General features: G+C 60.2%; 57 protein-coding genes and 1 pseudogene (2 of these 58 only partly in view). 38 read left to right on the top strand and 20 right to left on the bottom strand.

The genetic code is table 11. The features are described 5' to 3' along the window. Window positions 1-1388, bottom strand: the beginning of a protein-coding gene (locus tag NKJ18_RS07590) for a CheR family methyltransferase (protein WP_352500322.1). 1720 nt of this gene lie to the left of the window's left edge; the window shows 1388 of its 3108 coding nt (coding positions 1-1388); its start codon is at window positions 1386-1388; its stop codon lies beyond the left edge, outside the window. A 158-nt stretch (window positions 1389-1546) separates the two neighbouring features. Here NKJ18_RS07590 and NKJ18_RS07585 point away from each other — a divergent pair, with 158 nt between their 5' ends. Together NKJ18_RS07585 and NKJ18_RS07580 are read left to right on the top strand one after the other, a co-directional pair. Continuing rightward, entirely contained in the window at window positions 1547-2101 is a 555-nt protein-coding gene (locus NKJ18_RS07585; protein WP_050588792.1) for a response regulator, read from the top strand. Between the two features lie 117 nt (window positions 2102-2218). After that, entirely contained in the window at window positions 2219-2395 is a 177-nt protein-coding gene (locus tag NKJ18_RS07580; RefSeq protein WP_352758038.1) for a hypothetical protein, read from the top strand. Between the two features lie 94 nt (window positions 2396-2489). Here NKJ18_RS07580 and NKJ18_RS07575 read toward each other — a convergent pair whose 3' ends face one another. Next, a complete protein-coding gene (locus NKJ18_RS07575; protein ID WP_023681159.1) occupies window positions 2490-2753 on the bottom strand; it encodes a hypothetical protein in 264 nt (87 codons plus the stop codon). A 750-nt stretch (window positions 2754-3503) separates the two neighbouring features. Further along, window positions 3504-4991 carry an alpha,alpha-trehalose-phosphate synthase (UDP-forming) gene (locus NKJ18_RS07570; RefSeq protein WP_352758037.1) on the bottom strand — a complete coding sequence of 496 codons (1488 nt, stop codon included), beginning with the start codon at window positions 4989-4991 and terminating at the stop codon, window positions 3504-3506. A 706-nt stretch (window positions 4992-5697) separates the two neighbouring features. Between NKJ18_RS07570 and NKJ18_RS32990 the strand changes: the two are divergent. The 3 genes and pseudogenes from NKJ18_RS32990 to NKJ18_RS07555 all read left to right on the top strand — a co-directional run. Further along, window positions 5698-6008, top strand: a pseudogene (locus NKJ18_RS32990) (GFA family protein); the annotation flags it as partial. Window positions 6009-6020: 12 nt separating this feature from the next. Beyond that, window positions 6021-6167: a hypothetical protein gene (locus tag NKJ18_RS07560; protein ID WP_352758036.1), complete on the top strand. Its 147-nt coding sequence runs from the start codon at window positions 6021-6023 to the stop codon at window positions 6165-6167. 186 nt (window positions 6168-6353) lie between these two features. Further along, window positions 6354-7238: an alpha/beta fold hydrolase gene (locus NKJ18_RS07555; RefSeq protein WP_023748072.1), complete on the top strand. Its 885-nt coding sequence runs from the start codon at window positions 6354-6356 to the stop codon at window positions 7236-7238. Here NKJ18_RS07555 and ligD read toward each other — a convergent pair. The 3 genes from ligD to NKJ18_RS07540 form a co-directional block, all read right to left on the bottom strand. Then, entirely contained in the window at window positions 7218-9860 is a 2643-nt protein-coding gene (ligD, locus tag NKJ18_RS07550) for a DNA ligase D (protein ID WP_352758035.1), read from the bottom strand. The two genes, NKJ18_RS07555 and ligD, sit on opposite strands and share 21 nt — an antisense overlap. A gap of 161 nt (window positions 9861-10021) precedes the next feature. Further along, window positions 10022-10315 carry a hypothetical protein gene (locus tag NKJ18_RS07545; protein WP_023687836.1) on the bottom strand — a complete coding sequence of 98 codons (294 nt, stop codon included), beginning with the start codon at window positions 10313-10315 and terminating at the stop codon, window positions 10022-10024. Then, the gene (locus tag NKJ18_RS07540) at window positions 10312-10536 is read right to left on the bottom strand and encodes a hypothetical protein (RefSeq protein ID WP_155921617.1); all 225 of its coding nucleotides are present in this window, start codon (window positions 10534-10536) and stop codon (window positions 10312-10314) included. Before NKJ18_RS07540 ends, NKJ18_RS07545 begins: the two co-directional genes overlap by 4 nt. A gap of 192 nt (window positions 10537-10728) precedes the next feature. Between NKJ18_RS07540 and NKJ18_RS07535 the strand changes: the two genes are divergently transcribed. Beyond that, window positions 10729-11721 (top strand): YihY/virulence factor BrkB family protein, encoded by a 993-nt coding sequence (locus NKJ18_RS07535; protein ID WP_023700031.1) that lies wholly within the window; start codon window positions 10729-10731, stop codon window positions 11719-11721. A 73-nt stretch (window positions 11722-11794) separates the two neighbouring features. Next, a complete protein-coding gene (locus tag NKJ18_RS07530) occupies window positions 11795-12091 on the top strand; it encodes a hypothetical protein (protein ID WP_023668045.1) in 297 nt (98 codons plus the stop codon). 91 nt (window positions 12092-12182) lie between these two features. On the opposite strand, the gene NKJ18_RS07525 is transcribed toward NKJ18_RS07530, so the two are convergent. After that, the gene (locus NKJ18_RS07525) at window positions 12183-13583 is read right to left on the bottom strand and encodes a phospholipase D family protein (protein WP_023700029.1); all 1401 of its coding nucleotides are present in this window, start codon (window positions 13581-13583) and stop codon (window positions 12183-12185) included. A 423-nt stretch (window positions 13584-14006) separates the two neighbouring features. Between NKJ18_RS07525 and NKJ18_RS07520 the strand changes: the two genes are divergently transcribed. From NKJ18_RS07520 to NKJ18_RS07495, 6 genes are all read left to right on the top strand, one after another. Then, entirely contained in the window at window positions 14007-14534 is a 528-nt protein-coding gene (locus NKJ18_RS07520; RefSeq protein ID WP_023681150.1) for a YciE/YciF ferroxidase family protein, read from the top strand. Between the two features lie 54 nt (window positions 14535-14588). Beyond that, window positions 14589-14753 carry a hypothetical protein gene (locus NKJ18_RS07515; protein ID WP_023713350.1) on the top strand — a complete coding sequence of 55 codons (165 nt, stop codon included), beginning with the start codon at window positions 14589-14591 and terminating at the stop codon, window positions 14751-14753. Continuing rightward, the gene (locus NKJ18_RS07510; protein WP_245259911.1) at window positions 14750-14962 is read left to right on the top strand and encodes a hypothetical protein; all 213 of its coding nucleotides are present in this window, start codon (window positions 14750-14752) and stop codon (window positions 14960-14962) included. The genes NKJ18_RS07515 and NKJ18_RS07510 overlap by 4 nt, the downstream gene beginning before the upstream one ends. 68 nt (window positions 14963-15030) lie before the next feature. Further along, window positions 15031-15807, top strand: a complete 777-nt coding sequence (gene xth / locus NKJ18_RS07505; RefSeq protein WP_023700027.1) for an exodeoxyribonuclease III — start codon at window positions 15031-15033, stop codon at window positions 15805-15807. A 116-nt stretch (window positions 15808-15923) separates the two neighbouring features. Then, a complete protein-coding gene (locus tag NKJ18_RS07500; RefSeq protein WP_027048655.1) occupies window positions 15924-16487 on the top strand; it encodes a hypothetical protein in 564 nt (187 codons plus the stop codon). Window positions 16488-16502: 15 nt separating this feature from the next. Further along, a complete protein-coding gene (locus NKJ18_RS07495; protein WP_023687830.1) occupies window positions 16503-16799 on the top strand; it encodes a SemiSWEET family sugar transporter in 297 nt (98 codons plus the stop codon). A 100-nt stretch (window positions 16800-16899) separates the two neighbouring features. Here the strand turns inward: NKJ18_RS07495 and NKJ18_RS07490 are convergent, their stop codons facing one another. Both NKJ18_RS07490 and NKJ18_RS07485 read right to left on the bottom strand, forming a co-directional pair. Next, window positions 16900-17499, bottom strand: a complete 600-nt coding sequence (locus tag NKJ18_RS07490; RefSeq protein ID WP_023739554.1) for a cupin — start codon at window positions 17497-17499, stop codon at window positions 16900-16902. 40 nt (window positions 17500-17539) lie between these two features. Next, window positions 17540-18049 carry a pyridoxamine 5'-phosphate oxidase family protein gene (locus NKJ18_RS07485; protein ID WP_023739555.1) on the bottom strand — a complete coding sequence of 170 codons (510 nt, stop codon included), beginning with the start codon at window positions 18047-18049 and terminating at the stop codon, window positions 17540-17542. Between the two features lie 17 nt (window positions 18050-18066). Here NKJ18_RS07485 and NKJ18_RS07480 point away from each other — a divergent pair, with 17 nt between their 5' ends. Then, window positions 18067-18369: a hypothetical protein gene (locus NKJ18_RS07480; protein ID WP_155929678.1), complete on the top strand. Its 303-nt coding sequence runs from the start codon at window positions 18067-18069 to the stop codon at window positions 18367-18369. Window positions 18370-18659: 290 nt separating this feature from the next. Here the strand turns inward: NKJ18_RS07480 and NKJ18_RS07475 are convergent, their stop codons facing one another. Then, window positions 18660-19577, bottom strand: a complete 918-nt coding sequence (locus NKJ18_RS07475; RefSeq protein ID WP_023668035.1) for a glycoside hydrolase family protein — start codon at window positions 19575-19577, stop codon at window positions 18660-18662. A 353-nt stretch (window positions 19578-19930) separates the two neighbouring features. On the opposite strand from NKJ18_RS07475, the gene NKJ18_RS07470 reads away from it, so the two are divergent. From NKJ18_RS07470 to NKJ18_RS07460, 3 genes are read left to right on the top strand one after another with little or no spacing between them, the layout of a single operon-like run. Continuing rightward, window positions 19931-21103, top strand: a complete 1173-nt coding sequence (locus NKJ18_RS07470; protein ID WP_023704621.1) for a glycosyltransferase family protein — start codon at window positions 19931-19933, stop codon at window positions 21101-21103. 2 nt (window positions 21104-21105) lie between these two features. Beyond that, the gene (glf, locus tag NKJ18_RS07465) at window positions 21106-22248 is read left to right on the top strand and encodes a UDP-galactopyranose mutase (RefSeq protein WP_023668033.1); all 1143 of its coding nucleotides are present in this window, start codon (window positions 21106-21108) and stop codon (window positions 22246-22248) included. A gap of 47 nt (window positions 22249-22295) precedes the next feature. Continuing rightward, window positions 22296-22817 carry a ferritin-like domain-containing protein gene (locus NKJ18_RS07460; protein ID WP_023687824.1) on the top strand — a complete coding sequence of 174 codons (522 nt, stop codon included), beginning with the start codon at window positions 22296-22298 and terminating at the stop codon, window positions 22815-22817. A 69-nt stretch (window positions 22818-22886) separates the two neighbouring features. Here the strand turns inward: NKJ18_RS07460 and NKJ18_RS07455 are convergent, their stop codons facing one another. After that, window positions 22887-24044 (bottom strand): hypothetical protein, encoded by a 1158-nt coding sequence (locus NKJ18_RS07455; RefSeq protein WP_023668031.1) that lies wholly within the window; start codon window positions 24042-24044, stop codon window positions 22887-22889. Window positions 24045-24343: 299 nt separating this feature from the next. Here NKJ18_RS07455 and NKJ18_RS07450 point away from each other — a divergent pair, with 299 nt between their 5' ends. From NKJ18_RS07450 to cyoD, 5 genes are all read left to right on the top strand, one after another. Beyond that, on the top strand, window positions 24344-25234 hold the full coding sequence (locus NKJ18_RS07450; RefSeq protein ID WP_023668030.1) for an MBL fold metallo-hydrolase: 891 nt from the start codon (window positions 24344-24346) through the stop codon (window positions 25232-25234). Window positions 25235-25428: 194 nt separating this feature from the next. After that, window positions 25429-26394, top strand: coding sequence for a ubiquinol oxidase subunit II (gene cyoA, locus NKJ18_RS07445; RefSeq protein ID WP_198024395.1), 966 nt, complete (start codon window positions 25429-25431; stop codon window positions 26392-26394). Window positions 26395-26396: 2 nt separating this feature from the next. After that, on the top strand, window positions 26397-28397 hold the full coding sequence (gene cyoB, locus NKJ18_RS07440) for a cytochrome o ubiquinol oxidase subunit I (protein WP_023681135.1): 2001 nt from the start codon (window positions 26397-26399) through the stop codon (window positions 28395-28397). Next, window positions 28394-29080, top strand: coding sequence for a cytochrome (ubi)quinol oxidase subunit III (locus NKJ18_RS07435; RefSeq protein WP_023681134.1), 687 nt, complete (start codon window positions 28394-28396; stop codon window positions 29078-29080). Before cyoB ends, NKJ18_RS07435 begins: the two co-directional genes overlap by 4 nt. After that, entirely contained in the window at window positions 29077-29487 is a 411-nt protein-coding gene (cyoD, locus tag NKJ18_RS07430; RefSeq protein ID WP_023687822.1) for a cytochrome o ubiquinol oxidase subunit IV, read from the top strand. Before NKJ18_RS07435 ends, cyoD begins: the two co-directional genes overlap by 4 nt. A 73-nt stretch (window positions 29488-29560) precedes the next feature. On the opposite strand, the gene NKJ18_RS07425 is transcribed toward cyoD, so the two are convergent. Next, window positions 29561-32890 carry a DEAD/DEAH box helicase gene (locus tag NKJ18_RS07425; protein WP_352758034.1) on the bottom strand — a complete coding sequence of 1110 codons (3330 nt, stop codon included), beginning with the start codon at window positions 32888-32890 and terminating at the stop codon, window positions 29561-29563. Between the two features lie 307 nt (window positions 32891-33197). Here NKJ18_RS07425 and NKJ18_RS07420 point away from each other — a divergent pair, with 307 nt between their 5' ends. The 3 genes from NKJ18_RS07420 (at window position 33198) to NKJ18_RS07410 (ending at window position 34672) form a co-directional block, all read left to right on the top strand. After that, window positions 33198-34037, top strand: a complete 840-nt coding sequence (locus NKJ18_RS07420) for a Crp/Fnr family transcriptional regulator (protein ID WP_352758033.1) — start codon at window positions 33198-33200, stop codon at window positions 34035-34037. A gap of 19 nt (window positions 34038-34056) precedes the next feature. After that, complete coding sequence (locus NKJ18_RS07415) at window positions 34057-34293, top strand: DUF6894 family protein (RefSeq protein WP_023668023.1); 237 nt, start codon at window positions 34057-34059, stop codon at window positions 34291-34293. 202 nt (window positions 34294-34495) lie between these two features. After that, window positions 34496-34672 (top strand): hypothetical protein, encoded by a 177-nt coding sequence (locus NKJ18_RS07410; RefSeq protein ID WP_023687819.1) that lies wholly within the window; start codon window positions 34496-34498, stop codon window positions 34670-34672. A gap of 185 nt (window positions 34673-34857) precedes the next feature. Here NKJ18_RS07410 and NKJ18_RS07405 read toward each other — a convergent pair whose 3' ends face one another. The 4 genes from NKJ18_RS07405 to NKJ18_RS07390 all read right to left on the bottom strand — a co-directional run bounded on the left by NKJ18_RS07405 (window position 34858) and on the right by NKJ18_RS07390 (window position 37482). Continuing rightward, complete coding sequence (locus NKJ18_RS07405) at window positions 34858-35250, bottom strand: response regulator (protein ID WP_023687818.1); 393 nt, start codon at window positions 35248-35250, stop codon at window positions 34858-34860. Between the two features lie 239 nt (window positions 35251-35489). Further along, the gene (locus NKJ18_RS07400; protein ID WP_023687817.1) at window positions 35490-36020 is read right to left on the bottom strand and encodes a DUF1003 domain-containing protein; all 531 of its coding nucleotides are present in this window, start codon (window positions 36018-36020) and stop codon (window positions 35490-35492) included. A gap of 20 nt (window positions 36021-36040) precedes the next feature. Further along, entirely contained in the window at window positions 36041-37099 is a 1059-nt protein-coding gene (locus NKJ18_RS07395) for an alpha/beta fold hydrolase (protein ID WP_352513836.1), read from the bottom strand. Window positions 37100-37227: 128 nt separating this feature from the next. Beyond that, window positions 37228-37482 carry a hypothetical protein gene (locus tag NKJ18_RS07390; RefSeq protein WP_352513837.1) on the bottom strand — a complete coding sequence of 85 codons (255 nt, stop codon included), beginning with the start codon at window positions 37480-37482 and terminating at the stop codon, window positions 37228-37230. Between the two features lie 220 nt (window positions 37483-37702). On the opposite strand from NKJ18_RS07390, the gene NKJ18_RS07385 reads away from it, so the two are divergent. From NKJ18_RS07385 to NKJ18_RS07325, 13 genes are all read left to right on the top strand, one after another. Further along, window positions 37703-40855 (top strand): GAF domain-containing protein, encoded by a 3153-nt coding sequence (locus NKJ18_RS07385; RefSeq protein WP_352758032.1) that lies wholly within the window; start codon window positions 37703-37705, stop codon window positions 40853-40855. A gap of 366 nt (window positions 40856-41221) precedes the next feature. Beyond that, window positions 41222-42190: a manganese catalase family protein gene (locus NKJ18_RS07380; RefSeq protein ID WP_023681124.1), complete on the top strand. Its 969-nt coding sequence runs from the start codon at window positions 41222-41224 to the stop codon at window positions 42188-42190. A gap of 141 nt (window positions 42191-42331) precedes the next feature. Next, complete coding sequence (locus NKJ18_RS07375) at window positions 42332-43381, top strand: chemotaxis protein CheB (RefSeq protein ID WP_023700011.1); 1050 nt, start codon at window positions 42332-42334, stop codon at window positions 43379-43381. Between the two features lie 351 nt (window positions 43382-43732). After that, window positions 43733-44437, top strand: coding sequence for a heme-binding protein (locus NKJ18_RS07370; RefSeq protein WP_023681122.1), 705 nt, complete (start codon window positions 43733-43735; stop codon window positions 44435-44437). After that, window positions 44434-46311, top strand: a complete 1878-nt coding sequence (locus NKJ18_RS07365) for a methanol/ethanol family PQQ-dependent dehydrogenase (RefSeq protein ID WP_352758031.1) — start codon at window positions 44434-44436, stop codon at window positions 46309-46311. Before NKJ18_RS07370 ends, NKJ18_RS07365 begins: the two co-directional genes overlap by 4 nt. Next, entirely contained in the window at window positions 46292-47161 is an 870-nt protein-coding gene (locus tag NKJ18_RS07360; protein ID WP_502906154.1) for a substrate-binding domain-containing protein, read from the top strand. Before NKJ18_RS07365 ends, NKJ18_RS07360 begins: the two co-directional genes overlap by 20 nt. Next, complete coding sequence (locus tag NKJ18_RS07355) at window positions 47158-47691, top strand: c-type cytochrome (RefSeq protein ID WP_023668011.1); 534 nt, start codon at window positions 47158-47160, stop codon at window positions 47689-47691. Before NKJ18_RS07360 ends, NKJ18_RS07355 begins: the two co-directional genes overlap by 4 nt. After that, the gene (gene coxB / locus NKJ18_RS07350; RefSeq protein ID WP_023700007.1) at window positions 47688-48701 is read left to right on the top strand and encodes a cytochrome c oxidase subunit II; all 1014 of its coding nucleotides are present in this window, start codon (window positions 47688-47690) and stop codon (window positions 48699-48701) included. The genes NKJ18_RS07355 and coxB overlap by 4 nt, the downstream gene beginning before the upstream one ends. Then, complete coding sequence (gene ctaD, locus NKJ18_RS07345) at window positions 48698-50668, top strand: cytochrome c oxidase subunit I (protein ID WP_352758030.1); 1971 nt, start codon at window positions 48698-48700, stop codon at window positions 50666-50668. The genes coxB and ctaD overlap by 4 nt, the downstream gene beginning before the upstream one ends. Next, window positions 50665-51270 (top strand): cytochrome c oxidase subunit 3, encoded by a 606-nt coding sequence (locus NKJ18_RS07340; RefSeq protein WP_023712215.1) that lies wholly within the window; start codon window positions 50665-50667, stop codon window positions 51268-51270. The genes ctaD and NKJ18_RS07340 overlap by 4 nt, the downstream gene beginning before the upstream one ends. Then, a complete protein-coding gene (locus NKJ18_RS07335) occupies window positions 51270-51611 on the top strand; it encodes a hypothetical protein (RefSeq protein ID WP_023681115.1) in 342 nt (113 codons plus the stop codon). Before NKJ18_RS07340 ends, NKJ18_RS07335 begins: the two co-directional genes overlap by 1 nt. Beyond that, a complete protein-coding gene (locus NKJ18_RS07330) occupies window positions 51608-52486 on the top strand; it encodes a cytochrome c oxidase assembly protein (protein ID WP_352758029.1) in 879 nt (292 codons plus the stop codon). The genes NKJ18_RS07335 and NKJ18_RS07330 overlap by 4 nt, the downstream gene beginning before the upstream one ends. Further along, window positions 52467-52883 carry a c-type cytochrome gene (locus NKJ18_RS07325; protein ID WP_023681113.1) on the top strand — a complete coding sequence of 139 codons (417 nt, stop codon included), beginning with the start codon at window positions 52467-52469 and terminating at the stop codon, window positions 52881-52883. The genes NKJ18_RS07330 and NKJ18_RS07325 overlap by 20 nt, the downstream gene beginning before the upstream one ends. Before the next feature lies 1 nt (window position 52884). On the opposite strand, the gene NKJ18_RS07320 is transcribed toward NKJ18_RS07325, so the two are convergent. The 4 genes in view from NKJ18_RS07320 to NKJ18_RS07305 are tightly spaced (each overlapping or abutting the next) and all read right to left on the bottom strand, a layout consistent with a single transcriptional unit that may run on beyond the window. Further along, window positions 52885-53691 carry a lanthanide ABC transporter permease protein PedC gene (locus NKJ18_RS07320; protein WP_023713344.1) on the bottom strand — a complete coding sequence of 269 codons (807 nt, stop codon included), beginning with the start codon at window positions 53689-53691 and terminating at the stop codon, window positions 52885-52887. Further along, window positions 53688-54413, bottom strand: coding sequence for a lanthanide ABC transporter ATP-binding protein PedB/LutE (locus NKJ18_RS07315; RefSeq protein WP_023687806.1), 726 nt, complete (start codon window positions 54411-54413; stop codon window positions 53688-53690). Before NKJ18_RS07315 ends, NKJ18_RS07320 begins: the two co-directional genes overlap by 4 nt. Further along, entirely contained in the window at window positions 54410-55372 is a 963-nt protein-coding gene (locus NKJ18_RS07310; RefSeq protein WP_023704603.1) for a PQQ-dependent catabolism-associated beta-propeller protein, read from the bottom strand. Before NKJ18_RS07310 ends, NKJ18_RS07315 begins: the two co-directional genes overlap by 4 nt. Then, window positions 55360-55465 carry the 3' portion of a lanthanide ABC transporter ABC transporter substrate-binding protein PedA1 gene (locus tag NKJ18_RS07305; RefSeq protein ID WP_352758028.1) on the bottom strand. The gene runs 1070 nt beyond the window's last position, so the window shows 106 of its 1176 coding nt (coding positions 1071-1176); its start codon lies off the right edge, out of view — the gene reads right to left on this strand; the stop codon is at window positions 55360-55362. Before NKJ18_RS07305 ends, NKJ18_RS07310 begins: the two co-directional genes overlap by 13 nt.

Below are 55465 nucleotides of genomic sequence, written 5' to 3'. Positions count from 1 at the left end.
AACAGATCGGCATGCTGGCTTATGCTCTCGGAGGTGCCAAGGAACAGATAGCCGCCGGGCTTCAGCGAATAGTGGAAGGTCGGAATAACCTGCTTTTGCACATCGGGGCCGAAATAGATCAGCAGGTTCCGGCACGATACCATGTCCATGCGCGAGAAGGGTGGATCGCGGATGACGCTGTGCGCCGAGAAGATGCAGAGATCACGTACGCTCTTGCTCAAGATGAAGCTTGTGCCGTCATTGCTGAAGAAGCGTTCGCGACGTTCAGGCGAAACGCCCGCAAGCAATGACTCCGGATAGCGCGCCGAACGTGCGATGCCCAACGCCGCGTCATCGATGTCCGTGGCGAAAATCTGGATGCGCGGCACAGCCGAAAGTGTATCCATATGCTCGCGCATCAGCATTCCGATCGAGAAGACTTCCTCGCCGGTTGCGCAGCCGGGCACCCAGACGCGGATCGTATCGTTGGCGTCCTTGCCTTCGAAAAGTTTGGGGATGACGGTTTCTTCCAGGGTCTTGAAAGCGTCCGTATCGCGGAAGAAATTTGTCACGTTGATCAGCAGGTCGCGAAACAGCGACCGCACTTCCTCCGCATTTGAACGAAGCAACTCTATATAGGCATCGATCGCCGTGTTCTGTGTTATTTGCATGCGTCGCCTGACGCGACGCAAGAACGTCTTGGCCTTGTAGCCCGAGAAATCATGTCCCGAATGGCTGCGCAGGATCGCGTAGATTTCCTCCTGGCCCTTGCGGAGTTTCAAAGCACTGGCCTTGCCATCGTCAGCTTCAAGCTCGTCGAGCAGTTCAAAGCTATGGGCAAATTCCATGAGTTTCGCACCCATCTCATCGGCCGGGATGGCGATATCGATCAGACCGGAACTGATCGCGCTGCGCGGCATGTCGGGATTGCTCGGACCCGACTCGTCGGAGAGTTGCGCCAGCGTCAGGCCGCCATGCTCCTTGATTGCCTTGATGCCCAACGTACCGTCGGAATCGCCGCCCGACAGGACGACGCCGACGGCGTATTCGCCCTGATCCTCGGCCAGCGCGCTGAAAAAGATATCGATGGGCTTGCGCTCCCTGGACACCGAATTCGGTTGGCGCAGCTTTAGGCTGGAATTTTCGATGGTGAGGATCGCGTTGTGCGGCATCACGTAGACGGTGTCAGGATGGATATCCATTGCATCTTCAGCGACACGAACCGGAATTCCGGTGTAAAGCGCAATCACTTCGTGCAGCAGACTTTCCCGTTCCGGGCTGAGATGCGTGACGATCACGAACGCCATCCCGCTCGAAGACGGCATCCCGCGAAAAAATCCCTCCATGGCGGCAATGCCGCCCGCAGAGGCGCCAATACCGACTATGGGGAACCTCGGCAGCTTTTGCATCAATTGTCCTGCTTCAGTGAAATGCAACGCGGCAGCGCTGATTTCGATCCAATGTGTAAACCGTTCCTGGTCGAATTCCCATCCCGCACCGCTGATAGCCACGGAACCGATGGACGCGACCGCCGTTTAGAGCCCGGAGGGCTGCTATGTTATTAGGCATGCGAATTCTGCTCGTCGAGGACGAATTCTTGCTGGCAAGCGAACTTGCCTCTTATTTCAGCGATTGTGGGGCGACCGTTTTGGGGCCGGTGTCGTCAGTCAGCCGGGCTCGACGATATATCGATTCAGCGGACGGGGCGGTGCTGGACATCGATCTTAACGGTGAGACTGTTTTTCCCCTCGCCGATGAGCTGACGGACAGAGGCATCCCGTTCGTATTCTTCTCCGGAAACGATCAGATCACCCTACCGGAGCGGTTCCGGTACACCCAAAACCTCTCCAAGCCGGCCGGGTTCAGGACGGTTGCCGGGATCCTCGCCGCGCAATCAACAGCGCTTGGTGAAGACAATGTTTTCCGCGCTCTTCCAAAACTGAGGCTGTCCGCGCGGCTGCTGCTGGGCGACCCACAGGCGGCCGATCGCCTCGTCGAACGGACATTGAAGGCGGCGCTGGAGGAGCGGTTGTCGACGCGGCATGACCTTCCCTTGAGCGAATGGCTCAATACACTCATGGAGGAGGTGCTCCGCAACGACAGGTCTGGCATCATGAATTAAGATTGTCCGATAGTTTGCCGCAGGCCGCCCTGTCGACCGCCCCCCGCCACGGTACCCTCCCCCAAGAGCGTTTCGCTTCGTCTTGCAAATACGGCCGCATTCCTGCTAGAAATCCTCGTGGCCAAACCTCCGCAAACCAAACCTGACTCATTCCGCGATCCTGTTGAGGGCGACGCACTCGCAGCGCTGCTTGACGAAATCGCGGAAGAGGAAACACCTGAACGGCTGTTGAAGCTCGCCGTCGAGCTGCAGCAGCAACTGCTGTTGTCAAAGCAGCTGAAAAATCCCAACTGAACGGCCTGCAGCTAGGCATCTTGATTTGCCTCGAGTGACGCCGATGAGACGACCAGGAAGATCAGGGCCAACTTGGGTCGCAGCCCAAGGTCGATCACTGCTGCCCTGGCATCTCGGTATTTTCTTGCGGGTTCTTTTTAACGCCGGGCGCGGGTGATGTCTCGGCGGGGGCATTGCCGCCTTGGTTCTGTTCCGGGGTGCGCTTTACTGGCGATGTCTGCCACGATCCGCCTGAAAGGGGTATGAACACAAAGAAGGCTAGCAGTGCGACGAAGATCACAGCCGCAATGACGACGCCCCACCCGAGTACATTTCGGGTGCCACGCTGTTCTTCCTTCCGGGACACATGCTCCGTCATCACTGGACTCCTTTGTGTCATTCGATGAAGTACAAATTTATCGTGCAGATCGACCGCACGGTCTGCTCTTCCCCGGCGCCGGCCACCGGCACAGCTGAAGAAAGCTGAAGTTAATCTTCTCCAGCTTTTCGGCTGCCTGGTTTGGCGACCCGCTTTGGCGTTTCCGGCACTGCCGGTTTCTGCTCGGGTGCAGGCGGATTGACCGCCTCATGCGCCAAACGGGCTTTGCGCAATCGCGCCGTTTTCTCTTCCCGCGCTTTACGCTCGGCTTCCATTACTCCTTGTGCGTAGAGGGTGGCTCGTGCGTCTCTGTCGTTTGCGGATCCACTGGCCGCCATAGTCAGCCCTCCGCCTTGTAATTTCTTGCTTCCTTCTTGGCGCCGTCTTTGCCGTGCTCGGCTGCAAGCTCTTTGGCCTGCCCGGGTGACACGTCGGTGACTTCGGCCAACTTGATTGCCTCTTTTTCAGAGAGATCACTGTCCTTTCGCGTGGGGTTCCTTGTCATCGCAGATCTCCTATCAGAGCCCAAACGACCGGACCGGCGGTGTGTTCCGTGGAACCTTCGATAGTCCACCGATTGAGGCGGGCTATCGCGCTTCCGGCAACGAGCGAAAAGTTTCTGATGCGGGCTGACAAGGTACATGATCAGCTTCAAGGCCTTTCGAACTGCTAGGCCAGCCGGGTTATTGCCGGGCTATGACCGTGTGGGACGCGTGACACACGGACGGATTCAGGCATCGATGCCAGGCGCTAGTTCTCGCCCGCGAGCGTGGCGAGAAATGACCGCCGCCATTCTGCTGCGTCATTGCGCCTGATGCGCTTGAGCAGTGCACTATGCCTTGCAATTCTTTCGTCAAGCGGCATCGCGAGCGCTTTTGCGATCGCATCGGCAACCTCGTCGACCGCATACGGGTTCACGATCAAGGATTCGGCAAGTTCTTCGGCCGCACCTGCAAAGCGCGACAATACCAGCACTCCGGGATCGGCTTCGTCCTGCGCGGCTATGTATTCCTTGGCGACGAGGTTCATTCCGTCACGCAGGGGCGTGACCAATCCGACCTGGCTAGCGCGCAACAGGCCAGCAAGCCGAGAGCGTGATACGGCACGGTGGATGTAGCGGATCGGGGTCCAAGCCAAATCCGCGTATCTTCCGTTGACCGCGCCGGCGGTTGCCTCAAGCTGGGCCCGGATGTCGGCATAGGCGCTGACCTCCTCCCGCGTCGGCGACGCAATCTGCAAATAGGTTGCCGCTCGCTCGTGTTCCGGATGCCTTTCCAAAAGACGAGCGAAAGCCTGCATGCGGCCGGGGAGACCCTTGGAGTAGTCCAGCCGATCGACGCCGATGATTTGCTTGAGGCCCAGAATCTGGCGGCGCATGGAATCGATCTGCACATCCTCCGCCGCCTCATTGGCCATGCGTGCGATTGAATCGACGTCGATGCCTATCGGAAAACACCTCGATAACACCGTGCGGCCGTTCATCTCAGCCGAACCATTGATATCAAAAGTAGTGGAGTTGGCCGCCTGCACTGAGCGCCGGAAATTCCCCACGTCCGTTTCGGTCTGGAACCCCACGACGTCATATTGAAGCAGATCATCGATGAGTTCTTCATGGTCGGGCGTGGCTACAAACAGGTCGGGCGGCGGGAACGGTATGTGAAGAAAAAAACCGATCCGATTCCGGACTCCCAGCGGCCGCAACTGGGCGGCCAAGGGGATAAGGTGGTAGTCGTGAACCCACACCAGGTCGTCGTTGCCCGACAGCAGTCCTGCGAGCGCCTTAGCGAACCGCGCATTGATCTGCCGGTAGGCGTGTAGAAACTCTGCCCGGTGGTTCACCAGGTCGAGTCGGTAATGAAAAAGTGGCCACAGCGTGCTGTTGGCATAGCCATTGTAATAGAGCGAATACTCCTCATAGGGCAGGGTAAGCGCAGCCGTCTCGATCTTTCCCACCCGTTCCAAGCGGATCAGCGGTTCGTCGCTCGCGGCGTAGTCCTGATACTCGGCGCTTGCTCCTAGCCACAGGCCTCCACGCTCGGCCAACGCATCCCCGATGCCTACAGCAAGTCCGCCGGCTTGCGACAGATCGCGAATGTTCCCCAGCCTGTTCGAGACGACAACCAGACGACGCGCTATGGCGCGATCGCCAGTTAGCTCCCCACCTCCGGCGTCGCGTTCAAGAGGATCACCAACCGTTTGCGAAGCCTCGTTGAGAATTTCATCCGGTCGCTGCAACAAGAGCAAATCCTGAGCGTGAAGATCGCTTGGGGAACGGTCCGCGCGTGCGATTGTTCCCGACGTAAGTGTCCAGCCGGATTCGCTGGTTCTCGGCCCGCTCGGGCGCCTTTTTCAGCGGCTCTCGCAGGATCGTCGTCGGACGCACCGGTGATGAGGCCCTGATCCAGCACGCCGAGCAGCCGTGGCTTTGGCGACGACCGGACTTACCGCTTTGGTATTCATGCTGCCGGATCCCCTGCCCTGTCATATCAACTCCCCACCTTGGCAAAAGCCCCAACTGACCAAACCGTCAGTCCACCTCGATTACCTTGCGCGTCGGCTTTCGTTGGCGGGGCGGCTGCTTTGCGGCTACGGGCGCGGGCGGACTCCGCGCTGTCGATGCCTCCAATAACTGTCGCTGTTCTCTAAGCCGCGCCGTCTTGGCTTCCCTGGCATGCCGCTCCGCTTCCAACAGCAACTTGGCTTCTCGATCCGCCCTCTCGATCTTTTCCCTGTCGATGCGTCGTGTTTTCAAGGTCGCCTCCTTTGGTCAGACGGCGAACAAAGTGCGGACCTGAAAAAATGTTCCCAACAAATTAAGGCCTGACCTGCCTCAAATGATATTGACGAGCAGCCCGCCGGTTGCGCGCATCTGCGGCTCTGTGACGTCCAAAGGAACTGCTTGCCGTCCGCGGCGTTACGCCACCAAGCTGGCCGGAAGACTACCATGGACGACAAACCACGAACGACGATCAGAAAACCGGCCCGGATTGATCGAGGGCATTGCTTTTGCGGAGCCATCACAGCTGAATTCAGTGGCGATCCCTTTTGGATTTGTTTCGACCACGACGATGACTGCCGACGAGCGGTCGGCAGCCCGCTGACGTCTGGATTGGCTATCGTCCAGATCAGGTCGATTGGCTCGGCCCCAAACCAAAAACATTTTCGAAAACCAGGGGCGTCGTGCGCTCCTTCTGTTCGGAATGTGGCACCTCGATTGGGTACACCGATGAAGGCTTGCCAAATGAGTTCTACATCTCGATCGGATTCATGGACGCGCCCGAGAAGTTCCATCCCCAAGCCCAGGCCTATTGGGAAATGCGGCTGCCGTTTATCAGGATGGATGACGGTTTGCCTCGCGTCGAGGGCTACACCCGGGCGCGCGACCCCACCCAGGGCAATCCCAGAGACCGGTGAGGCAGGAGGTTGGACTTCGGGCCTCGTACCTGCAAGCCAGCGCCAGGGCTGGCGGATCTGAACGGCGGTCGAACCATTGGGAATGAGAGAAATCTCCAAACGGACAAATGCCCGAAACCAATTTCACCGGCGTGGGTTGAAGACGGACACGGCCTTGTTTTCACAGTCTGACGACAAAGAAAGCGGATGTTTGAAGGATTCAAGCTAGAGACTGTGGATCTGCCCGAGTCCTCACTGCGAGTCAGGTATGGAGGTTCAGGCCCGCCGCTTCTTTTGCTGCATGGCCATCCTCGGACGCACGTTACCTGGCACCGGGTAGCCCCACTTCTCGCCGCCGACCACACAGTTGTCTGCCCCGATCTGAGGGGCTTTGGCCGGTCCTCGGTACCGGCGGACGCCGTGGACCATGCTGGATCCTCCAAGCGTGCCAAAGCCAGGGACTGCATCGCTCTCATGCGACATCTCGGCTTTGGCCGGTTTGCGATCGCAGGCCATGACCGCGGCAGCTACACAGCGTTCCGAGCAGCGATGGATCACCCGTCAGCGATCAGCCATCTGATCGTTATGGATAGCGTCCCTATCCTGGAAGCCCTCGAACGCTGCGACGCCCGCTTTGCGAAGCTCTGGTGGCACTGGTTCTTTTTTGCACAGCCGGACAAGCCCGAACGCGCAATCATGGCCGATCCTGACGCGTGGTATGGCGGCTCAGCCGAGTCCATGGGGGCTGAGGCCTATGTCGACTACAAGGACGCAATCCACGATCCGAATGTTGTTCACGGCATGCTTGAAGACTATCGGGCAGGTCTGGCCATCGATCAATTGCACGATACCGATGACAGGAAAGCTGGTCGCCGGGTCGCGTGCCCGACCTTGGCGCTCTGGTCCGCCCGCGATGATCTTGAGGCACTTTACGGCAACGTGCTGGATGTTTGGCGACCCTGGACCACCGAACTGAAGGGCCAACGGATCGATAGCGGACATCATATGGCCGAAGAAGCAGCCGACGCGGTAGCCGCAGCTGTCATGGCGTTCTTGCGCGAACCGACGTCGTCATGCGGCGAGCTTTGCTGAACCGATCCGTTTGATGGCGATGCTGATCGACCGTTCGCCATCGTCGTAGTCGGCCCAGGCGACGGTCTTTTTCAGGTGGCCCGGAACCGTGCGAACGGTGTATTTTTTCGGATCGAGATCCGCCTTCACCTGACTCCAGGTCAGCGGCATGGATACAGTCGCGCCTTCCCTGGCGCGAGGGGAGAGAGGGGCGACGGCTGTCGCCATGCGATCATTCCTGAGATAGTCGAGAAAAATCCGGGATGTCCGCAGCTTCTTGGCCATGTTGACGAGGTAGAGATCCGGGCTGTCTGCCGCCATCTGGATGCAGACGGCCTTTGCGAAGGCCTTGGCCTCGGCCCATGTCGTCTTGCTGCGTTGGGCCGCCAATGGCGTCACGACATGCAAGCCTTTGCCGCCCGTGGTTTTGCAGAAGCTCACCAAGCCCAGATCTTCGAGACGATCGCGCATTTCCTTGGCAGCCGCGACCACCTTCGCAAAAGGGACTTCCGGACCAGGGTCAAGGTCGAAGACAAGTCGGCCAGGTATTTCGGGATGACCCGGCTGGCAATTCCAGGGGTGAAGCTCAAGGCCGCCTATCTGGGCGATCGCGGCCAGACCCTCGACGCGGTCGATTTGCAGATACGGTTTGTGATCGCCGAAGACTTTCACCAGTTCCAGCAGATTGGATGTGCCTGGCATTGCGTGGCGCTGGAAAAACTGCTCGCCGGCGTAGCCATCCGGCGCGCGCACGAGTGAACAGGGACGACCTTTGATATGTCTGATCATCCAGGGGCCAACGGTCTCGAAATATTCTGCAAGATCGAGCTTGTCGACGGGCTGACCGTCGCCGGCATTCGGCCAAAGCGGCTTGTCCGGCTTGGAAATGATGACGCCCATGACAACCGGGCTTTTTCCTGTCTTGCCAGTCACCTTGGCAGGGTCGGCAATCGGCGTCTCTTGAGGATCAGCTGGACGCTCGGCCTCGACGTCTTTTGCGGGCTTGTCTTCACGCAGGCCTTTGAAGGCGGCCTGCCGGATATTGCCACCCCCGGTCCAGCCGGCGAACTCGATTTCCGCGACCAATTCCGGCTTCGTCCAGAAGACGGTTGAATTCCTTTTCGGTGCGCCATCGCCGGTAAACGGCGACGTCGCGGCTTTCATCTCCTGCAGCCTGGGCATCAGCTGCTTGACCTTTGCCTCGCTGAACCCGGTCCCCACACGGCCGATATAGGCGAAATGTTCACCGCGATTGACGCCGACGAGCAATGACCGGAATTTGCCGTTGGTCGTCGACCAGCCGCCGATGACCACCTCATGCCCGGCGCGGCATTTCGATTTTGCCCAGGTGTCGGTCCTCCCCGAAACATAGGTTGCATCGGCCTTTTTGGAGACAATCCCCTCAAGCGACAGGCGACAGGCAGAACGCAGCACCGCGTCGCCGCCATTGCTGAAGTGCTCGACATAGCGGATGAGATTTTGCGCGCCGCGATCGACTTCGCCGAGCATCTCGCTCAGACGTTCCTTCCGTTGTGAGAGAGGCATCTTTCGCAGATCGACGCCATTTGCGAAGAGCAGGTCAAAAGCAAAGTAGATCAGGTCCTTCGTCCGGCGCTCCGACAGCGCCGCCTGCAGTGCGGCAAAATCGGGCGCGCCGTTCTCGTCAAGCGCTACGATTTCGCCGTCGATGATGACGTTGGGGAGGCTGGCGGCCTCCTTTGCGATGGCGCCAAATTTCTCCGTCCAGTCAAGACCCTTGCGGGTCTTAAGGGCGATGTCCTTGTCTTCCACGCGCAACTGGACGCGATAACCGTCAAACTTGATTTCGTGAACCCAGTTCGTCCCGGCCGGCGGCCGGGAAAGCGTTGCGCAAAGCTGTGGTGGGATGAAGTCGGGCATCTTCGCCGCTGAGGCACCAGCGGCTCGCTTCGGCCGCGGAGCAGGCTTTGCCGACCTGGCGGCGCGCTTGTCGGCATGGCCGCGCTTGCTGTCCCAAACGGCATCCGCATCGGCCAACGATGAACCTTTCATCATGAACGGCTTCGGACCTGCCCCCTTCCCCGCTGCAATCCTCTCCATGCTCCGACCCGAGGCGACGGATCGATCCTGAGCCAGCACCGCATCGCCATTGCCCTCTGTCGCGTATTTGTCGCGGTGTTTGATCAGCAGCCAGTTGGTCCGCTTCCCGCCATTGCGGTCATGCTTCATGCGCACTAGGACGAAACTTCCATGCAGGCGCTTGCCCTGCAGCGTGAATTTCAGGTCGCCTTTTTCCAACGCCTTTTCGGGAGACATGGCGCCTTCCGGTTCCCAATATCCGCGATCCCACAACTGCACCGTGCCGCCACCATATTGTCCTTTGGGAATCGTGCCTTCGAAGTCGCCGTACTCCAGCGGGTGATCCTCAACCTCCACGGCAAGTCGTTTGTCGTGAGGATCCAGTGATGGACCTTTGGTCACAGCCCATGATTTGAAGACCCCGCCAAGCTCGAGGCGAAGATCATAGTGCAGCCGCGTGGCCGCGTGTTTTTGGATGACGAACCGGAGTCGGTTCGAACCCGCAATCGAGCTTTCGCCGCTGGGCTCTTTCGTCTTCGCGAAATCCCTTTTGGCCCGGTAGGTTGAAAGCTCGCCCGTTTTCATGGAAGTGCCCCGACTAATGACGCAACGCCGGGACTCAACGCAGTGGGTGAGATTTGGTTCGGTTTATAGCCGAGACGACGCCGATGCTGCTTTCCGCTTCAGAGCGGCATCGGCGTCAAATGAGGCCTTCACGGAGACTACAGGTGTCGTCACCGCTGACGTTAAGGTTCCTTGGTTTGCCCAACCATTTTTGCAAGCTCTGAAAATGGTGGGATGTCCAGTTCGCCTTGCGCGTTGTTTGCGATCTGCAGAAGCCGGATCGGGAAGCAGATCGCGTCACGGTTGGCCGGTGACATGTCTTCGTAGGTCCGCTCGTCACCTGTCATGGACGCCTCTGCCTTTCGCAGGGCGGTATCGATCTCGTCAATTGACAGCAGACCTTTGTGAACGAGCAGGTTGTTGATTGACGCGACCGCCATCATCAACCCTTCAAGCTGAAGATTGGCAACGTTCATGGCTTGACCGTGTTTCCGCCGCCCGGCCTCGCCGGGGCGTTCTGGCCATCGGATTGGTGCGTCTTGTCATCCACCTCATTGACTGGCCGCGTCAGACCGACCCCACTCTTGGGTTTCTTGTTGCCGGCCGCATCCTGAGAGAACGCATCCGAAGGATCAGGACCTGTTCTAGCCGGGTACTTCGTTGCGCCGGTCTCGCGACGGTTTTCATTATCAGGCATTTTTGATCACTCCAATCGGATGACCGATAACCACTACGAGCCCGGCGAGTTCCGGCGCCGCATGGAACATTTCTGGCCGTTCGTGCAGAGACAAGCGGGCGTGTCTCGGTATCGCGCCTCGCGCACTGGCGGCAGGTCTCGCTTTCGTTGCCGACAGCACTAGGTTGCTCGTTGAGGCAAAAGGAATTCCCCATGCGGGTGGCACGCGAAGCCTGGGTTCTTGGCAAGGAGAGCATCCTCGGATTCATCAACGACAATGCCCTCAGCCACGGTGCGGCGATGGCGTTCTATGCCGTTACGTCCCTGGCCCCGATCTTGTTGATCGTTGTTGCGATTGCTGGACTTGTCTTTGGGCATGAAGCAGCTCAACTCGCTCTGTCGGCCGAAATCGCAGGCGTGATGGGATCGCAAACCGGCGACCTTCTGCGCAGCACCATCGAAAGCGCTTCTCACAGAACCGCCGGCACTGTTGCCACCTTGGTGGGCATCGTCACCCTCTTCGTGACAGCCTCCGGGGTGTTTGGCGAAATGCAGCTTTCGCTCAACACAATCTGGAAGATTGACCCACCACCCATGTCTGTGTCGCGATTGGTGCGGGCGCGGGCGGCCAGCCTGGGTCTGGTTGCAGCGTTGGGATTTCTACTGCTTGTGTCGTTGGCGGCGAGTGCCGCCATTTCCGCGCTTGGCGCTGTCATCAACGCCCATCTGCCGTTCGGCACGATCATTCTCGCGTCGATAAACGGCATTGTATCATTCGTGCTGATTTCCGCTCTGTTTGCCGCGATCTTCAAGATCCTGCCGGACCGGTCGCTCGCTTGGCGCGATGTCGCAATTGGCGCGGCAGTGACCGCTTTGCTCTTCACCATCGGCAAGTCGCTGATTGGCTGGTATATCGGAACCAGCGCGATTGCATCCTCCTATGGCGCGGCGGGTGCACTGCTGGTCGTGCTGCTTTGGGTTTACTATTCGTCTGAGATATTCCTGCTCGGCGCCGAGTTCACGCGGGCCTATTCCGTCCGTCTCGGCAGTCGGTCCGACCTTCAACCGATAGTGGAGGCAGAGAGCCCGTCGCGACAGACATCGAACCTTGGACCAACCATCCAACGCGAGGTGCAGGCCTGGATTGTGATCACGGGTTTGCTGACCTTCGTGGCGACACGGGTCTGGCCATCGCGGCGATCTTAGCTGCGTCCCACCAATTCTGTTTCTTTGGAACGCAACCCGGACACCGGAATTGCATAGGAACAGGAGGTTGCCCATGCCAAAATTCCGCTTTGAGACGACAGTATCCGGCCAGACTACCGCTCTCGAGGAAGAGCTAGCGAGTGCGGAGATGGCCAGTCCGAGAGCAATAGAGATGGCGCGCGTAGCGGTGGCGGCGGATCCTGGGTCAGGAACCAAGCAATCGGGATCGACTATCAAGGTCTACGATGAAGCCGGATACCTGGTCGCCACAGTCAATTTTTCCGACGTGTTGCCGAGTGATCCGGACGCCGGACAGCATGGGATTGGCGACGCGGTTGTCGAAGAACCGGGTGTGATGCGGTCTGGCTGACCCGTGGTAGATCAGGGTTTCACGTTTCGCTCACGCGATCCCCGGCAGGGCAATTCGCTGAGATCGCGAGGTCCTCGGCCATCATCAGATGCTAGAGCTGAGATTCGATCGGGAGGTGACGGACGAAGACCGCCAGGATACGGCGAAAAAATCCGGCTTCTGGTTCATGCGTATAGTCCTGAATCTTGCCTTCGCCGCATCCATGCCAATGCAGAACATTGTGCTTCAGTTCGAGCCGATAGCTTGTTTCCGGAGATATTTCCGATTGGAATCGATGCCGCAGCTCGGCGACCAATTTCGGATCCTCAAACAGCACGCCCATTTCCGAGTTCAAGGACACTGACCGTGGATCGAAATTGAAGGAACCGACGAAGCCGATATTGTCGTCGACGGTGAAAGCTTTCGTATGCAGACTGGCGCCCTTCGAGCCAAACACCGAGATTGCCGAGCGCCGGTTGAACGGCTGAAGCTCGAAAATATTGACGCCATTCCTCAGCAGCCGCTTGCGATAATTTGCGTAAGCGCCATGGACTGCGGCGACGTCCGTGGCGGCCAGGGAATTGGTCAGAACCGAAACGTCAACACCGGCGCCGACAAGGTCCAGCAAGATCGCTGTGCCCCTTTTGCCGGGGATGAAATAGGGCGACACAATTTCCAGACACCCGCGCGTGGATTGGATGATCGGACGCAGCTCTTTCATAAGCCAGCTGCGACGTCTCCAACCACGAACCTTCTCCGGCGGATCGGAAATGACCCGCACGCCATCCACCCAATGAACGTCGTTGCTGGCCGCAATAAACTCCGTGATCGAGCCCCGGTTGCCGATGCCGTTCAGGAATTTGGGATCGGGGCCGGTATCGCTTCCTTCAAGCCATTTGGCATGCTCATGCTCAGCCACTGATCCCAAGGTTTTGATTGGCTTGGCTTCATTGCAAGCCCAGAAGGCATCGAATATCGCCGCGGTTTGCCGTACCGCAGGCCCCAGGAGCAGCAGATCGAGGTCCCGGAAATTGGTTTCTGCCGCATCGAAATAGGCATCGCCAACATTCCGACCGCCGACAATGGCAAATTTGTCGTCAACGATCCAAGCCTTGTTGTGCATCCGTCGCGTCAATGCAAAGAGCCGCAACAGCACTTCCACACCACGCATGATCCGGCCGCGCCTGATACCGCTCGGATTGAACAACTTCAATTCGATGTTTGGATGGTTGTTCAGCGCCAGATATGCCGCATCATTTTTACGCGGATTGACGTCGTCAAGGAGCATGCGCACCCGAACACCGCGCTCAGCAGCTCGAAAAACCTCGCGAAGCAGCAAGCGGCCGGTGTGGTCATCATGCCAAAGGTAATACATCAGGTCGAGGCTGCGCTCAGCGCTCCTTGCCGCCAGCACGCGCACAGCGAAAGCGTCATAATTGTCCGAGACAAGCAGCAAGCCGCTCTTGCCGGTTTTGATGTTGTCGTCTGCGGTTCGCGAAAGTGATACGTCCATAAAAATTGCCACCTTTGGACGGCGCTCGCTGCCATCCCGCTCAAATCATAGCTAGAACCATTCTGAGGTATTCTGGTTGCATACGCAGCGTCCAATCACCCAATTCCTGGATGCAAGCAGGGCCAGCAATCAAGCGGCTGCAGAGCGGTCAGGAGGCTTGAGAGGCGTTGCCCCGACTGCTCTGCTGCCGCCGCGGTACTTGCGTCTCCTGCAGTCCCAGGCCCTCAGACCGCACGACCGTTGGCGGGAGCCCGATGGCGTGCGCCCCGCCGCGGCTCTTCGACGAGAATGACGTGGTCGTTGTTCTCAGTGAAGCGCAGGACCCTTTAAATTTAGATATCTCCATTATCCCGGAACCGGGTTCGGGTTTCCGAGTTAAGAAAATGCTCGCGACGGGCAATTTTCAACAGAGGAGACGGCACAATGCCCACTGCCAAGAAAGCCAATGGCAACAACAAGGACCTGGAGGACCTTTTCCTCGATGGCCTCAAAGACATCTACTATGCCGAGAAGAAAATTCTGAAAGCCTTGCCGAAGATGGCCAAAGGCGCATCCGAAGAGCAAGTTTCGGCAGCATTCGAGAAGCACCTCGCTGAAACCGAGGGGCAGGTCGAACGTCTGGAGGAGGTCTTCGAGATTCTCGGCGCGGCCGCGCGCGGCAAAACCTGCCCGGCGATCGACGGCATCCTGGAGGAAGGATCTGAAATCCTTCAGGAGTACAAGGGTTCGACTTCGCTCGATGCAGGGCTCGTCGGTGCCGCGCAAGCCGTGGAGCACTATGAGATTGCCAGGTATGGAACCCTGATTGCCTGGGCTACGACGCTCGGCAAGGATGACGTGGTTGCGCTCCTCAATGCGACACTTGAGGAGGAGAAGGCCACCGACGAGGCGCTGACTGCCCTCGGTGAAGCCGGCGTCAACGAACGAGCGGCAGAACGGAAAGCGGCTTGATTGATCGCCTACCCAACCGCCTCGGCGACCTATGTGCCGAGGCGGTCCCGGGAGATGAAGGACATGATCACGCATATCTACAAAGGACTGGAATGTTTCCTGCTTGAGTGTTCGGCCGCGCTGGTCAGGCGCCGCGCCCTTGGTGGTTCGCGCAGCGATCCTCGGCAGTTGCGAGAACAGCGCAGAGATGAGTTCAGGGCCCGCAAAGGCGCCGAATGAGCGCCAAGATGGAGAGTCGGATGGGCTTCTTTGGAAAATATTTCTCAGGACTGTTGAGCAAGAAATCGACTGACGGCAAGGGGAGCGGCGATATGCGTAAAGCTACCGGCGCGGGTCCGGCGATTGCCGCGCATTCCAAAGATGCAAAGACATCCGCTGCTTCCGGTCAAAGCACCAATGCTTCGAGCAAAAATGCAGATGGACGATGACAAAAGGCAAGATTTGGCTACCGACCCTATGTCGCATCGAAGCGGCGCAAAGACGTTAAATCGTCGAGATGACCCGCATCGCAACCTTCAACGTCAATGGCGTCAACGGCCGACTGCCAGTGCTTCTCAAGTGGCTTGGCGAAACCGGCTATGACATCGTCTGCCTTCAAGAACTGAAGACCTCTGACGAAAAATATCCCGTCGATGCGATTAGAAACGCCGGCTATGGCGCAATCTGGCACGGACAGAAGTCCTACAATGGCGTGGCAATCCTCGCTCGCGGGATTGAGCCGCTGGAACGTCGTCGAGGTCTGCCGGGCGATCCCGACGATTCGCACAGCCGCTACATCGAGGCAGATGTGAATGGGCTTGTTGTCGGCTGCCTGTATTTGCCCAATGGCAATCCAGCGCCGGGGCCGAAGTTCGACTACAAACTTCGCTGGTTCCAACGTTTGATCACCTATGGCCAGGTGCTGCTCGGCGATAGCTCACCGACCATCCTGTGCGGCGACTATAACGTCGTTCCAGGCTCGATCGACGCGGCGGTGCCGGGGCGCTGGGTTGGCGATGCCGTTTACTTCCCCGAGAGCCGGAGCGCGTACGCCGAAATGCTTGCTCAGGGCTGGATCGATGCCGTCCGTCGCATTCATCCAGAAAAGGGAATTTACACCTATTGGAACTTCTCCTACCGCGGCGGGTACGATCGGAGTTCCGGGCTCCGGATGGACCATCTCTTGCTGAGTTCATCCCTATTGGATCGCCTGAAGAATGCCGGAGTAGATGCCGAAACGCGTGCATGGGACAAGCCGAGCGATCATGCGCCAGCCTGGATAGAACTTGATTGAGCTTCCTCGGCAAGGAGCCTGAAGACCTGGTGGCGCTCCTTCGTGATTAGATTTGGCCGCATGTCTATCGCCAACAATGAGGACTGCCGGCGCCAAGCGATTCAAAGGACGCAATGATGACAAACACTCAAAAGGAAGCTGAACTGATTGCGCGCCTTGCACGCCAGCATGGCGTCACTGATGGCGCTGTCATGGCTGTCCTTGAGGCGTTGCGGCGTGGTGGTGGAACCATGGCCCAGTTCAGCCACGTCGACTTCGGAGGAATGTCACAATGGTCCTCCGGCATGACGATGGTCGGCGACATGTTCGATGACAGCCTCAAGGCGAAGCTCAACACTATCGCGGCGGAGCTCTCGGCCTACCTGCGCGATCATCCCGCCAAGCCACAACGCGACGACACGAGCTATCGTTCTGCAGCTATGGCCCACGCCGGCTCATGGTGGCCTGAGGAGTTTGGGAGCCCATCTGCCGCTGGTTCTCAAAACAATATGCGCTACGCAGCGTTTCCTGAGCAAAGCCGCCTGGTCATCGACGATCATGGAAAGATGGAGATTTATGACACAGGCGACCATCGCATATCCGGTGTTTCGCAGAGCCAGAGCACGGACTCCACCCTGACCTTTGTCAGCCAGCACGGCGTGGTCCGCGTATCTGATCTCAAGCGCGTATCTGCGACGTAGGTCAGGGCCGCTTCAATGCAGACAGTCACGCTCATCGGCTATCTCGCGACCGTCTGCTCGATGAGCAGTTTCACCCCGCAAGCCTGGAAAATCATCAGGACACGAGAGACAAGCGGCATCTCCGCACCGATGTATGCCATCACTGTGTTGGGCTTCGCCTTGTGGCTGGCCTTCGGCATCATGAAGGCAGAGTGGCCGATCATAATCACGAATGGCGTCTGTCTCCTGCTGTCAGCCTTCATTCTCACAATGACAGTCCTGCCGCAGGCTGAGAAAGACGCAGTTGCCAAGGCTTTCGACCCCGACGACTAAAGCGCGTCGCGTTTGAACGGACTCAGAAAACGCGCGCTTTGGGTCTTTGTTTTATGCATCTCGTCGTCTCAAAACCGGAGCCACTTTTGAGCGACATGCATTAGCGCTTCCAACTTTTCAGAAGCGGACCTTGGCTACCATATGCAGGATCCTTGCGCGGACGCCCCACCTTGGGGATGGTTGCGAGCGCATCGCTATGCTGATCCTTGCTCCTACATTCGTCATAAGTCCCAAACGGAGGATACGCGCCGACAACCAAAAAATCATCGGATGCCGAGAGGCATTGGTGCCCGGTGCCTGCCGGGAGGACCGCGACGTCGCCAGCCTTCAGCGACAGCGTTCGTCCTTTCTTGCCCCCAAACCGGACTTCAGCATTTCCGCGGGCAATGCCCAGAACCTCGTGTATTTGCGAATGATAGTGAACGTAATCATAGATGCCGTTTCGCCAGCTATCGCCCCATCCGTTTGCATCGAAAAGCACCTCCATGACGGCTGCTGGATCAAGTCCTTCGGGCAATTCGACGGCGCCTCGATAAACGACGAGCGGCCATGCTGGATTATTGGGTACAAGTCCATCATCCTTGAACCAGAACTCATTCGACTTTCGCTGCCTCACAAATCCGGCGACAGCTTGCTTGCGCGGTCTTGCGAAACCGGTGACGTTCTCGATCACTTTCTTGCTGGTTTCCAAAATGCTCATCGACGCTGCCTCTAAAGCAGAGGTTAGTTTAGCCGCTCGCTCAGAGCTCGACCTTTGCGTTGTCGCCCACATTCGGCTTGGCGCCGGTAACGGCCGCAAACACCATCGTTGCGGTAGCCATCATTAGCCCCGGGCTGTCCCACAATTCGCCTTCCTCGGGTTTCACCGTTATCAGACGAATCTCGGGATCATCGGCATTATCCCACCAGGCTGAGTCAGTTTTCTCCCAGAGCTCGGCGATCTTTTCCCTGTCATTTGTCACTGTGGCCGGGCCTGACATCGTGACGTATTTGTAGTGGCTGTTGTCACTCCAGGCCAATGTGACCTTTGGATAGGTCGACAGCTGCTTGCTCTTGGCGCTGTCGTCATTGACGAGGAAGTATATGGCGTTTTCCTCACGGACCACACGCGCAGATAGCGGACGGGCTCGATTGTACTCGCCGTCCCAGGTCACGAACATGCAGACGTCGATGTTTTCGGCGAGTTCCCAGATGCGGTCTGTTGCCTCGGCGGGCGTGAGGTCCGTCTGCTGCTCTCGGCGGTTAGCCATAAGATGTCCTCCTGCGGGTGAATATCCTTGCTGACAACTCACGTCCCGCCACGACGTTCCAACTCACTGGTTCCTTCGACCTGCTAAGCGGCGGTGGAACTTTCGAAATTGCCGGAAGTTTGGATGGCAAACGCGAGGCCATGATGGCGGACAAGACGCTTCGAACATCAAAACGGACACCCGAGCAGGACGCAAAGGGTCAGTCGGAAAAGGACCACAAGGGCGGCGGAAGCGATGGCGTCGCCAGCGCCGATCCGCGGGTGATCTCCGGCAAAAAAGACGGCGACGCGACATTCCCTGTCAAGGGACCGAAGAAATAGCTATGAGCTCATTGGCAGGGCATCTGGCGGTGTCATCAATGCCACGGAGAAAATTGACGAACGGCTCAAGTCATTTCGCTAAGAGCGACAGAGTTAGGGCCGGCCTTCCCGACTTGCCGCCCGCCAAGTGCGATCGCGGCAATCGTCAATCCGCATCGGCCATGTCGTGTCTCCTACTGCGTCGGATGACACTTTACTTGCCGTCACCGACGCGGATCACCTTCAACCCTCAGGAGTTTCATGGCCGCATGACGCGCATCCGCCTGAAGGCGCTAATGGCAGCCTGGAAATTACGCGACCTTTGAAAAGAGAGCGACGTCGCATCTGGCTAAACCATAGCGCCATCGGTGATCGGTTGTGGCAACCCGGCTCTGGTAGAACAGTGAAAGCTGACTGCCATCGATCATCACTGTCGAGTGGCCGTTCTCGCCCGGTTGACCTGGCTCCAGCACCGGGCCGATCGAAACGTAAGGCCCGCTGACCTCGTCGGCGATGGCAAAAAACACCCGTTGCCGGTTTCCCCGAAGGCCATTCGGAAGAAAGCAAGTGGCGTTGAGAAGCACCCGGCCGTCCGGCAGCTCGATCAGTTGCGCGCCCTCAATGCCCCATTCGTAGTCGGGATCATCTCTGGTGTTATGGTGGGGAACATCGTTGTGGTCGAGGATTTTGCCGATCCGCTTCCACGGACCGAACCACGAGTCGGACTGGCTACGTGCCAGATAGATGTCGGGCTGAGGCACCCTGGTGAATTTTGGCATCGCCGAATAAACCAGGTAGCGCCCACCGCCAATGACTGCTGGATGCGGATCGTAAATGCCGTCCTCTTCCGTGTCCGGGATGGCCAGAATGGCCGGACTGAGGACTACCCAATGGAACCCGTCGTTGGAAACCGCATGCTCGCAACGGCCACCCGACTTCATGAATTCCGTCTGAATGAACATGTGGAAGACGCCGCACTCGTGGGTCACACCGGGAGCCGCAACACCAGTGCCGTTGATTGGAAGTTCGATCGGATCATGCTCGGCCCACGGCCCATAAAGATCGGGCGCCGTGGCATGCAAGATTCTCCACGTCTCGGTGGTGACCGTGCCGCTTGACCCGAAGACGTGCCAGACACGGCCATCGAAGACAGGACACGGGTCCTTGAGATCATCCACGCTTTGCGGATGAAACAGTGGAAAAACGTTGGTTTCAAAGTTGATGTTCATGTCAGCCCCGGAATTCGCCTCGGCAGTCGGAGACGCGCAGAGATACAGGCGAATCATTGATGTTAGGCACATTCTATAGCCAACGAGTTGAACGCAAATACGGCAATGCCGCTGTCCACCAGCATTCGTCGTTCAACCACGCTTTCAGTGGCGGCCGGGTCCCGACAGCCGCCCTCGCCTACGCAACCAGATCCCGCTTCGTGCGTGGACCAAGCGGGCGACCGGGCCTTCTTCATTTCAGTTGGAACAACTCACCTGATCGAAAGTTAGGAGCTGGAACTAAGTAGTTCTCTCCATTCGCGATTAACAAATGTTAATCGTAACATAAATAGTGTCACAGAGGGAGTATGTCAATGGAAGCGGCCTTTGGCGGGGTAACCGGCAGTCAATATGTTCGTCGCGAAAATATACTGGTTTGCTTCTCCCACTTACGATGGAATTTTGTTCACCAGCGTCCGCAGCATCTCCTCACTCTCGCATCCGCTCAGCAGCGAGTGGTCTACTTTGAAGAACCCGTTTTCGAAGAATTGCCGCAGCCGCTGATGCGGACGAGCGTGGCATCGGAAAACATTCTGATTGTCACACCAGTGCTGCCGCTTGGCACGTCGGCCGCGAAAGCAGATGCCGTCCAGCGGAGATTTGTGCAGCAGACCATCGCTTCTATGCCGCATAGCCGGCTGATCGCCTGGTACTACACCCCAATGGCTCTTCGCTTTACGGAATTCCTCGACCCAGACATATGCGTCTATGACTGCATGGACGAACTCTCTGCGTTCAGGAATGCGCCCCCCGAGCTGGGCCAGATGGAAAAGGCGCTTCTGCGCCGCGCGGATCTGGTTTTCACCGGTGGTCTAAGCTTGTTCGAGACCAAGCGTCACCTCCATCCCGCCATCTTTCCATTTCCGAGCAGCATCGATGTGAGGCACTTTCACACCGCAAGACGGCCAGGAAGGGACCCAGCCGACCAGGCGGGCATTCCTTCCCCGAGGGTTGGATATTTCGGCGTCATCGACGAGCGGCTGGACGTCGATCTCGTGGCGCTAGCGGCAAAGACAATGCCGGACGTGCATTTCGTCATGCTCGGTCCGGTTGTCAAGATCGACCCTGCAAGCCTGCCGCAAGCCGAAAACCTGCATTGGCTTGGCCCGAAAGCCTACTGCGATCTGCCCGACTATTTGCGCCATTGGGACGCCGGATGGATGCCGTTTGCCCTCAACGAGGCGACGCGTTTCATCAGCCCGACCAAGACGCCGGAATTTCTCGCGGCGGGTCTGCCGGTGATCTCGACGGCAATCGTCGACGTGGTGCGCAGTTACGGTGCTGCCGGGCTGGTGGAAATCGCCGACTGTGACGATCTGGAAATCAAGCTGCGCTCCGTCCTTTCGCGACCGCGTCAGATGCTCCTGCAGCAAGTCGATGCCTATCTTGCGGACATGTCCTGGGAACGGACATGGAATGCCATGGCAGCTCACATTGAGCGCGCCTACCAACGCAAGAAGGTCGTGCCCCTTCGCAGGAGTGCATAGCCATGTTCGATTGGCTGATCGTCGGCGCGGGTTTCGCCGGCAGTGTGCTTGCCGAACGGATAGCGTCGCAGCGTCAGGAAAGCGTTTTGCTGATCGATCGCCGCAGCCATGTGGGAGGCAACGCCTACGACTGCTACAATGAAGCCGGCATCCTCATCCATCGCTACGGCCCGCACATCTTCCACACCAACAGCCAAACGATCGTGGACCACCTTTCGCAGTTCACGCAATGGCGGCCGTACGAGCACAGGGTGTTGGCGGCCGTGGACGGGCAACTGGTTCCCATCCCGATCAATCTCGACACCATCAACCGGCTTTACGGGCTAGACCTGACCTCGGCACAGCTGGAGGATTTCTTCGCGTCGCGACGCGAAACGGTGGAGGATGTCCGAACGGCTGAGGACGTCGTCGTCAGCACCGTGGGGCGCGAGCTCTATGAAAAATTCTTCCGCGGCTACACAAGAAAGCAATGGGGCGTCGATCCCAGTCAGCTGAGCAAATCCGTGACGGCACGAGTGCCGACCAGGACCAACCGTGACGACCGCTATTTCAGCGACAGCTTCCAGAAAATGCCGGCCGGCGGGTACACGCGGATGTTCGAACGCATGCTCGATCATCCGAACATCAAGATCATGCTGCAGACCGACTTCCGTGAAATTCGTGAGAAGATACCGTTCAGGCGCATGGTTTATACCGGCCCGATCGATGAATATTTCGGCTGGCAGCTCGGGCACCTTCCGTACCGTTCGCTTCGTTTCGAGCACGTTACACTGGATTGCGAGCAATTTCAGCCGGTTGCCGTGGTCAATTATCCCCAGACGGAAGATTACACGCGCATTACCGAGTACAAACATCTGACCGGCCAGCAGAGTTCGCGGACCAGCCTGACCTACGAATACCCCACGGACATCGGGGACCCGTACTATCCCGTGCCCCGGCCCGAAAACGAAGTGCTCTACAAGCGCTATGAAGCGCTCGCGGCAAGCTGCCCAGACGTCTGGTTTGTCGGTCGGCTTGCAACTTACCGCTATTACAACATGGACCAGGTAGTCGGACAGGCTCTGGCCACTTTCTCGCGCATCCAAAAAAGCCTCCCGGCCTGGGCGCGCACGGACGAGCCGTTGTTGGCCGAGCCGAGAAGATAGTTTCTTTCAAGACGGAAGATCGGGCGGGTATCAGAAGGAGAAACTCGATGGATACAAACTTCAACTCGGAAAGCCGTGAGATATTTATCGTCGGCTTGCGCAACGCGCACGCCATGGAAAATCAAGCGCTGTCGATCATGAAGCCTCAGGTCGAGCGTATAGAGAACTATCCGGAGGTGGCCGATCGCTTGCGCCGGCACATTCAGGAAACCGAAGGCCAGATCACGAGACTCGAGTCCGTCCTGGAGGGCCTTGGCGAGGAGCACTCCACCCTCAAGGACACTGCCTTGTCGATGGTTGGCAGCGTGGCCGCCATTGGACATTCGATGGCCGGCGACGAGATCATCAAGAACAGCCTGGCGAATTTCGCATTCGAGAACTACGAGATCGCTGCCTACAATTCGCTGCTGGTACTGGCCGACGCCGGGGGCTTCCAGGATGCTGAAAGGGCCCTCAAGCAGAACCTGAACGAAGAGGAAGCCATGGCCAACTGGCTCAAGGAAAATCTGAGCGACGTTACCATGCGATATGCCAGGCTGCGCGAGGCTGGGGCGACTGCAAAAAGCTGATGCACCGCACCGGCGCGGGCGGCGTTTCGAGACAGACGCTCGCCCGCCCCTCCCTCGTTTTAGGCCTCTTCAAGGTGTCGTGTCCGCCACGAGAAGACCTTGCTGACGGGCCAGTTCATCTGCTGTGGGTTTGCGCAGGTGTCGCCTGCCGTCAGCCTGGATGACGGAAAACAAACCGACCTCGGCATGTCGCGAATTGTCCCAGCCCGGGTAGGCCGTTATCGGGTACAGGCAAATACCCTCGATCGGCGCTCCGAGACTGATTGCGGAACGCACCTCGTCGCAGACATAATGGAGCCAAGCCGGCCCGCCGGATCCCTCGGAGCCGGTCTCCGCAATGAACATCGGCTTGCCGTATCGATGAGCAACTTCTAGCAACATTTCCGACAGGGCGCGGTACTCGTGGTGTCCCATCGGAATCGTCGGCCCGTTTACGTACCATTGATTGTGCGGATAAAAATTCAAGCCCACGACATCGACAACATCTTCGCTCCCGCCCAACTCAGGTTCGACGCGGCCCAGCAACATGTCGTAAGCTTCGAACTGCCCCTGTCGGGCGTTTTCGGCCCGGCGCCGTTCGCTGCGGGTTCGGTCGCGAGGGGCGATATGGATAAGCGGCTCGGCCCAGACAAATCTGCAGGCGGGGTCGATCTCCCGCATTGCACGAACACCCGCGATGGCGGCCTTCACGAGGTGCCGCTTGAACCATCCACGTTTGTTCGGCCCCACGCGCGGGAAATAGCCGACCTCAACAGCCCATGCGAAAAAGGAGATTTCGTTGATGGGACACAACAGAGGCGATGTTCCGGTGATCGAACGGTGTACCTTGACGGCTTCTGCCGCGAACGAGGCATAGGCGTCGATGAAATGCAGCGAGCCCTGATCGACATGGTCCGGAGATCCGTAGTGAAAGATGTCCCAGATTACCTGAACACCTGCCGATCGGGCTGCCTCCACCATTGGCGCCCAACTTGACCAGTCATAGGTTCCGGGAGCGGTTTCGATCAAATGCCAACGCAGGCCGTCGCGGATGGTGCGAAGGCCGAGTTCGGCGCAGCCGCGGTAGTCGCCCAGGGCATGCAAATTATGCGAGGTCGCACGAATAAGATCGAGGCGAACGCCGTCCTTGCGCCGGTGCGAGGAGCATTCAAAGCCTGCCATGAAAAAACTGGCGAAGCGCGAAGCTTCCGGAACCGAGGCCTCCGTCTGGCGTCCCACTTCGCTCATTTTTCGAAGTCTCCTTTGGGCAATCGGCTTCGAACTCGGCCGCCTTGTCCGGACCGGGAACCGCGTTGGCGAAATACCGAATTCAGTCGGGCGCGCCCCATGTTCGTTGCTCAGTCCAGCTCGTCCTTGCGTGGCCGGGTAGTGCCGAACCCATTGGTAGAGCCTTTGTTCCGGTGGTGAACTGTCCGGGCGCCGCGTGCAAATGAGGAACAAGGAGGCCCGTCCCAAGTTCGGGGCGATGTACAGCCGCCGTCATCCACTCGAGCGGCTGCTCGGCAACAACAGAGGCATGGGATCACATGACCGTTCAGATTCGACTTTCCGAGATCGACCACGCCAGGCGCGAGGATCGTGGCGACGGCGCTTGGAGCATCGCACCGGACCTGGGTTACTTGCGGCTAGCAATCGTCAATGTCGTGTTCTTCGGCGCACCGGGCAGCGGAGATCGGAACTGGGTGCTGATCGATACCGGGTTGCCGACGTCTCGCAGCAGCATTCTAGCGGTCGCGGAAAAGCGGTTCGGCGTTAACGCACGGCCGGCTGCAATCATCCTGACCCATGGCCATTTCGACCATGTGGGAACGGTTCTAGAACTCGCAAATGGCTGGGACGTGCCTGTCTTCGCCCATCCACTCGAGCACCCCTATTTGGACGGAACCACATCCTATCCGCCACCGGATCCCTGGGTTGGGGGTGGACTGATGGCGCTGCTTTCACCGCTTTTTCCACGCGGGCCAATCGATCTTGGCAGCCGTTTGCAACCCTTGCCCGCCGATGGATCGATCCCCGGAATGCCCGGATGGCAATGGCTGCACACACCCGGACATGCCCCTGGGCATATCTCGCTCTGGCGCGAGCAAGACCGCTCGCTCATTGTAGGAGACGCTTTCATCACCACCGGTCAGGAGTCGGTCTATGAAGTCGCCATTCAGGATCTCGAGATGCACGGTCCGCCGCGCTATTTCACGCCAGACTGGGATGCAGCGGAAAGGTCCGTGAAGCATCTGGCTGCCTTGGGTCCCCAGATGGTCATCAGTGGACACGGTGCGGCTGCTGCGGGAGTGGGCATGCGTCAGGCTCTCGATAATCTGGCTGAGCGATTCAGGGTATTCGCCGTCCCGCCGAAATTGAAATTCGTGCGAGAGCCAGCGTCGCCGATAGCTAGGCCAATCGAGCCGCCATCGTTCTGAATGGCCAGATTGGGCCAAGGCGGGACCATCGGACAGAGTAACTCGGTCCAGCGGAACAAACCCGGCCGGCGACAGTTGGGGCACTCGCTCAGGTGGCGACACCCTGCGAAGTGCCGCGAGGTTCCGCGCCATGGGGAGGCTCAGATGGAAACCCGACGAACGCATGCCTCTAGCCCGCGTTCCCGCAAAGAGAGATTGCAGAGCCGGTGTTGTTGCCATCCAGCCCTAAGTTGACACGCCAACTGCTCTGGATCGTCGGAGGCGCATTCTTGCCCGGTTGCGCGGGGGGAGTGCTCGATCCCCAAGGACCAATTGGTGTCGGCAATCGCACGATCCTTTTGAACTCGCTGGCGGTGATGCTGGTGATCGTTGTTCCCACGCTTGTTGCACTTCTGGCATTCGCCTGGAAGTTCCGCGCCTCGAACAGCAACGCCCGCTATAACCCGGAGTTCACCTATTCGGGACGCGTGGAGTTGATCGTCTGGTCGATCCCGACGCTCACCATCCTGTTCATTGGCGGTCTGATCTACTACGGATCGTATCAGCTCGATCCGCGCAAACCGATCCCTTCTAGCCAGCCGCCGCTCGACATTCAGGTGGTGGCGCTCGACTGGAAATGGCTGTTCCTCTATCCCGAGCAGGGCGTGGGCGCTGTCAATCAACTGGTTATTCCCGCCGGTGTTCCAGTGCGTTTCAAGTTGACCTCGGCCAGCGTGATGAACACGTTCTTCGTGCCCCAGCTTGGCAGCATGGTCTACGTCATGAACGGCATGCAGACCGAATTGCATCTGCAGGCCGACCGCGAGGGCAGCTTTTTCGGCCAGTCGGCGCACTTCAGCGGCGACGGCTTCTCGGATATGAATTTCAGTGTGAGCGCGGTTTCAGCCGATGCCTTCACCCGCTGGGCGTCATCGCTGCGTGGCGGGGGCGGCGTGCTCAACGCCAACGCCTATCGCGAACTCGCCCGGCAAAGCACAAATGTGGCGCCGGCTTCCTTCGGTCATGTCCAGCCTGGGCTGTTCGAAGCGGTCGTTCAGCAGACGCTCCCACCGGGTCCGGGGCCTGCTGAGAGCGCAGCCAGCGGCGAGCCACAGGTGAGCCCAAGGGCATTACCCGCGGCGGCGGCAACGATGACCCATCATCCACAAGGCGCAGAATGACGATGCTGGGCAAGCTCGACTGGTCGGCCGTTCCTTTCGATCAACCCATCCCCCTCGGCGCAGCCCTTGGCGTCTTTCTGGCAGCAGCCGCCGTGCTTGGCTGGATAACGGTGAAGGGCTACTGGCCATATCTGTGGAGCGAGTGGATAAGCTCGGTCGACCACAAGCGCATCGGCGTGATGTACATTGTGCTGGCGATGCTCATGCTTCTTCGTGGTTTTATCGATGCTATCATGATGCGCACACAACAGGTGCTGGCGATTCACGGGCCGGGCTACCTCCCGCCGGAGCATTACGACCAGATCTTTTCCGCGCACGGCACGATCATGATCTTCTTCGCCGCGATGCCGTTCATGATCGGCCTGATGAATTTCGTCGTGCCGCTGCAGCTTGGCGTACGCGATGTCGCTTTTCCGACGCTCAATTCCGTCAGCTTCTGGCTGACGGCTTCCGGAGCCCTGCTGGTCAACATCTCGCTTGTGGTCGGCGAGTTCGCGCGCACCGGCTGGCTGCCCTATGCCCCTTTGTCGGAAACCGCCTACTCGCCGGGCGTCGGTGTCGATTATTATCTGTGGGCGATCCAGATCTCCGGCGTCGGCACGCTGCTCACCGGCGTCAACCTGGTGACGACCATCCTCAAGATGCGGGCGCCGGGAATGGGCTATCTGCGAATGCCGATGTTCTGCTGGACCTCGCTCGCGTCCAACCTGCTCATTGTCGCAGCCTTCCCGATCCTTACCGCCACGCTCGCAATGCTGACGCTGGACCGGTATCTCGGCTTCCACTTCTTCACCAACGAAGCTGGTGGAAATCAGATGATGTTCGTCAACCTGATCTGGGCGTGGGGCCATCCCGAAGTATACATCCTGGTGCTTCCCGCCTTCGGAATCTTTTCCGAGATTTTCTCGACTTTTTCATCGAAGCCGCTGTTCGGATACCGTTCGATGGTCGCGGCCACGATGTTCATCTGCATCGTCTCGTTCATGGTCTGGCTGCATCACTTCTTCACCATGGGTGCCGGAGCGGACGTTAATGCCGCCTTCGGCATCGCCACGTCGGTCATTGCCGTGGGAACCGGTGTGAAAATCTACAACTGGCTCTTCACCATGTATGGCGGGCGCGTTCGTTTCGACACGCCGATGCTTTGGGCACTGGCTTTCGTGACCACCTTCACCGTCGGCGGCATGACTGGCGTCCTGCTTGCCGTCCCGCCGGCCGACTTCGTGCTACACAATTCCCTTTTCCTCGTCGCGCATTTCCATAACGTCATCATCTCGGGCGTGTTGTTTGGAGCATTCGCCGGCTTCACCTACTGGTTCCCCAAGGCGTTCGGTTTCCGTTTGCACGAAGGCTGGGGAAAAGCGGCATTTTGGGTCACCTTGGCCGGCTACATGCTGGTCTTCGTACCGCTCTATATCGTCGGTCTGCTCGGCATGACGCGGCGCCTGCAACATATCGATATGGACCTTTGGGCGCCGTGGCTGGTGGTGGCCGCTTTCGGCGTGGTGGTGATGATCGCCGGCGCGGCGCTGCAGATCACACAGCTTTTCGTTTCGATCCGGCATCGCGACAAGTTTCGCGACGAAACCGGCGACCCGTGGGACGGGCGTTCGCTGGAGTGGTCGACATCTTCCCCTCCTCCTGTCTTCAATTATGCACGGCTGCCTCACGTGGAAGACGAAGAGCCCTACTGGAGCATCAAGCAACGAGGGATCGAACAGAGCTCGGACGAGGAAAAGGCATATGAGCCGATCGAGATGCCTCGCAACAGCCCGACTGGCTTCGTCACCGCCTTCTTTAGCACACTGATCGGCTTCGCGCTGATCTGGCATATATGGTGGCTGGCGATCGTCGGTTTCATCGGCGCATACGCAACCTTCGTCGTATTCGCCTGGCGCGATCATGGAGACTACGAGATCCCTGTCGACGAGGTCGCCCGCATCGACCATGACCACAAGGCAGCCCAGTTTGCCCGGCTGCGCGGGTGGGAGCGCCCGGCATGAGCGATCACGCATTCTCCGGCGACATCAGCGCCGGCACCCAGGCACGGGACCCGTATCGGCTTAATCACACCGGTCGGCATGCGGTGCGCTCTGCGACGGGCCACGGAGAAGGCGGCCCGGCCTCAAAGTTCGTCACGGTGACCTACGGCTTCTGGATCTTTCTCCTGTCCGACATCATCATGTTCTCGGCATTTTTCGCCGCCTACGCCGTGCTCGCCAAGGCAACCGCCGGCGGACCGACAGGCAAGGATCTGTTCGAACCGACACGGGTTGCGGTCCAGACGGGCCTTCTGCTCACTTCGAGCTTCACCGGCGGCGTGGCAACACTCGCCACCCGTCGCAGATCAATGGCTGCCACGCAGTTCTGGCTTCTCGTCACGGGGTTGCTCGGGGCAGCGTTCCTGTTCCTGGAACTACAGGAGTTCGCGGCAATGATCGGCGAGCAGGCAGGCCCCTCGCGCAGCGCATTTCTTTCTGCCTTCTTTGCGCTCGTTGGCTGCCACGGTGCCCATGTCGGTCTCGGCCTGCTCTGGCTGGGAACGATGATGGCGCAGCTGTGGGTCAAGGGCTTTCGGCCCGACATCTTGCGGCGGCTCCACTGCTTCGGGCTCTTCTGGCACGCCCTCGACATCATCTGGGTTGCCATCTTCACCCTGGTCTATCTGCTGGGAGCATCGTCATGACCGAGTTCGAGAGCAAGACCGGCGAGTTGCAGGACCGCCGCGATTCAGCGCCGGGCGAGGAACACATAAGCGAGCACGAAACGGCTGGGGGCCTCTCGGGCTATGTGCTCGGCTTCGGGCTGGCCATCCTGCTCACGATCGCGTCATTCCTGGCGGCGCGAACCGATCTGATTTACCAGCCCGCGGTCATCTCGGCCCTGGTGGTGCTCGCTGTTGCGCAGATGGGCGTGCATCTTGTCTTCTTTCTGCACCTGACCACCGGGCCGGACAACACCAACAACATCCTGGCCCTGGCCTTCGGCGTGCTGATCGTCGCGCTGGTGGTTCTGGGCTCTATCTGGATCATGGCCCACCTGAATGAAAACATGGCTGCCATGACACCCCATCAAACCGGAACCATGCCTTGAACGCTGCCCTGCGAACGCACGGCCGCCCACAGTGCACCATTCGCACCGATGGCCCCAGGAGACAAAAGGCTCGTCAGATCTCGTGCTTTGGCTGGGCTGCGCGTAGGGCATCAAGCGCTAAGCGAACCGCATCGATGCCTGAGACGCTGGGCTGGATCGGCCTGAAAATCAGGCGGCCCTTCCGGTAGTCCAGGCCCAACGCCTTGCTGTTCCGCCATTGGGACGCCGACGGCTTGTACCGAGGGGTGATCGCGATAGCCTCGGGACCCACATCGACTTTGCCGACGCCCAATTCCGACGCTGCTATTCGCAACCTGGTAAATTCCAGCAAAAGGGCTACTTCGCCAGGCATGTCTCCAAAGCGGTCCTCGAGCTCTTCGCTGAATGTATCGAGGTCCGGCTCCGAACGGATGCGGGAGAGCCGCGCATAGAGGCCAACGCGCACCGTAGGCTCGTCGACATAGCTCTCGGGAAAAGCCCCCTTTCCCGAGCCATTGATCTCGGCAAGTTGCTTGCCGAAGTCGGCCCCTCCGCCAGCCGCCGAGACCGCCCGCTCCAGCAAGTGCTCGTACAAGCCCACTCCGATCAGCTTCATATGCCCGGCCTGGTCTTCGCCGAAAAGATCTCCGGCGCCACGCAGGTCGAGGTCTCTTTGACTGATTGCCAGGCCGGAGCCGAGCCGATCGAGCGCAAGCATCGTCGAAAGCCGGGCCTTGGTGCCTTCGGCCAGTTCAACGCCAGGTTGGGTCAGAAGAAACGCTACGGCCTGCACCGCCCCCCTTCCGACCCGGCCCCGCAGCTGGTGCAACTGCGCCAGACCGAACCGGTCGGGGCGCCAAACGATGATGGTGTTGGCCCGCGGCACATCGAGGCCGCTCTCGATGATGTCGGTGCTCAACAAAATGTCGCCATCACCGTCGGCGAATCCGACCATGACTTCGTCCAGCTGTCTCCCCTTCATTTCACCATGCGCCGTCTTGACCCCGAGTTCCGGCACCAGTCTGTTCAGTTGGTCACAGGCCGGGGCAATATCCTCGATCCGCGGGACCACGAAAAAGCTCTGTCCACCCCGGTGGAATTCACGCAGAAGGGCCGCGCGCACCGATGCTGGATCGAACGCTGCCAAGATCGTGCGAACGGGACGTCTTTTGGCGGGCGGAGAGTTTAGAACGCTGACGTCCTGGATGCCCGACAACGCCGATTGCAGCGTCCGGGGTATCGGTGTGGCGCTCATGCTCAGCGTATGGAGGCGAGGCGTCATGGTCCGCAGGGCCCGCTTCAACTTGACCCCGAACCGGTGCTCCTCGTCGATCACCAGCAGTCCAAGATTGGCGAAGGTGACGCTCTTGGACGCCAGGGCCTGAGTACCCACAACGACCGTAACCTGGCCGCTCCGTAGACCCGCTTTTGCCGCTCTCGCCTCCGCTGCCCCGACCATCCTAGAAAGGTGGGCGACCTGCAGGCCGGTTCCCGCGAAGCGGCGGCTGAACGTCTCATAGTGCTGTCGTGCCAACACTGTTGTCGGTGCTATGATAGCAACCTGTTTCCCGCAGAGAGCGGCGGCGGCGCAAGCACGCAGGGCGACCTCTGTCTTGCCGAAGCCAACATCGCCGCAGACGAGCCGGTTCATTGTTCTTCCCGACGAAAGGTCATCGAGCACAGCGCGGATGGCGGCCGCTTGGTCGGGCGTCTCCGTATAGGGAAATCTCGCCGCAAAACGAGCCAAGTCCGTGCGGGAGGGCTTCATGATCTCGGCAGGCTGGCTGGACCTGATTTTGGCAAGGCCCAAGAGGCGCTTGGCCAGCCTGTCGATCTCGCGCAACGCAGCTTCGCGTCGCTTCGGCCAGCCCTCGCCTTTGAGGCGATCGAGCGACACTGCCTCCGGTTCCGAACCGTAGCGCCATATTCGTCCAAAGTCGTCGACCGGAACCAGCAAGGAAGCACCGCCATGATATTCCAGCCTGACGACATCCTGTTGCTGGCCACCCAACTCGACCTGTTCGACCGCGGCGAGCACGCCCAGGCCATGGTCTTCATGAACGACGACATCGCCAATGCGCAACTCGGGTTGGAGTATGCCTGTGGTCGCGCTCCCGTTCGCCTTCAACGCGGGACCAAACAGGTCGGATGCGGCCACCACCGCGATATTGGATTGCGCGTCGACAAACCCTTCGTCGAGGACGAATTCAGCTTTGAGCAGAGAGCCCCTCGCGGCCGAAAGGATTTGCGGCAAGTCGGCCGCTTCCTCTGCCCGCCGGCCTAGTCTCCTATCGAGTAGGCGATCTGCTCGCTGCAATTCAGAGGCATCGCCGGTGAACACTACTCTGACTCCGGCGCTCGTCTGCCTTGTGACGAATTCCGCGAAATCATGCCCGGGTCGGGCCTGGCGGAAGAATTTGGGAACTCCCACGGCAGAAACGGCAAGTCTCACGCAGCAGCGGTTAAGCAGAGCAGCGTCCCACTCTTCACGGGATAGGTAAAATCGTCCCGGCAAAGGTTTTTTCGTTCCGGCTGCCTCCTGCCTGGCACGACGTGCATCCTCGACCAGATCCAGAATTCTGCCGAGCGGCTGCCCGTCGGTCTCTTCAAGGAAGGAGATCGAGGCGCTGGAAGCCGCATCGAAGACGGATGGCATAGCGCCATACGATGCGACCAGGCGCTCTTCCATCGACGTCGCGCGCATCGCTGTCAGCTCAGGATGCTCACCAGCTTTAAAGATCAGCTCGGATGCCGGTCCGACCGTAACCGAGTCTCGAACCTGATCGCTGAGCTGACTGAGCGGGTCGTAGGTCTTGAGCTGGCAGATGCAGGTATCGGGACCAACGATGACGCGAACGGGGCCATCCGCGCCAGCAGGGAAAATATCGATGAGATCGCCCCGAAAGGCTATCTCACCCGGTTCGTCGACCCTCTCGTCGACGACATAGCCAATGGCTTCGGACCTGGTTCTGAAATCGTCACGGTCGAGCTTTTGTCCCACCTCCAGAATTGTGAAACCGCCAGCGATGACCGGAGCAGGCGGCACCCGCTGCAGAATGGCTTCGAGCGACATCACAGCGATGCGCGGGCGATCCGGCTTCGTTGCGATCTCACGCAACGCGCGAAGCCTTCGCCCCATATTGGCGCGTGTGGGCCATACCCTGTCGTAGGGCAGACAATCCCAGGACGGCAGCAAGATGATATCCGCGTCAGGCAGGAACTGACGCAAGGCGCCGGCGATCTCCTCGGCACTGCGTTCCGAGGGAGCTATGTGGATGATGTGCTTGTCCCGACTGGTCTCCAGGCCACGGGCCAGCGCTACCGCGATTGCTGAGGATGGCGGTCCGCCGTGCCCTATCGCAAACCCGCTGTCATCCGTGTGATCGATTTGTTCGACATCCGTCCGCGAAATATGCCTGTTCACTGAAATCTCACCTTGCCACTGAGACAACGTCAGCGGAGCCACCCCGTTCCTGGTGCCGCATCAAAGAGCTCCAGGACGGGCTGCGGGTGCAGCCCTCGAAAGGGCGGAGCGAAGGGTCAAAGCTGCGCCGTGATCGGCGAACTCCTGGGGCTGGCTGCCCAGCGGGACAATTTCTAACCGAGCCTATGTCATAGGTTAATGCATTGCTGCCTGGCTCACCTATGGCTGTCCTAAAAAACTGGTGCTTCGATCATTCCGGGATCTTCAACCACCCTCGACGCTGGCAAAACGCTCCAGGCATGGGACCATGCCGCACGGCGGCGCCTTCTGCCGCCGCGCATATGTCCCCATCCCAATCGGAACTTTTGGCGCGGATAATAGTTCGATCACTAACATCAGCCAGGTAGTCAATTTGTTCCCCACCTCATCCTCGGATGTACTCATTCGCAAGCTTCAGACCATCTCGGATCTTCGAGAGGCCGACATCGGCGCTCTGAAAGGCATTCCGATCCAGGAGAAGGAATATTTGGCCAACCACGATCTGGTGCGCGAGGGCGACCGTCCTGTTTACTCGTTTATCGTTCTTGATGGCTTGGTCGGTTCCACCAAACATACGGGCGAAGGAAAGCGACAAATCACATCATTCTTCGTCGCCGGCGACATTCCTGATCTGCATGGGCTGCATCTGTCGGTCATGGATTGTAACTTCTCGACCCTTACGCCGGCGCGAATAGGTTTCATGCGGCATGACACTCTGCGCGCCGTTTGCGACCAGCACCCTCGCATCGCTACCGCTTTTTGGCGGTCGACGTTGATAGATGCCGCGATTTACAGGGAGTGGGTCATCAATGTGGGAAGACGCGAGGCATACACCCGCATGGCTCACATCCTGTGCGAACTGATTTTTCGCTTGCGCTCCATGGGGCGCATTCAGGATCACGTGGCGGATATCCCCATTACACAGGCGGCCCTTGGCGATGCACTGGGTTTGTCCACGGTCCACGTCAACCGGATGCTCCAGGAACTACGACGCAGAGGCCTCATTGCCACCTCGGGATCAAAAGTTCACGCACTGGACTGGGCTGGCCTCACTCACGCAGGAGATTTCGACACGACCTACCTGCACCAAAGGAACCCCGCAGATTAGCAGTGACGGAAGCTCTCCGATGGCACGATTTTTCTTCGACAGCGGCGATGGCGATCTCATCTTCGAGGACGAAATAGGTGTCGAATGCGCTGGCCTCGAGGAGGTCCGCCGCGCGGGATTCGAGGGCCTTGTCGACCTCACGAGAGAGTCACTGAAGAGCGTCGACGGGCAGCAATTGTTTATCGAAGTGCGCGATGAAAATGGCGCCAAGATTTTGCGGCTGAGCCTCTCGCTTCGGGTAAAATCGAACGTATAAATTTGCACTCTACGCGCAGCGTTAGGCGAGCGGACTGGGACTGCAAACATCCACTGGCATGTCGTGTCTCAAAACCAGGGCCACTTTTGAGCGACATGCATTAACCCATAGATTGTGCCTCGATTCGCCTCGATTTGTGTACAGGACGGGGAACCATCAAAGAGCCGCCGAGTTCGTCCAACGGACAAGCTCGGAATCTAACATGGAAGAAATCGGCAAGGCACAACAAAAGGTCATAGCCCGCCTCATACGGGAGTGGATTTCATCGGACGCCAATCGTCGCCAGCTTCGCCAGTTGCTGGATCTGCCGACAGATGCGGACATGCCCAGCGAGCATCGGTCATTGCTTGACGAACTCGACCGAAAGCTCAACCAATGAGCGCCCCTGCTTTCGGGAGGGCTTCCGAGTGGATGCGAGCCGGTGGCGAGGGAAAGGAGCTGAGGTCGACATCTGGTTGAGGCCGCCGACATTTGACCCAAGCAGACGCGAACGCTTTACGCCGGACGGCGCCGATTGGCCGAAGAAAGAATGTTCGGTGGTTTCGTGGAGCCGCGGTCCGATTCCTAGAGGTGAGTTTCTGCACCTTGCTGCGCGTTTAAAAGTTGAGAAACGGCAGTTATGATCTGCGGCAGAAAAAAGGGCTTGGTGATCATTATGCTGTTGGGCACGCCTTCCGCTCCCCAGTGTACCGCGCTGTCGCCACTGATATAGACAACCGGGATGGTCGAGTTGGACCTTCGCAAGTGCCGAGCGACCTCCCACCCCGACTGTCCTGCTCCCAGACGGATGTCCGTGAGCACGGCCTTGAACTTGGTCGGATCGGGGTCGAAAGCCGCCAGCGCCTCGGCGGCACTCCGAGTGCCGACGACCTGGAAGCCGGCCTCCTCCAAAGCTGACTCGAGGTCGAGCAGGATCATTGTCTCGTCTTCGACGATCAGAACAGCACCTTCGCTCATCCGGAATCTCCCCAAGCCGCCCGCTAATACGATTCGGCGTCAACTTGGTTCCATCTGACACGCAGCAGCCTGTTGGCTATCGAAGCTCTACGCTGCCTCGATTGCGCGGCGGACTTGTGACGTCGGGAAGCCGCCCTGGAGAACGCCGACGCCGCCTTAGCTGCGTCGACAGCCTTGGACAACGAGGCTGATTACAGGCTGTAGCCGACGCTGAACCGTTGCCGACGAGGTCGCTTTGATCAAGCGTTCTCCTGATCTCCAGAAGCTTGCTGGATCTGCGTCATCACCTTTTGGGGATCGACATTCTCGGCGAGTTCCGGCAGCTCTTTGTCGGCCGGGGTCGAGATATTCAGACGCGCCGTCAAGGCAGCCACCATCTCGATCAGCCGCGTGGTTTCATGTTCGTTTAGAAGGCTGATCTGCAAATCCAGTTCGGCTCGGCGCTCGCTGTGGGCGGCCATTCTGTTCTGATTGATCAGCACAAAGGTAGACAGGAAGATTGCCTCAACCGAGGCGACCATGGCCAGGATCACGAAAGTCGGGTCCCAGGCTGGGACGGCTGGTATCTCGCCAAGGTTTGCGAGGACCCAGACGACAAGAATTGCAAGGTGCAGATAGACGAAAGTCATGCTTCCCGCGAAGCGCGAAACAGCGCCGGCGACCCACGCTTGAACGCCTTGGTGCTCTTCTTGTTGCCGCCTGTGCTCGACCAGGGCCTGTATGTTCTGGTGGAGCACCGACTGCATGTCGGCTGGACGTTGGTCGCTCATTTGAAAGCCCCGTTTGGAGATCATTCCGTGCAAGCGGCGTCGCTTATCGCCGGTGGCTCCCGCGAGGCCGGATCTGCCTTGAACTCGTCGGCACACGACTTGGGTCGCTGCCGACGGCCCGCTTGGAACAAGGCGTGCCGTCCTGCAATAGTGTGCACCATGCCGACCACTGCCTGCGGGGCGCTCTGATGAACCATATGGCCGGCGCCCGGAACCACCTCGAGGAGAGACCCACCGACTTCCGCGTGCAAGCGTCGTGCATCGCGTTGCGCGTCGAACAACCGGTCCCCGGATCCCGCCATGATGCCGGTGGGCACGGCAATGTCCCTATAGTTGGCTTTTCCCAAGAGGGACGCGGCCAGCATCGATGCTGTCTCCAGAGAAACCGCCCGCAGTTGGGAAGGGCGGCTGGCGACATCTTTGGCAAGTGCGGCGAACTCGCCGGCGACGACGGCGGGTTTAAAGATCTTCTCCATTGCCCAATGCCAAGCAAGCCTTACAAGCGGCGGCAGCAAGGTGTGACGAAACGCGGTGCCGATCACAGGCAGTGCAGGGAGTGCGGCCAGTGCAAGATCCAGCCGCGGTGGCGGATAGTAATAGCCCGAGACCAGCACGATGCCCACGACCGATTGAGAATGCCTGCGCGCCAATTCGAGGGCGATCCAAGCTCCCCAGGAATGTCCAAGCACGAGGTATTTCTCTATACCCAGCCCGCAGGCCGCGGCATGTATGAGGTCGGCTTGGTCGCGAGCGGACCAACGCCGGCCGCGCGGCCGTGAGCTTCGCCCAAAACCGGGACGATCAAATGCAAGCACCCGGTAGGTCTTTGCCGCCTCATCGAAGATGCCGCTCGACTTGAAATCCTCCGCCATGGATCCATTGCCATGCAAGAGAAGGAGCGGCATGCCGGTTCCGGCTTCGATAAAATGCAGGCGCACACCATAGATCTCCATCACACGTCCGCACGCCCGGCCGGCAATCGCACGTTTGGCGTGGATGGCGTTGTATGCCGCCAGCGCCGCCAACGAGGCCGCGAGCAACCCGGTCGCGAGTTTCGGTCCATCTCTGTCGAACGCCATGCCCGTGCCTGTTGGAAACTATCTGCCGACCCCAACTCTCGGGGCGAAAGCTTGTTCCGCCAGACAAGACAACGCTGTACAACCGGCTCAAGCGGCTAAAGTAGGCCTTCTCCATGGAGTTGGGACCGTTAAGCCTGGGCAGCGCTGCTGCCTCCCATTTTCCAATCACCCAGCCAACGTGCGCGCACGGCAATCATCAGCATGGCCGCTTCCGTCATCCCGGTCTGGAAAAGTCTGACCAGCTCTCTCGCGATGGATTCTGCCGCGGTAGTGTCCGACGTAATCTCAAATTCCTGACACAGCGCGTCGAAGACCGACCGAAGCGTTTTCAGGTCGTCTGGATAGAGAGCGTCCGTATTCGTAAGAATGGGTCGGTCAAGCATCAAACGTCTCCAAACGAGTGAAGTGCGGTTCGGGCACCCAGCCAGCGGGAGCTCGTCAAGTGCCCGCTGGTTTCCCCTTTATCCGCCACAGCGCGCCAAGCTGTCATTAACCTATGACCGGTGCGGCGTGTTCGGCTGACCGGCCCGCCAAAGAAACTGCCGTCCTGCGGGGAACTCTTGGCCGCAGACTGCATTTAAGTCCGGGCAAAACGGGGGCGAAATGGGGGCCACTTCAAGCAATCCGCGATCTGAACTGCAGCGCTTCGAGCTTTTGGCAGCGCTGGGCGACCGTATTCGCGAGATTACGGATCCCGCAGAACTGGCCTACGCAGCCGCGGAACTGCTGGGGAACCATTTTGGCATCAGCCGAGCCGGATACGGCACGATCGATCTAGAGAAAGAAACGATCACCATCGACAGGGACTGGAACGCGCCAGGCATCAAAAGCCTGGCTGGGACGCTGAATTTCAGGAACTACGGCTCGTATATCGAGGATTTGAAGCGAGGCGAAACCGTTGTCTTTGAAAACGCCGAGACAGATCCGCGAACCAGCAGCCATGCGGAGGCACTCAAAGCCATCAGCGCCCAATCCGTCATCAACATGCCCGTTACCGAGCATGGCGGGCTGGTGGCGCTGTTATACCTGAACCACTCCGCGCCCAGACGCTGGGCGACGGAGGAAGTAGCCCTCATTTCGGCAGTCGCGGACCGGACGCGTACGGCGATAGAACGCCTTCGCGCCGAACTGGCCCTGCGTGAGAACGCCGAACGCCTTGCTTTTCTCGACCGCCTCGGCAGGGAGATAGCCCTCGCGGCCGACGCCGATGCTGTCATGCAGATCACCACTCGGCTCCTCGGCGAACATCTTGGCGTCTCGATTTGCGCCTATGCCGACATGGAGCAGGACCAAGACCATTTCACCATCCGCGGCGATTGGAGCGCACCTGGCTCGCCCAGCATCAGGGGATATTACAGTCTTGCCGATTTCGGTCGCCTGGCTGTCACCAACCTCAGCGCCAACAAGCCGCTTATCATCAACAACAACCTTGAGGAAATTGCTCCCGAGGAAGCGAAGACCTTTCAGGATATCGGGATAACGGCAACCATCTGTATGCCTTTGGTCAAACAAGGCCGACTGACTGCCCTGATGGCCATCCACGACAAGCAGCGCCGCGTCTGGTCGCAACGCGAACTGTCCTTGCTGACCGAGGTGACGGAGCGGTCCTGGGCTCACATCGAGCGCGTTCGCTCGGAACAGGCGGCACGGGCCAGCGAGGAGAGGCTGAGGCTTGCCACCGACGCGGCCGCTATTGGCACCTGGGATTACGATCCCATCAGCGGAGTGCTGCGTTGGGACGACCGGTGCAAAGCCCTTTTTGGTTTGCCGCCGGACGCGGAGGTGACATATGAAAGCGCGTTCCTGGCGGGCCTCCATCCGGAAGATCGCGCACGGGCCGACGAGGCCGTACGCCAGTCGCTTGCGCCGGGCCCCCCCTCCCGCTACGACATCGAATACCGGACGATCGGCCTTCGGGATGGCAAGGAGCGCTGGATTGCCGCAACGGGGGAAGCGCTTTTCCAGTCCGGCCGTGCGATCCGCTTCATCGGCACCGTGGTCGATGTCACCGCGCGAAAGCGGGTGGAGCATCAGCTTCAGTTGATGAACGCCACTGCGGCAGCCGTGGCGGCCGAGCTTGACGTAGAGCGAATTGTCCAGACGGTAACCGATGCCGGCGTGGTGCTGTCGGGCGCACAATTCGGAGCTTTCTTCTACAATGTGATCGACGACAAGGGCGACAGCTATGTGCTCTACGCCCTGTCGGGGGCACCTCGTTCTGCTTTCGAAAACTTTCCGATGCCGCGCAACACCGCGGTGTTCGAGCCCACTTTCCGCGGAACAAGCGTGGTGCGTTCCGATGATATCCTCACGGATCCCCGTTACGGAAAGAACTGGCCCCGCAAGGGAATGCCGGAGGGCCATCTGCCGGTGCGTTCCTATCTCGCCGTGCCGGTCGTCTCGCGTTCGGGCGAGGTCCTGGGCGGCCTCTTCCTTGGTCATTCAGAGACCGGCGTGTTCGCCGAACAGCAAGAAGCGGCCTTGCTGGGGCTTGCCGGCCATGCCGCGACGGCCATCGACAACTCCCGGCTGTTCAAGGCGCTGCAGACACTCAACGGCACGCTCGAACAACGTGTCAAAGATGAAGTTGCGGAACGCGCCAGAGCAGAAGAGCACCTGCGCCAAGCCCAGAAGATGGAAGCTGTCGGACAGCTCACCGGTGGCATCGCGCACGACTTCAACAATATGCTGGCCGTCATCATCGGCGGCCTGAACCTTGTGCAGCGCAAGCTCAGAAACGGCGATACCAACGTCCACCAATTCGTAACCGGCGCGATCGATGGAGCACAACGTGCCGCAGAACTTACCAGACGACTGCTCGCCTTTTCCCGCCAGCAACCACTGGCGCCGAAGCGGCTGAATCCAAATCGCCTCGTCTCCGGTATGAGCGAATTGCTGAACCGGACGCTTGGCGAGACCATCCAGATCGAGACCGTGCTCGCTGCGGGCCTATGGCATGTCGAGGCCGACGCAGGGCAATTGGAAAGCGCGCTGCTCAACCTCTGCGTCAACGCAAGGGATGCCATGCCTGCTGGCGGCAAGCTGACGATCGAGACATCAAACGCCCACGTCGACGATCGCTATGCCAGGGAGAACGCGATCCCCTCCGGCCAGTATGTGATGATAGCGGTCACCGATACAGGAACGGGCATGACTGCTGATGTTGTCGCAAGAGCCTTCGATCCGTTCTTCACCACCAAGGGGGTCGGCAAAGGCACCGGGCTGGGACTCAGCCAAGTCTATGGGTTTGTTCGCCAGTCCGGCGGCAGTGTGAAGATCTATTCCGAGCAGGGCATCGGAACCACCTTGAAAATATATTTGCCGCGCTCGCACCATGGCGTGCTCGACAGCCAAATCGACGTCGTGGCAGGCGAGCACCCCGGCTGTGCAGACGAGATCATCATGGTTGTCGAGGATGAAGATCGCGTCCGGCTGATGGCCGCGGAAGCGCTGCGGGAACTGGGCTACTCCGTGCTGGAAATGCAAGGTCCACGCGAAGCGCTGGTGGCCGTCGAAAGCGGGCAAGTGCCGTCGCTTCTGTTCACCGACGTGGTGATGCCGGAGATGTCGGGCCGGGAGCTGGTGGATCAGGTCAAGACAATGCACCCGTCGCTAAAAGTGCTCTACACCACCGGCTACACACGAAATGCGATTGTCCACAACGGCACGCTCGATTTCGGAACCGAACTTTTGACCAAGCCCTACACGATCGACGAATTGGCAGAGAAAGTCCGGAAGGTGCTGGATCGAAAGTGAACGGGCAACAGCCCGCGACGCTCGCCCCGTGACCGAACGCGCCGTTTGCCGCGTGGGTGTGCAGCGAAAAGGGCCGAAGGTGTCGACACCGACATCGTATTAATATGGCCCGGCTTCACTTTTCCGAGCCAGTATCCCTCCAGATTTTGTCTACCTCTTGCCCATCCGCGGCCTTGCTCATTGCCGTGATGGCGCAGCACGATCGAAATCTCGTTGCCGCCGGTCACCGGTCAGAGAAATAAATGCCGCCTCTGGCTCCCTGCGATGCTCAACACTGAAGCTGCCGTAAAAATGCTCGCTGGCCGATGGCCGGATGGAACAATCAACTTGCCGGGATGTTCGGATGATCTAACCGGAGAGATGTCCATGTTCATGCACAACAAGCGCCTGCAATACACCGTTCGCGTCTCGGAGCCGAATCCTCGCCTGGCCTGCATGATCATGGAACAGTTCGGCGGCGCCGATGGCGAGCTTGCAGCGGCCATGCGCTATTTCACGCAAGGGCTTGGCGAGGACGATCTTGGCCGTCGCGACATGTTGCTCGATATTGCGACCGAAGAACTCAGCCATCTCGAAGTGGTGGGATCAATCGTCACCATGCTCAACAAGGGGCTTAAGGCACAGCTGGCCGAGGGCCAAATGAAGGAAGCGGACCTTTACCTGATGATCGGCGCCAGCGGCACAACAGCCAAGGAATCAATTCTGTTCGGCGGCGCTCCCGCGCTGTGCGACTCAGCCGGCGTTCCCTGGACCGCGGCCTATGTCGATTCGCGCGGTGAACCTACGGTGGATTTGCGATCGAATATCGCCGCCGAAGCTCGCGCCAAGATCGTTTACGAACGCCTCATCAACATCACCGACGACCCGGGAATCAAGGACGCGCTCGGCTTCCTGATGACCCGCGAGATCGCGCACCAGAAGTCGTTTGAGAAAGCACTCTACGCGATCGAAAACAATTTCCCTTCCGGCAAGCTCCCAGGCGTAGAGAAGTACGCCAGCATGTATGTCAACACCTCTCAAGGCGACGGCGATGTCGCTGGCCCATGGAATTCCGGCGAAGAGTGGGATCGGATCGATGACCTTGAAGAGGTGATGCCCGTCGACGGCGGAGACGGCCTGGCAACTGTCAAGCTGGGGGCCAAAGACATGAAGGTGGTGGCCAGGATGGCCGACCGTACGCTTTCCGATCCGGCTTCCGATCCGACAACAGGCGCTGATCTAGGAGCAGGCCCGGGAGCTGGCCGTACCAAGAACGCCGATTTCGGCGGCGCGGCAAGCATTCAGGAGGCCCCGGCCGTGGCAGAGGCTGCTGTCAAACGCGCACGTAGGCGTTAGTACAGAGCCGACATCATTGCGGGCATCTATGTTCCGCGATGCGGCCGGAAGCTAACACCGACGAAGGCAGGGCGCCCGACCAGCAACGGACTGGCCGGAGCGCTCGCATCGACATCTGTGCTGAATGTGGGTGAAGCAACCATGGCCACCGCCGCACCACGATCAGATTCGGAGCGTGCGGGCCAGCCGGACAAGGTCCGTCCCGACGGTTGCAAGAACCGGTGCATCGTGACAATCGGAGCATCGGCCGGCGGCGTCGACGCGCTGAAGAGACTTGTCCGCGATCTTTCGCCGGACATCCCGGCGGCTCTCCTCGTCGTACAGCACGTTGGTCCCACGAGTTACCTCGGCGACATTCTCGGTCGCGCTGCCAACATGCCCGTTGCAAATGCCTCCAACGGCATGAAGGTTAAAAACGGGCACATCTTCGTTGCACCGCCCGGAGCTCACCTTCTGTTACATGACGATCATATGCTGCTGCGGCGCGGGCCGCGCGAGAACCTGGCGCGCCCCGCCATCGACCCCCTGTTTCGATCGGCGGCCTGCAGCTTTGGCGGCAGCGTGATCGGCGTCGTGCTCACAGGCAGCCTCTCCGACGGCACCGCCGGCCTGCACGCAATCAAGATGTGCGGAGGCGTCAGCGTAGTCCAGGACCCCGGCGACGCCGCAGTACCCGATATGCCGCTGAGCGCCTTGCAGAATGTGGAAATCGACCATTGCGTCCCTCTGTCCGAAATGGCTGGCCTGTTGCACAGGCTTGCTTCCGAAATCGCAGGGCCGACACCAGAAATCCCGTCCGGCATCCGCCTTGAGGCAGCGATTGCAGCTCAGGAGCACAGCACAATGGAATTGACCGAAGGCCAGCTTGGCGCCCCCTCGACATTTGTCTGCCCCGAATGTCATGGCCCCCTATGGGAGATCGAAGACGGGCCGATTACCCGTTACCGCTGCCACACCGGACATGCGTTCGGGGCAGACGTTTTGATGCAGGCCCAGGCTGACGATGCGGAACAGGCTCTTTGGAGCCTTTTAAGAGCGCACCAGCAGCGGGCTGAGTTGGCGAAACGTACGGCAAAACGCGAAGCCGCGCGGGAAAGACACAGCCTGGCCAGTCAAATGGCTGCGCGGGCCGCGGAATACGAAGCCGACGCGAAACTTATTGAAGAGATCATCCATCGTCGAACGCCGTGACAAGGCAACAGGGTTTGTCAGGGCGGGTGCGTCTGCGCTGTCCCGATCGCATTTTCCCGGATCAGCCGCGTTGCCTCATTGCTTGGCATGTGGCCACGGGTGTCCAGGTCCCATGCTTTGATTGAACACCTGGGCCCAAATCCAACTGCACGAATTTTATGCAAAGCAGGAACATAGAAGCATTACGCGAGTTAGGCACTGACGCACTGGACGTATCCTCGCATTCTGCGGTCTGCCGGGGTGGTCCTTGTTATGTAAACGAATGCCAGGACAATGTATCGCTCTCAGCTTTTCGTACCTCTTTTTGGTCTGCTGTTGCTGATGGGTGGCCTGTTCCACGAGGACGAGGCCATGGCGCAGGAACCCTGTCCGGCCGATCACGATAAACTGCTTGCAGCCCTCAAAGCCAACGTGAAGGCAAGCGGCGGACCAGCCAATGGCGGCTTTGAAACCAACGAATGGGCAGCCATCGTTGCCCGTGACGGCACTGTCTGCGCGATTGCGTTCAGCGGCCCCACCCCCGACTCGCAATGGCCGGGAAGTCGGCTCATAGCAGCGGAGAAAGCCAACACGGCCAACGGTCTCAGCCTGGCTCAGATGGCCCTCTCTACGGCCAATCTCTATGCGGGGGTGCAGCCGGGCGGGCCGCTATTTGGCCTGCAGGAGACCAATCCCGTCAACCAGGCCGCGGCCTATACGGGCGATCCCAAAACGTTCGGAAGCGCCGGCGACCCGCTCGTCGGCAAGCCGATCGGAGGCGTCGTGGTGTTTGGCGGCGGGCTTGCCCTCTACGACGGCAAGAGCATTGTCGGCGGCCTCGGCGTTTCAGGCGATTCCTCATGCGCCGATCACAATGTCGCCTGGCGTATCCGCGCGGCGCTCGGCTTCGACAAGGTCCCGGCAGGCGTCAATCCAAATCGCAAGGATGCCATTGTCTACGATCTGGACCCCGGCGGCAAAAGCGCTTCGGGCTGGGGCCATCCGCTTTGTGCCGGAACGGAGGCCGACATCGCCGCCGAACTCGGCGCCGGCGTGGGAGGCTCGATCAATAAATGAAAGCTATGCCGCAGTTGGCATTAACGCGCGTTGAAGTAGAACGACGTACCCGCAAATTGGCAGCCGGGAATTCCTTTGGCGCTATCCTTCTGGTGACGCTGCTCGCCTGCCTGCTGCTTCTGGGCGCTGCGTCCGAGCCTCCTAAAACACCAGCGATCGTACCGCCAGCCGCAGCTTCGCCACCCGATGACGGCCAATGGACGATGCCGGCCAAGAACTACGCGTCGACGCGCTTCAGCGAACTCTCCGAGATCAATGAAGGCAACGTCAAGAACCTGCAGGTCGCGTTCACGTTCTCGACAGGCGTGAACAAGGGCCAGGAAGCAGCGCCGCTGGTCGTCGGCAACACCATGTATATCGTGACGCCCTTTCCCAACTTGGTCTATGCGCTCGATCTCTCCAAGCCCGGCGCCCCGATGAAGTGGAAGTACGAACCCAATCCGGAGCCGGCAGCACAGGGGGTGGCCTGCTGCGACGTCGTCAACCGAGGGGTGGCATTCGCCGACGGGCGCATTTTTTTCAATACGCTGGACGGCCACACGATTGCCCTTGATGCGAACACGGGCAAGCCGATCTGGAACACTCATGTCGGCAACATCAACATCGGCGAGACCATCACCATGGCGCCGCTTGTGGTGAAGGGCAAAGTGCTGGTCGGCAATTCCGGCGGCGAGATGGGCGTTCGCGGCTGGGTAAAGGCGCTCGACGCCGGCGACGGTCATGTCGTCTGGATCGCCTATAGCACCGGGCCGGACAAGGACGTGCTGATCGGACCGGACTTCAAGCCGCACTACGACATGGACAAAGGCAAGGATCTTGGCGTCACGACATGGCCGCCGGAAGCCTGGAAGATCGGCGGCGGCAACATGTGGGGCTGGATTTCCTATGATCCCGATCTGAACCTGATCTTCCACGGCACCGGCAATCCCGGACCATGGAATCCGGATTTGCGGCCGGGCGACAACAAGTGGACGTCTGGCATTTTCGCGCGCGATCCCGACACCGGCGCGGCGAAATGGTTTTATCAATGGAGCCCGCATGACCTCCACGATTATGACGGCATCAACGAGCAGATCCTGCTCGACATGACCTGGCAGGGCAAGCCGCGCAAGGTGCTGATCCGGCCGGAGCGCAACGGCTATCTCTACATCCTCGACCGGACCACCGGCGAGGTGCTGTCGGCAAAACCCTTTGGTCCCGTAAACTCCAGCAAAGGTGTGGACCTGAAAACCGGTCGGCTGATCGTAAATCCGGACAAGAAGACCGGCACCGGCAAGGTCGTTCGCGATATCTGTCCGACGGCGTCTGGCCTCAAGGACTGGCAGCCTTCCGCGTTCTCGCCGAAGACCGGCCTGCTCTACATCCCGCACAACAATCTGTGCATGGATGAAGAAGGCGTCGAGGTGAACTACATCGCCGGCACGCCCTATGTGGGCATGAACGTCCGCATGATACCAGGGCCCGGCGGTAATCGCGGCGCCTTCACCGCCTGGGACATCGCCGCGGAGAAACCCGCCTGGAGCCTCAAGGAGAATTTCCCGGTGTGGAGCGGCGCGGTAGTGACCGCCGGCGACGTTGTCTTCTATGGCACGATGGAAGGCTGGTTCAAGGCGGTTAGCGCCAAGACCGGAGACCTGCTTTGGCAGTTCAAGACCTCGTCCGGGATCATCGGCCAGCCTATCACCTATCGCGGTCCCGACGGGCACCAATATGTCGCCATCCTCTCAGGCGTCGGCGGCTGGGCCGGCGCAATTGTATCGGGCGATCTTGACCCGCGTGACGCCACCGCCGCGCTCGGTTTCGTCAATGCCATGAAGGATCTGAAGAACGCGACAACCTCGGGAGGCACGCTTTATGTGTTCCGGCTGCCTTGATGGATTGTACTTGACCGTAGGTCCGGCGCGAAAGGCGTGTCAACGGCTGGCGATCGGCATGGCCGCCATCACCTTCGTGTTCTTGACGGCCACAGCCGACGCACGTGAGTTGAGGGTCTGCGCCGATCCGAACAACATGCCGTTCTCCAACGCGGCAGGTCAGGGCTTCGAGAACAGGATCGCCGAAATCGTTGCGTCCGATCTCGGCGCCAAGCTGACCTATACCTGGTGGGCGCAGCGTCGCGGCTTCATCCGCAACACGCTGAAGGCGGGCCTGTGCGATCTCGTGCCGGGCACGCCGAGCAACCTCGAAATGCTGCGCACCACCACGCCCTACTACCGATCGTCCTATGTCTTCGTCACCCGCAGGGACGGCCCCGACGTAGCATCGTTCAATGATCCGCGGCTGCCCGACATGCGGATCGGTGTTCAGCTCATCGGCGACGATGGCGCCAATTCGCCTCCGGTCCAGGCGCTTGGCCGCCGCGGTATCGTCGGGCACCTCGTTGGCTATCCGGTCTATGGCGATTATTCCGCCCCCAACCCGCCGGCGCGCATCGTCGAAGCGGTGGCGAGTGGCGAGATCGACCTTGCCGTGGTCTGGGGCCCCCTCGCCGGCTACTTCGCCGCAAGGCAGAAGGTGCCGCTCCGCATCACGCCGGTTGCGCCCCGCATCGATGGACCGCAACTGCCGATGATCTATGACATCTCGATGGGCGTCCGCCGCGAAGACGATGCGCTGCGCGGCGATGTCAATGGCGCCCTGTCCAGGCACAAGGGCGAGATAGATGCCTTGCTGTCACAGTATGGCGTGCCCCGCCTCGATGCCTCGGGGAGCCCGGTGCGATGAGAGCCGTTGTGGCCATGCTCCTGTTTCCAGTCCTGGCGCTCGCTGCCTGCCAGCGCGAGGAACGTGACACGCGCCCGCAATCGGCGCTCGGATCGGGCGAGCAGCCGACGCCTGTGACCACGCTGGAGCCCGGCGGACAGCGGCCCCCCGCCAGCGACAACAAGGCGGCGAGCTTCGAGGCCAACGCCTTCCACATGAGCGAAGGGAAACGGCTTTTCGGCTGGTTCAACTGTTCGGGATGCCACGCCAATGGCGGCGGCGGCATGGGGCCGGCCCTGATGGACCAGAAGTGGCTCTATGGCAGCTCGATCGAAAGCATCCATGCCACGATCCGCGACGGTCGGCCAAACGGCATGCCGAGCTTCCGCGACAAGATTCCCGACGACCAGATCTGGGAGCTTGCGGCTTTCGTGCGCTCGCTGAGCGGCAACGCGCCGTCTTCCGCCGCACCGCAACGCAATGACGACATGATGGCGCATCCTTCGGAAAACCGCATGCCGGACGCGGCCACGCTGGGGAAGTCGCCGTGAAACGTCTCGTCTCGATGGCGTTCGCCACCGCCGGCGCTCTGTTGCTCCAGGGATGCGCGGGCTGGCAATCCGCCCTCGACCCGAAAGGTCCCGCGGCGAGCGAACTGGCATGGCTGATCTGGTTCTTCACCGCGCTCTGCGCCGTGGTGTGGGTGCTGGTGATGATCGCCCTCGTCGTGCCCTTGATGATGCGGTCGCGCGCGCAGGCGGAGCCGCTCGCGATCGAGGCCGGCGCCGACGACCGGAAGCTGCGCGCGGTGATGACCGCCGTCGGGTTGACCGCCATTGTCCTGATCGGACTGACCTTGCTGAGCTTCTTCGCCAACAGGACGCTCGCCGCGATCGGCTCGGATGCCGCACTGACCATTCGGGTCACCGGCCATCAATGGTGGTGGGAGGTGCGCTATGAGGATGCCACGCCAAGCCGCATCCTGACCACGGCGAACGAGATCCATATCCCAGCCGGGGAACCGGTGCGGCTTCTTCTGACCTCGACCGACGTCATCCATTCCTTCTGGATTCCGAGCCTTTCGGGCAAGCTCGACCTCATTCCCGGCCACATGAACGTGCTCGACCTCAAGGCAGACAAGCCTGGTGTTTACCGAGGTCAATGCGCCGAGTTCTGCGGGGCGCAGCACGCAAACATGGGCACCTTCATCATCGCCGAGCCGCGTGCGAAGTTCGACGCCTGGTGGAACGACCAGTTGCAGCCGGCAGCTACTCCGACGGGGGACGAGGCCAAGGCCGGCCAGGATCTGTTTCTGAAGCGCCCTTGCGTGATGTGTCACAGAATAGGCGGCACGCCTGCCGGAGGAACGGTCGCCCCCGACCTCACCCATATAGCCAGCCGGCAGACGCTTGCCGCCGGGACATTGACCATGAGCCGCGGCAATCTCGCCGCCTGGGTAGCCGACCCACAGGGCATCAAGCCCGGATCCCACATGCCGGTGGTGGAGCTCAGCGGCGACGAGCTCAACGCCATGGTCGCCTATCTCGAGGCGCTTAAATGAGCAGCGCGGACCTCACAAGCGAACGCGACCTGCCGCGCGAAACGCCCGCCACAGGCGACGTCGCACCCGAGCATGACGGACCGCGCGACACCGGCATGGACGATGCCAACCTGGATCGCTGGCTGGCGCGGACATGGCGCACGCCTCCCGGCATCATCGGCGCGCTGTCGAGCGTCGACCACAAGGTCGTCGCACGGCGCTATCTGATCACCGCCTTCGTGTTTCTGTGCCTGGGCGGGCTCAACGCTGTCGCCATGCGCATCCAGCTCTCAGGGCCGCAGCGCGGTCTGATCGGCCCGGACCTCTACAACCAGCTGTTCACGATGCATGGTGTGACCATGATGTTCCTGTTCGCCGTGCCCATCGTGCAGGCGACAGGCATCTATCTCGTCCCGCTGATGGTCGGCAGCCGCAACATCGCCTTTCCCCGCCTGAATGCGTTCAGCTACTGGATCTATGTTTCGGGCGGCATATTCGCCTGGGTGTCTTTCGCGCTCAACATGGCGCCCGACGTCGGCTGGTTTGCTTATGTGCCGCTGTCAGGCCCCGAATTCGCGCCGGGCAAGCGGGCCGATGTCTGGGCCCAGATGATCACTTATACAGAAGTATCCTCACTGGCCGTCGCGGTGGCAACCATCGTCACCGTGTTCAAGCAGCGAGCCCCCGGCATGTCGCTGGACAGGATTCCGCTCTACGTCTGGGCAATGCTGGTTACCTCCTTCGTCGTCGTCTTCGCCATGCCCGCGGTGATGATCACCTCGACCTTCCTGATCCTCGACCGGCTGGTCGGCACACATATCTTCAACCCGGCCGAGGGCGGCGACGCACTGCTCTTCCAGCATCTGTTCTGGTTCTTTGGCCATCCCGAGGTCTACATCATCTTCCTGCCGGCGACGGGCATGGTCTCCGCGATCATCCCGGTCTTCGCCCGGCGTCCCGTGTTCGGGCATCTCGGGCTGGTCTTGTCGCTGATCGCCGTCGGTTTCCTTTCGTTCGGCCTCTGGGTCCATCACATGTTCGCGACGGGGCTACCCAAGCTCGGCGCCAGCTTCTTCACCGCGTCGAGCATGCTGATCGCCATCCCCAATGGCATTCAGATCTTCTGCTGGCTGGCGACCTTGTGGGACGGCAGGCCGGTGATGCGCACGCCGCTGCTGTTCGTGTTCGGCTTCTTTTTCATCTTCGTCATCGGCGGCCTCACCGGCGTCATGCTCGCTTCGGTGCCGCTGGACCTCCAGGTGCACGACACCTATTTCGTCGTCGCCCATTTCCATTACGTGCTGATCGGCGGTTCGGTCTTCCCGCTGCTGGGCGCGGCCTATTTCTGGTTCCCCAAGATCAGCGGCCGCATGATGAGCGAGCGTCTCGGGCGCTGGCATTTCTGGCTGGCTTTCATCGGCTTCAACGCGGCTTTTTTCCCAATGCATCTCGTCGGGCTCTGGGGCATGCCACGCAGGGTCTACACCTATCCGGCCGAGCTTGGCTGGGGCAACATCAACCTGTTCATCAGCGCCGGCGCGGTGCTCTTTTTCCTCAGCTTCGTACTGTTCACGTTCAATCTTGTACACGGCGCGTTGAAGGGCGCGCTGGCCGGAAACAATCCCTGGGATGCCGGTACGCTCGAATGGGCGACGTCTTCGCCGCCGCCAAGCTATAATTTCGCGCGGATACCGATTGTCACACATGTCGAGCCGCTCTGGGCCGAACGCGAGGCGCTGCCTGTGGCGACCGGACTCCGCGTCGATGTCCGTGAGTTGTTGATCTCAACCGTGGCGGAAGCCCATCCCGACATTCGCGAGAAATCGGCGACACCGTCGATCTGGCCGCTGCTGGCGGCAATCGCCGTCGGCGGTACGTTTGTCTATTCGATCTTCACGCCCTGGGCGATCGTCTGGGGCGCCGCGCCGATCGCCATCACCTTGATCGGCTGGTTCTGGCCCAAGGACGACCCGGAGGATGAGGGATGAGTGAGCGTCCCAGCTTGGATCTTTCGGACCTCCCAACCTTTGGACATGGTCCGCGCAGCCCGACCTGGTGGGGAACGCTCGGCTTCATGGCGCTGGAAGGCATGGGCTTTGCGTTGGCCGCGGGCGCTTATCTCTATCTCGCCACCTTGTGGCCCAACTGGCGTCTAAGCGCCCCGCACCCCGACCATTGGCCCGGGACGATCGTCACCATCCTGTTTATCATCAGCGTGGTGCCGAATCACATCCTCCACGGCCATGCCAAGCAATGCGCGATCGTTCCGGTGCGGATCGGGCTGGTGGTGATGTCGCTGCTCGGTCTGGCCCCGCTTGTCGTGCGCTGGTTCGAATTCCCCGCGCTGAACATCTACTGGGACACGAACGCCTACGGCTCGATGCTCTGGGTGCTGCTCGGGCTGCACACCACACACCTGATCACCGATGTCGGCGACACCATCGTTTTGACGGTGCTGATGTTCACACGCCATGGCTATAGCGGCCGGCGCTTCGGCGATGTCGGCGACAATGTCTTCTATTGGGATTTCGTGGTGCTGACCTGGATCCCGATCTATCTGCTCATCTACTGGATGCCGAGGCTAGGCTGATGCGTGCGTTGAAAATGGGAACGTCCTGGGGTGGTCTTCTGTCGGGGCCGATGGCTTGGGCAATCTCGACGCAGCTGAACTACGCACTCGTACCATGGCAGTGCAACCGCCAGGTGCCGGTGGTGCTTCCCGTGGCACTGGTGCTCGCCGTGCTTTCGCTGCTCGGCGGTGCCTTGTCATGGCGGGCGAAGCGGCAGGGCGGCGCCGCCTTCAAGCCTGAGCGCACGCGCAGCACCGAGCAGTTCGTCGCCGATCTCGGCATGCTTGCGGCATTGCTGTTTGCCCTCGTCATCATCATGCAAGGCAGCGCGGCTCTCATTCTCGACGAGTGCCTGCGATGAGCTTCGACGCGTTCTTCTCGACCTCGATCTGCTACGGCGCCGGCGCGCCCGAGGCCGGATGGACGCTCGCATTTCCCATCACGTTTCCGCTGGCCGCGATTGCCTTCCTTTATGCCATCGGAGCGACTCGGTTGTGGCGCCGCAGCAGCCGAGGCCGTCCCGAGCGGATGCGGCAGGCGTTGTTTTTCGCCGCCGGTTGGGGCGTGCTGACGGCAGCACTGGTCAGCCCCATCCACGCGCTCGGCGAGCGGGTGTTTGCCGCCCATATGATCGAGCATGAACTGCTGATGGCGGTGGCGGCGCCCCTCCTTGTCGCCGCTTGCCCAGGCGCAGTCCTGCTCTGGTCCTTGCCGGCCTCACTTCGCCGCGGAACGGGCAAGCTCACGCGCGCAAAGACGCTGCAATCGGTTTGGGCCCTGGTGATCCGCCCCCTCAACGCGACGATCATTCACGGCGTCGCCATCTGGATCTGGCACATTCCGGCGTTGTTCCAGGCAGCGCTCCAGCAGGGCTTTCTTCATTATGCCCAGCATGCGAGCTTCCTCGGCACAGCCTTGCTGTTCTGGTGGGCGCTCCTTCCGCGCCCCGGTCGACAGCAGACCTATGGCAGCTCCGTCATGCATCTTTTCTTCACCTCGCTTCATACCGGCCTGCTCGGTGTCCTGCTGCTGATGTCGCCCAAACTCTGGTATCCGGAGAATGGCGCCGGCGCGGCATTGTGGGGAATGACCGCGATCGAGGACCAGCAGCTCGCCGGATTGGTAATGTGGGTTCCGGCCGGCTTGATCTATGGCGGCGCCGCCCTGCTGCTCGCCGGCCTCTGGATAAGCAGCAGCGCAACCAGGGAGGCAACACATGCGCTCCGACCTGGGTAGGCTGATCGGGGGCGCCCTTGCCGCAATCCTGCTGCTGGCTGCGGCTGTCGCAGCGGCGACTTTGTGGTCCGACAGGCGCGAGCGCGTCCGGCACGAGTCGGATGCGGCGACCGGCGGCGTAGGCGCCCGCGCCATTCCAATCATGACGGCGAATGGCTGCTCCGGCTGCCATACGATACCCGGCGTGCCGGGTGCGCAAGGCCAGGTCGGACCCCGCCTGGACGGTGGCCTTGCCGACAGGGTCTTTATCGGTGGCCTGCTGGCAAACAATCCGGAGAACATGATCCGCTGGATACGCTCGGCGAGGGAAGTCAATCCGCACACGGCCATGCCGTCGACGAGGATCACCGAGCAACAGGCGCGGGACATCGCCGCTTATCTCTATGCTTTGAGGTAAATCAGCCCTCGCCGCCGCGCCGGGACCACAAGCCGCGGCCGGGATCGTAGCCGATGACCGCCGCGAGGAAGAAGGCGATGAGGCAGCCAAGGACCACAACCGCCGCGACAGGATCGAACCGCAGATAGAGCGCGAAGCGTATCAGCTCGACCGCCGAGCTGAACGGGTTCCAGGCGGCGATTGTTGCCAGCACCGGTCCCGCCTCGGCAAGCCGCCACAGCGGATAGAGCGCCGTCGAGGCAAAGAACACCGGAAAGATGACGAAATTCATGACACCGGCAAAGTTCTCCATCTGTGTCGAAACCGAGGAGACAAGCAGGCCGAACGCGCCAAGCATCAGGCCCGCCAGCACGAGCGCCGGAAATACCGCGACGTAGCCGAGAACGGGCGGCCGCACATCCCAGAAACGCGCGATCAACAGAAACAAATAGACCAGCGGCACGCCGACGATCACGCTGGCCAGCAGGCGCGCCGCAAGCAGGTACCAGCGCGGCAATGGTGCGGTCAGCAACAAGCGCATGCTGCCCATCTCGCGATCGTAGACCATGGCCAGCGAACTCGCCATGGCATGGAAGAGCAGCATCATGGCCGCTAGCCCGGGCACCACATACACGTCATAGAGAACATAGGTCTGGTAGGGTGGCGTGATCGACAGACCGAGAACGGAGCGGAAGCCAGCGGCAAAGATTGCCAGCCAGACCAGCGGCCGTACCATCGCCGAGAGCAGCCGGCCGCGTTGCCGCAACGTGCGCAGCATCTCCCTGCGCAGGATGCCGTTGAGCGCGCGCACCGCGTGAGACGTTTTCATTCGGACTCCGTCAGCGACGCGAAGGCCTCGCCCGTGCTCGCTACACCGAGATCGGTAGCCAGGCGATCGGCGCGGCCGGCCCACCGCATTGTGCCTCGATGCAGCACCACCACATCGTCATCCGCCGTTAGTTCTTCCAGAAAATGTGTTGCCCACAGGACGGCAATGCCGCGCTCACGGCAAAGCTCCCGCACGTGCCGCTCGAGCGCGCGGCGGCCCGGCACGTCGAGCCCGGTGGTCGGCTCATCCAGCAGCAAAAGGCGTGGGCTATGCATCAGAGCGCGTGCTATCTCGACACGGCGACGCTGCCCCCCGGAAAGCGCTCGGGCAGGATCGTCGATCCTGTCCAGCACGTCCAGCCGGCCGAGTTCGTGGATGGAGCGCTCCTTGCTCAAGGCCTGGCTAAGCCCATGCAAGGCCGCGTGGTAACGCAGGTTCTCGCCGGCCGTCAGATCGAGGTCGAGGGTCGGCAACTGGAAGACGACGCCCATCTGCGCCAACGCGGCGGACGGGTTGACATCCATCGCCTGGTCGAAGACATGCACCGAGCCGGAGCGGGCGTGATAAAGACCGGTGATCAGCGAGAACAGCGTCGTCTTGCCGGCGCCGTTGCGGCCTAGCAAGATGCACATCCTGCCTTGGGCCACAGAGAAAGAGACGCCGTCGAGAACCCGCCGGTTTCCGAAACTATGGCCCAGATTCTCGACCGACAAGGCGTTCATGGCCCGATCACGACGCCCCACGGCCCCCGCCCCACCGGCAGCGATTTCACCACCTCCTGGTTTTCCAGATCGATGAAGGAGATGTCGCCGGAATTCCCGTTTGCGCTGACCAGGCGCTTCTGGTCGCCGGAGAGCGCCACGTGCCAGGGTCGTTGACCAACAAGGTAGAGCCGACGGACCGTCAACGTTTTCACATCGACTTCCGCAATCCTGTTGGCGGGGCCGAGCGCCACATAGACGGTCGTGCCATCGCGGGACGTCGCCATGCCGACCGCCTGCACACCCTCGCGTCGTATACCCGGCACCTCGAACTCGACTTTGCCGGTCTGCGCGCGCGTTGCCGTGTCGAAGACGGTGACGGTGCCCCGGATCTCCGAGGACACCCAGAATTGCTTACCGTCCGGCGAGAATAAAGCCGCGCGCGGCCGGGTATCGACCAGCAGATTGTCGACGAGTTCAAGCGTGCCTGCGTCGATCAGATGCACCATGCTGGTGGTCTCCGAAGTGCAGGCGACATAGCGGCCGTCGGCGCTGGCCGCCATTCCTTCCGGTTCGACGCCGACATCCACGGTGCCGATGACCTTGGCCGCGGCGATGTCCACCACCGACACCAGATTGTCATTCTCGTTGGCGACGAACAGCCGCTTGCCATCGGGATGGACTGCGAAGAATTCCGGATCGGCTCCCGAAGGCAGTTCCCCGACGACCCGCCGCTTCGCGACGTCGACCACGTCGATGCGGTTGTCGTCGCCTTCCGCGACGAACAGCATCTTGTTGTCGATCGACAGCGCCAGCCCGCGCGGACGGCGGCCGACATCGATCGTCGCCAGCAAAGTCATTGTCACGCCGTCGACGACCGCGACGGTATTGTCCTGCTCATTGGAAACGTAGATGGTCTCGGCGGCGGCGGGAGCAGCAAGAGCGAACGCCGCCAACAACAGCGTCATCAGAACTTGCATGTGCTCTCCTCCAGGTCGATGCCCAGCGTGTCGAGCGGCGTGCGCTGATGCAGGAAGCCCGGTTGCGGTGAGCTGGAAATCAAGAGGCGAGGC

Source organism: Mesorhizobium sp. M0217 (assembly GCF_040321955.1).
GTDB lineage: Bacteria > Pseudomonadota > Alphaproteobacteria > Rhizobiales > Rhizobiaceae > Mesorhizobium.
The sequence above is the reverse complement of the archived record's forward strand: the minus strand, read 5'-3'. Positions and strand labels throughout refer to the sequence as shown.

Excerpts from the sequence above, each read along its gene's own strand:
- NKJ18_RS07585 (WP_050588792.1), top strand. The coding sequence starts at position 1,547 with ATGCGAATTCTGCTCGTCGAGGACGAATTCTTGCTGGCAAGCGAACTT.
- NKJ18_RS07575 (WP_023681159.1), bottom strand. The coding sequence starts at position 2,753 with ATGACGGAGCATGTGTCCCGGAAGGAAGAACAGCGTGGCACCCGAAAT.
- NKJ18_RS07560 (WP_352758036.1), top strand. The coding sequence starts at position 6,021 with ATGGACGCGCCCGAGAAGTTCCATCCCCAAGCCCAGGCCTATTGGGAA.
- NKJ18_RS07555 (WP_023748072.1), top strand. The coding sequence starts at position 6,354 with ATGTTTGAAGGATTCAAGCTAGAGACTGTGGATCTGCCCGAGTCCTCA.
- ligD (WP_352758035.1), bottom strand. The coding sequence starts at position 9,860 with ATGAAAACGGGCGAGCTTTCAACCTACCGGGCCAAAAGGGATTTCGCG.
- NKJ18_RS07545 (WP_023687836.1), bottom strand. The coding sequence starts at position 10,315 with ATGAACGTTGCCAATCTTCAGCTTGAAGGGTTGATGATGGCGGTCGCG.
- NKJ18_RS07540 (WP_155921617.1), bottom strand. The coding sequence starts at position 10,536 with ATGCCTGATAATGAAAACCGTCGCGAGACCGGCGCAACGAAGTACCCG.
- NKJ18_RS07535 (WP_023700031.1), top strand. The coding sequence starts at position 10,729 with ATGCGGGTGGCACGCGAAGCCTGGGTTCTTGGCAAGGAGAGCATCCTC.
- NKJ18_RS07530 (WP_023668045.1), top strand. The coding sequence starts at position 11,795 with ATGCCAAAATTCCGCTTTGAGACGACAGTATCCGGCCAGACTACCGCT.
- NKJ18_RS07525 (WP_023700029.1), bottom strand. The coding sequence starts at position 13,583 with ATGGACGTATCACTTTCGCGAACCGCAGACGACAACATCAAAACCGGC.
- NKJ18_RS07520 (WP_023681150.1), top strand. The coding sequence starts at position 14,007 with ATGCCCACTGCCAAGAAAGCCAATGGCAACAACAAGGACCTGGAGGAC.
- NKJ18_RS07515 (WP_023713350.1), top strand. The coding sequence starts at position 14,589 with ATGAAGGACATGATCACGCATATCTACAAAGGACTGGAATGTTTCCTG.
- NKJ18_RS07510 (WP_245259911.1), top strand. The coding sequence starts at position 14,750 with ATGAGCGCCAAGATGGAGAGTCGGATGGGCTTCTTTGGAAAATATTTC.
- xth (WP_023700027.1), top strand. The coding sequence starts at position 15,031 with ATGACCCGCATCGCAACCTTCAACGTCAATGGCGTCAACGGCCGACTG.
- NKJ18_RS07500 (WP_027048655.1), top strand. The coding sequence starts at position 15,924 with ATGACAAACACTCAAAAGGAAGCTGAACTGATTGCGCGCCTTGCACGC.
- NKJ18_RS07495 (WP_023687830.1), top strand. The coding sequence starts at position 16,503 with ATGCAGACAGTCACGCTCATCGGCTATCTCGCGACCGTCTGCTCGATG.
- NKJ18_RS07490 (WP_023739554.1), bottom strand. The coding sequence starts at position 17,499 with ATGAGCATTTTGGAAACCAGCAAGAAAGTGATCGAGAACGTCACCGGT.
- NKJ18_RS07485 (WP_023739555.1), bottom strand. The coding sequence starts at position 18,049 with ATGGCTAACCGCCGAGAGCAGCAGACGGACCTCACGCCCGCCGAGGCA.
- NKJ18_RS07475 (WP_023668035.1), bottom strand. The coding sequence starts at position 19,577 with ATGAACATCAACTTTGAAACCAACGTTTTTCCACTGTTTCATCCGCAA.
- NKJ18_RS07470 (WP_023704621.1), top strand. The coding sequence starts at position 19,931 with ATGGAAGCGGCCTTTGGCGGGGTAACCGGCAGTCAATATGTTCGTCGC.
- glf (WP_023668033.1), top strand. The coding sequence starts at position 21,106 with ATGTTCGATTGGCTGATCGTCGGCGCGGGTTTCGCCGGCAGTGTGCTT.
- NKJ18_RS07460 (WP_023687824.1), top strand. The coding sequence starts at position 22,296 with ATGGATACAAACTTCAACTCGGAAAGCCGTGAGATATTTATCGTCGGC.
- NKJ18_RS07455 (WP_023668031.1), bottom strand. The coding sequence starts at position 24,044 with ATGAGCGAAGTGGGACGCCAGACGGAGGCCTCGGTTCCGGAAGCTTCG.
- NKJ18_RS07450 (WP_023668030.1), top strand. The coding sequence starts at position 24,344 with ATGACCGTTCAGATTCGACTTTCCGAGATCGACCACGCCAGGCGCGAG.
- cyoB (WP_023681135.1), top strand. The coding sequence starts at position 26,397 with ATGCTGGGCAAGCTCGACTGGTCGGCCGTTCCTTTCGATCAACCCATC.
- NKJ18_RS07435 (WP_023681134.1), top strand. The coding sequence starts at position 28,394 with ATGAGCGATCACGCATTCTCCGGCGACATCAGCGCCGGCACCCAGGCA.
- cyoD (WP_023687822.1), top strand. The coding sequence starts at position 29,077 with ATGACCGAGTTCGAGAGCAAGACCGGCGAGTTGCAGGACCGCCGCGAT.
- NKJ18_RS07420 (WP_352758033.1), top strand. The coding sequence starts at position 33,198 with ATGCCGCACGGCGGCGCCTTCTGCCGCCGCGCATATGTCCCCATCCCA.
- NKJ18_RS07415 (WP_023668023.1), top strand. The coding sequence starts at position 34,057 with ATGGCACGATTTTTCTTCGACAGCGGCGATGGCGATCTCATCTTCGAG.
- NKJ18_RS07410 (WP_023687819.1), top strand. The coding sequence starts at position 34,496 with ATGGAAGAAATCGGCAAGGCACAACAAAAGGTCATAGCCCGCCTCATA.
- NKJ18_RS07405 (WP_023687818.1), bottom strand. The coding sequence starts at position 35,250 with ATGAGCGAAGGTGCTGTTCTGATCGTCGAAGACGAGACAATGATCCTG.
- NKJ18_RS07400 (WP_023687817.1), bottom strand. The coding sequence starts at position 36,020 with ATGAGCGACCAACGTCCAGCCGACATGCAGTCGGTGCTCCACCAGAAC.
- NKJ18_RS07395 (WP_352513836.1), bottom strand. The coding sequence starts at position 37,099 with ATGGCGTTCGACAGAGATGGACCGAAACTCGCGACCGGGTTGCTCGCG.
- NKJ18_RS07390 (WP_352513837.1), bottom strand. The coding sequence starts at position 37,482 with ATGCTTGACCGACCCATTCTTACGAATACGGACGCTCTCTATCCAGAC.
- NKJ18_RS07385 (WP_352758032.1), top strand. The coding sequence starts at position 37,703 with ATGGGGGCCACTTCAAGCAATCCGCGATCTGAACTGCAGCGCTTCGAG.
- NKJ18_RS07380 (WP_023681124.1), top strand. The coding sequence starts at position 41,222 with ATGTTCATGCACAACAAGCGCCTGCAATACACCGTTCGCGTCTCGGAG.
- NKJ18_RS07375 (WP_023700011.1), top strand. The coding sequence starts at position 42,332 with ATGGCCACCGCCGCACCACGATCAGATTCGGAGCGTGCGGGCCAGCCG.
- NKJ18_RS07370 (WP_023681122.1), top strand. The coding sequence starts at position 43,733 with ATGGCGCAGGAACCCTGTCCGGCCGATCACGATAAACTGCTTGCAGCC.
- NKJ18_RS07365 (WP_352758031.1), top strand. The coding sequence starts at position 44,434 with ATGAAAGCTATGCCGCAGTTGGCATTAACGCGCGTTGAAGTAGAACGA.
- NKJ18_RS07360 (WP_502906154.1), top strand. The coding sequence starts at position 46,292 with ATGTGTTCCGGCTGCCTTGATGGATTGTACTTGACCGTAGGTCCGGCG.
- NKJ18_RS07355 (WP_023668011.1), top strand. The coding sequence starts at position 47,158 with ATGAGAGCCGTTGTGGCCATGCTCCTGTTTCCAGTCCTGGCGCTCGCT.
- ctaD (WP_352758030.1), top strand. The coding sequence starts at position 48,698 with ATGAGCAGCGCGGACCTCACAAGCGAACGCGACCTGCCGCGCGAAACG.
- NKJ18_RS07340 (WP_023712215.1), top strand. The coding sequence starts at position 50,665 with ATGAGTGAGCGTCCCAGCTTGGATCTTTCGGACCTCCCAACCTTTGGA.
- NKJ18_RS07335 (WP_023681115.1), top strand. The coding sequence starts at position 51,270 with ATGCGTGCGTTGAAAATGGGAACGTCCTGGGGTGGTCTTCTGTCGGGG.
- NKJ18_RS07330 (WP_352758029.1), top strand. The coding sequence starts at position 51,608 with ATGAGCTTCGACGCGTTCTTCTCGACCTCGATCTGCTACGGCGCCGGC.
- NKJ18_RS07325 (WP_023681113.1), top strand. The coding sequence starts at position 52,467 with ATGCGCTCCGACCTGGGTAGGCTGATCGGGGGCGCCCTTGCCGCAATC.
- NKJ18_RS07320 (WP_023713344.1), bottom strand. The coding sequence starts at position 53,691 with ATGAAAACGTCTCACGCGGTGCGCGCGCTCAACGGCATCCTGCGCAGG.
- NKJ18_RS07315 (WP_023687806.1), bottom strand. The coding sequence starts at position 54,413 with ATGAACGCCTTGTCGGTCGAGAATCTGGGCCATAGTTTCGGAAACCGG.
- NKJ18_RS07310 (WP_023704603.1), bottom strand. The coding sequence starts at position 55,372 with ATGCAAGTTCTGATGACGCTGTTGTTGGCGGCGTTCGCTCTTGCTGCT.